Annotated in this window: 45 protein-coding genes (1 of these 45 only partly in view); 1 reads left to right on the top strand and 44 read right to left on the bottom strand. The window is 36.5% G+C overall.

Annotated features, from left to right (window positions below; genetic code table 11):
- From LJ207_RS06505 to LJ207_RS06340, 34 genes are all read right to left on the bottom strand, one after another.
- On the bottom strand, nucleotides 1–339 hold the 5' portion of the coding sequence (locus LJ207_RS06505) for a TRAP transporter small permease (RefSeq protein WP_229345338.1). Its footprint begins 198 nt before the window's first position; 339 of the gene's 537 nt are visible here — the first part of the coding sequence; its start codon is at nucleotides 337–339; the stop codon falls past the left edge of the window.
- Between the two features lie 101 nt (nucleotides 340–440).
- Complete coding sequence (locus LJ207_RS06500; RefSeq protein WP_229345331.1) at nucleotides 441–1,469, bottom strand: C4-dicarboxylate TRAP transporter substrate-binding protein; 1,029 nt, start codon at nucleotides 1,467–1,469, stop codon at nucleotides 441–443.
- A 60-nt stretch (nucleotides 1,470–1,529) separates the two neighbouring features.
- A complete protein-coding gene (locus LJ207_RS06495; RefSeq protein WP_229345329.1) occupies nucleotides 1,530–2,264 on the bottom strand; it encodes a glycerophosphodiester phosphodiesterase in 735 nt (244 codons plus the stop codon).
- A gap of 239 nt (nucleotides 2,265–2,503) precedes the next feature.
- Nucleotides 2,504–3,082 (bottom strand): glycerol-3-phosphate responsive antiterminator, encoded by a 579-nt coding sequence (locus LJ207_RS06490; protein ID WP_229345328.1) that lies wholly within the window; start codon nucleotides 3,080–3,082, stop codon nucleotides 2,504–2,506.
- A gap of 140 nt (nucleotides 3,083–3,222) precedes the next feature.
- Nucleotides 3,223–5,502 (bottom strand): ABC transporter ATP-binding protein, encoded by a 2,280-nt coding sequence (locus tag LJ207_RS06485; protein ID WP_229345326.1) that lies wholly within the window; start codon nucleotides 5,500–5,502, stop codon nucleotides 3,223–3,225.
- Complete coding sequence (locus tag LJ207_RS06480) at nucleotides 5,453–7,249, bottom strand: ABC transporter permease subunit (RefSeq protein ID WP_229345325.1); 1,797 nt, start codon at nucleotides 7,247–7,249, stop codon at nucleotides 5,453–5,455. Before LJ207_RS06480 ends, LJ207_RS06485 begins: the two co-directional genes overlap by 50 nt.
- On the bottom strand, nucleotides 7,249–8,238 hold the full coding sequence (locus LJ207_RS06475) for an ABC transporter permease (protein ID WP_229345323.1): 990 nt from the start codon (nucleotides 8,236–8,238) through the stop codon (nucleotides 7,249–7,251). Before LJ207_RS06475 ends, LJ207_RS06480 begins: the two co-directional genes overlap by 1 nt.
- A 114-nt stretch (nucleotides 8,239–8,352) precedes the next feature.
- Nucleotides 8,353–9,954, bottom strand: coding sequence for an ABC transporter substrate-binding protein (locus tag LJ207_RS06470; protein ID WP_229345317.1), 1,602 nt, complete (start codon nucleotides 9,952–9,954; stop codon nucleotides 8,353–8,355).
- A 180-nt stretch (nucleotides 9,955–10,134) separates the two neighbouring features.
- The gene (uvrA, locus tag LJ207_RS06465; protein WP_229345315.1) at nucleotides 10,135–12,945 is read right to left on the bottom strand and encodes an excinuclease ABC subunit UvrA; all 2,811 of its coding nucleotides are present in this window, start codon (nucleotides 12,943–12,945) and stop codon (nucleotides 10,135–10,137) included.
- Between the two features lie 30 nt (nucleotides 12,946–12,975).
- Nucleotides 12,976–14,994: an excinuclease ABC subunit UvrB gene (uvrB, locus tag LJ207_RS06460; protein WP_229345314.1), complete on the bottom strand. Its 2,019-nt coding sequence runs from the start codon at nucleotides 14,992–14,994 to the stop codon at nucleotides 12,976–12,978.
- Between the two features lie 235 nt (nucleotides 14,995–15,229).
- The gene (locus LJ207_RS06455) at nucleotides 15,230–16,009 is read right to left on the bottom strand and encodes a PRC-barrel domain-containing protein (protein WP_229345312.1); all 780 of its coding nucleotides are present in this window, start codon (nucleotides 16,007–16,009) and stop codon (nucleotides 15,230–15,232) included.
- 136 nt (nucleotides 16,010–16,145) lie between these two features.
- Nucleotides 16,146–17,018: an L-serine ammonia-lyase, iron-sulfur-dependent, subunit alpha gene (sdaAA, locus tag LJ207_RS06450; RefSeq protein WP_229345310.1), complete on the bottom strand. Its 873-nt coding sequence runs from the start codon at nucleotides 17,016–17,018 to the stop codon at nucleotides 16,146–16,148.
- Nucleotides 17,019–17,031: 13 nt separating this feature from the next.
- Nucleotides 17,032–17,694, bottom strand: a complete 663-nt coding sequence (gene sdaAB, locus LJ207_RS06445; protein WP_229345308.1) for an L-serine ammonia-lyase, iron-sulfur-dependent subunit beta — start codon at nucleotides 17,692–17,694, stop codon at nucleotides 17,032–17,034.
- Nucleotides 17,695–17,713: 19 nt separating this feature from the next.
- On the bottom strand, nucleotides 17,714–18,925 hold the full coding sequence (locus LJ207_RS06440; RefSeq protein ID WP_229345306.1) for a S41 family peptidase: 1,212 nt from the start codon (nucleotides 18,923–18,925) through the stop codon (nucleotides 17,714–17,716).
- Between the two features lie 45 nt (nucleotides 18,926–18,970).
- Nucleotides 18,971–19,819 carry a YitT family protein gene (locus tag LJ207_RS06435; RefSeq protein WP_229345304.1) on the bottom strand — a complete coding sequence of 283 codons (849 nt, stop codon included), beginning with the start codon at nucleotides 19,817–19,819 and terminating at the stop codon, nucleotides 18,971–18,973.
- 61 nt (nucleotides 19,820–19,880) lie between these two features.
- The gene (locus LJ207_RS06430) at nucleotides 19,881–20,615 is read right to left on the bottom strand and encodes a WecB/TagA/CpsF family glycosyltransferase (protein ID WP_229345302.1); all 735 of its coding nucleotides are present in this window, start codon (nucleotides 20,613–20,615) and stop codon (nucleotides 19,881–19,883) included.
- Nucleotides 20,612–21,673, bottom strand: a complete 1,062-nt coding sequence (csaB, locus tag LJ207_RS06425; RefSeq protein WP_229345300.1) for a polysaccharide pyruvyl transferase CsaB — start codon at nucleotides 21,671–21,673, stop codon at nucleotides 20,612–20,614. Before csaB ends, LJ207_RS06430 begins: the two co-directional genes overlap by 4 nt.
- Nucleotides 21,674–21,688: 15 nt before the next feature.
- Complete coding sequence (locus tag LJ207_RS06420) at nucleotides 21,689–23,647, bottom strand: DUF5693 family protein (RefSeq protein ID WP_229345299.1); 1,959 nt, start codon at nucleotides 23,645–23,647, stop codon at nucleotides 21,689–21,691.
- Nucleotides 23,648–23,658: 11 nt separating this feature from the next.
- A protein-coding gene (gene prfB / locus LJ207_RS06415) for a peptide chain release factor 2 (protein ID WP_369414168.1) occupies nucleotides 23,659–24,766 on the bottom strand; the annotation gives its coding sequence in 2 pieces (ribosomal slippage) (nucleotides 23,659–24,696 and nucleotides 24,698–24,766; 1,107 coding nt in all).
- Nucleotides 24,763–27,339 (bottom strand): preprotein translocase subunit SecA, encoded by a 2,577-nt coding sequence (gene secA / locus LJ207_RS06410; protein WP_229345295.1) that lies wholly within the window; start codon nucleotides 27,337–27,339, stop codon nucleotides 24,763–24,765. The genes prfB and secA overlap by 4 nt, the downstream gene beginning before the upstream one ends.
- A 185-nt stretch (nucleotides 27,340–27,524) precedes the next feature.
- Nucleotides 27,525–28,859 (bottom strand): GGDEF domain-containing protein, encoded by a 1,335-nt coding sequence (locus LJ207_RS06405; RefSeq protein WP_229345293.1) that lies wholly within the window; start codon nucleotides 28,857–28,859, stop codon nucleotides 27,525–27,527.
- 75 nt (nucleotides 28,860–28,934) lie between these two features.
- Complete coding sequence (locus LJ207_RS06400; RefSeq protein WP_229345363.1) at nucleotides 28,935–29,831, bottom strand: MBL fold metallo-hydrolase; 897 nt, start codon at nucleotides 29,829–29,831, stop codon at nucleotides 28,935–28,937.
- Nucleotides 29,815–31,236, bottom strand: coding sequence for a Na+/H+ antiporter NhaC (gene nhaC / locus LJ207_RS06395; RefSeq protein ID WP_229345285.1), 1,422 nt, complete (start codon nucleotides 31,234–31,236; stop codon nucleotides 29,815–29,817). Before nhaC ends, LJ207_RS06400 begins: the two co-directional genes overlap by 17 nt.
- Before the next feature lie 165 nt (nucleotides 31,237–31,401).
- On the bottom strand, nucleotides 31,402–32,064 hold the full coding sequence (locus tag LJ207_RS06390; RefSeq protein WP_229345284.1) for a hypothetical protein: 663 nt from the start codon (nucleotides 32,062–32,064) through the stop codon (nucleotides 31,402–31,404).
- A gap of 67 nt (nucleotides 32,065–32,131) precedes the next feature.
- On the bottom strand, nucleotides 32,132–32,884 hold the full coding sequence (locus LJ207_RS06385; RefSeq protein ID WP_229345282.1) for a hypothetical protein: 753 nt from the start codon (nucleotides 32,882–32,884) through the stop codon (nucleotides 32,132–32,134).
- A 34-nt stretch (nucleotides 32,885–32,918) separates the two neighbouring features.
- Nucleotides 32,919–34,436 carry an apolipoprotein N-acyltransferase gene (gene lnt, locus LJ207_RS06380; RefSeq protein WP_229345280.1) on the bottom strand — a complete coding sequence of 506 codons (1,518 nt, stop codon included), beginning with the start codon at nucleotides 34,434–34,436 and terminating at the stop codon, nucleotides 32,919–32,921.
- Between the two features lie 258 nt (nucleotides 34,437–34,694).
- Entirely contained in the window at nucleotides 34,695–35,312 is a 618-nt protein-coding gene (locus LJ207_RS06375; protein ID WP_229345273.1) for a hypothetical protein, read from the bottom strand.
- A gap of 413 nt (nucleotides 35,313–35,725) precedes the next feature.
- Entirely contained in the window at nucleotides 35,726–36,316 is a 591-nt protein-coding gene (gene hpf, locus LJ207_RS06370; protein WP_229345271.1) for a ribosome hibernation-promoting factor, HPF/YfiA family, read from the bottom strand.
- Between the two features lie 99 nt (nucleotides 36,317–36,415).
- Nucleotides 36,416–37,156 carry a ComFC family protein gene (locus LJ207_RS06365; RefSeq protein ID WP_229345269.1) on the bottom strand — a complete coding sequence of 247 codons (741 nt, stop codon included), beginning with the start codon at nucleotides 37,154–37,156 and terminating at the stop codon, nucleotides 36,416–36,418.
- 1 nt (nucleotide 37,157) lies between these two features.
- Nucleotides 37,158–37,784 carry an RNA polymerase sporulation sigma factor SigH gene (gene sigH / locus LJ207_RS06360; RefSeq protein ID WP_229345267.1) on the bottom strand — a complete coding sequence of 209 codons (627 nt, stop codon included), beginning with the start codon at nucleotides 37,782–37,784 and terminating at the stop codon, nucleotides 37,158–37,160.
- Nucleotides 37,785–37,940: 156 nt separating this feature from the next.
- A complete protein-coding gene (gene rfaE2 / locus LJ207_RS06355; protein ID WP_229345265.1) occupies nucleotides 37,941–38,420 on the bottom strand; it encodes a D-glycero-beta-D-manno-heptose 1-phosphate adenylyltransferase in 480 nt (159 codons plus the stop codon).
- On the bottom strand, nucleotides 38,410–39,420 hold the full coding sequence (locus tag LJ207_RS06350; protein WP_229345263.1) for a bifunctional heptose 7-phosphate kinase/heptose 1-phosphate adenyltransferase: 1,011 nt from the start codon (nucleotides 39,418–39,420) through the stop codon (nucleotides 38,410–38,412). The genes rfaE2 and LJ207_RS06350 overlap by 11 nt, the downstream gene beginning before the upstream one ends.
- A gap of 15 nt (nucleotides 39,421–39,435) precedes the next feature.
- Complete coding sequence (locus LJ207_RS06345) at nucleotides 39,436–39,960, bottom strand: hypothetical protein (protein ID WP_229345261.1); 525 nt, start codon at nucleotides 39,958–39,960, stop codon at nucleotides 39,436–39,438.
- Between the two features lie 75 nt (nucleotides 39,961–40,035).
- Entirely contained in the window at nucleotides 40,036–42,135 is a 2,100-nt protein-coding gene (locus LJ207_RS06340; RefSeq protein WP_229345259.1) for a phosphodiester glycosidase family protein, read from the bottom strand.
- Between the two features lie 284 nt (nucleotides 42,136–42,419).
- On the opposite strand from LJ207_RS06340, the gene LJ207_RS06335 reads away from it, so the two are divergent.
- The gene (locus LJ207_RS06335; protein WP_229345257.1) at nucleotides 42,420–44,057 is read left to right on the top strand and encodes a radical SAM protein; all 1,638 of its coding nucleotides are present in this window, start codon (nucleotides 42,420–42,422) and stop codon (nucleotides 44,055–44,057) included.
- Between the two features lie 81 nt (nucleotides 44,058–44,138).
- Here LJ207_RS06335 and galU read toward each other — a convergent pair whose 3' ends face one another.
- The 10 genes from galU to LJ207_RS06280 form a co-directional block, all read right to left on the bottom strand.
- Entirely contained in the window at nucleotides 44,139–45,008 is an 870-nt protein-coding gene (galU, locus tag LJ207_RS06330) for a UTP--glucose-1-phosphate uridylyltransferase GalU (RefSeq protein WP_229345255.1), read from the bottom strand.
- 24 nt (nucleotides 45,009–45,032) lie between these two features.
- Complete coding sequence (locus tag LJ207_RS06325) at nucleotides 45,033–46,907, bottom strand: patatin-like phospholipase family protein (protein ID WP_229345254.1); 1,875 nt, start codon at nucleotides 46,905–46,907, stop codon at nucleotides 45,033–45,035.
- A 127-nt stretch (nucleotides 46,908–47,034) separates the two neighbouring features.
- Complete coding sequence (locus LJ207_RS06320) at nucleotides 47,035–48,780, bottom strand: phospho-sugar mutase (protein ID WP_439649679.1); 1,746 nt, start codon at nucleotides 48,778–48,780, stop codon at nucleotides 47,035–47,037.
- 127 nt (nucleotides 48,781–48,907) lie between these two features.
- Nucleotides 48,908–49,603, bottom strand: coding sequence for a hypothetical protein (locus tag LJ207_RS06315; protein ID WP_229345252.1), 696 nt, complete (start codon nucleotides 49,601–49,603; stop codon nucleotides 48,908–48,910).
- A 97-nt stretch (nucleotides 49,604–49,700) separates the two neighbouring features.
- A complete protein-coding gene (locus tag LJ207_RS06310; protein WP_229345250.1) occupies nucleotides 49,701–51,365 on the bottom strand; it encodes an LPS-assembly protein LptD in 1,665 nt (554 codons plus the stop codon).
- Between the two features lie 75 nt (nucleotides 51,366–51,440).
- The gene (locus LJ207_RS06305; RefSeq protein WP_229345249.1) at nucleotides 51,441–52,397 is read right to left on the bottom strand and encodes a hypothetical protein; all 957 of its coding nucleotides are present in this window, start codon (nucleotides 52,395–52,397) and stop codon (nucleotides 51,441–51,443) included.
- 402 nt (nucleotides 52,398–52,799) lie between these two features.
- Nucleotides 52,800–54,737 carry an S-layer homology domain-containing protein gene (locus LJ207_RS06300; protein WP_229345247.1) on the bottom strand — a complete coding sequence of 646 codons (1,938 nt, stop codon included), beginning with the start codon at nucleotides 54,735–54,737 and terminating at the stop codon, nucleotides 52,800–52,802.
- A gap of 92 nt (nucleotides 54,738–54,829) precedes the next feature.
- A complete protein-coding gene (locus tag LJ207_RS12450) occupies nucleotides 54,830–55,648 on the bottom strand; it encodes a leucine-rich repeat protein (RefSeq protein WP_369414167.1) in 819 nt (272 codons plus the stop codon).
- A 30-nt stretch (nucleotides 55,649–55,678) separates the two neighbouring features.
- Complete coding sequence (locus tag LJ207_RS06285) at nucleotides 55,679–56,491, bottom strand: leucine-rich repeat protein (RefSeq protein WP_229345246.1); 813 nt, start codon at nucleotides 56,489–56,491, stop codon at nucleotides 55,679–55,681.
- Between the two features lie 154 nt (nucleotides 56,492–56,645).
- Nucleotides 56,646–57,554, bottom strand: a complete 909-nt coding sequence (locus LJ207_RS06280) for a leucine-rich repeat protein (protein ID WP_229345244.1) — start codon at nucleotides 57,552–57,554, stop codon at nucleotides 56,646–56,648.
- Between the last annotated feature and the right edge of the window lie 117 nt (nucleotides 57,555–57,671).

Genomic DNA, 57,671 nt, shown 5'->3' with positions numbered 1-57,671 from the left:
TCTACCAACAGTTTCTCTAACAAAAATAATACTTAAATATGCGATATAGCCGTTTATTAATACCATAAAAAAGTTTATCAACATTTTACTCAGTTCTTTTAACTTTTCTGGAACAATTCTAGTTAATAAATCAATCCCTATATGCAATCTCTTTTTATAAGCAGCACTTGCCCCTATAAAAACACTCCAAACAAAAGAATAAGTTGCAACCTCTTCAGTCCAAAAAATGCCAGAATTAAAAATATAACGCATAATAACGTTTATAATAACGAGAATCACTGTAATCGATATAAAGAAACAACTTAAATATTCTTCAAAATTTTTAATAAGTTTTTTCATAATTTTTTCTCCTCAATTAATTGAATAATTAATATTGTCCTAACAGAATCCAAATTTAATTTTCATCTGTTAGGACAAGAAGTAAATAAGACTTTATATTCTTAGTGAGTTGCTAGATCTTCACGAATAATTTCTAACTCAGCTTGTAGCCTTTCATAAATATCATCACTAAAGCCAGGGAAAGTATCATAAATACCTTCAGTAGCTTCAACAAAAGCATCATAATCTACTTCATTAAACTCTACACCATAAGATTCTAATTCTTCTACTACATCAGCATGCTGTGAGTCAAGTAGTTCAACCATGTGAACTGCACCTGAATCAAATTCTTCTTGAATTATTGTCTGATATCTTTCTGGAATACTATCCCAAACATCTGTGTTGATATAGACTCCACAGGCTCCTAAGAAATGACGGGTAAGGGCAACATTTTGTCTTACTTCATGAATACTATTACCTATATTTGTGAACTCTGAACCTTCAATACCATCTACAACACCCTGCTGCATAGCTGAAATGGTTTCTCCCCATGGTAATGGAGTTGCATTAGCACCCATAGCATTTAAAGTATCAATGAAAAGTTGACTTCCTGGAACTCTAATTCTTAAACCTGATAAATCTTCAGGTGTTTCAATAACTTCGTCTGTAATAACATTTCTGAATCCAAATACATAATCAAGTGATAAAACTTTAATATTATGTTCTTCTGCTAATTCTTCTTTAAGTTCTGCAACAAGATCTGTATCTGTCATAGCTACATATTCGTCAAAACTACTGTAAAGCATTGGTCCAACCATAGCTGTAAAATCTGGTACATAATCTCCTATGTAAGTTGGATCTTCTACAGAAATAAAGTTAGCTCCTCTTGCAACCTGTTCTACACCATCTTTATAAGCAGCAATCTGGCCCTGAGGGAATGTTTGAATATTAATAGCACCATCAGTTTTTTCTCTAATGCTGTCTGCAACCAAATCCATCGACTTTGTCAGCTGTTCCTCTGGACTAAAAACATGGCTTAATCTTAATGTCAGCTGAAAATCATCATCTGCTGAAACCATAGTTCCACCTGCACCTATTAAAAGAACACCTGTAAATAAAACTACTGCCATAACTAAACTTAACTTTTTCATTTTTTTCCTCCTTGTTAAATCCTTTTTATTTTTTAAAAAATTACTTAAAATTATATAAATTTAGCTTAATAATTCTTTTAATCTATCTGGATAATCAGTAATAATGCCATCTACTTCTAATTCGATCATCTTTTTAAGTTCTTTTTTTGCATTGACCGTATAAGGATATATTTCATAGCCAGCGGCCTTGATCCCCTCTACCACTTCTTTATTCAAAGTCTTGGCAGCAGGATGGAGTGATCTGATTTCAAAGTCTAAGAAATCAGCATATCTCTCTGGCTTAATCAGAGTTGTCATATAGAGTATTCCCAGATCAACTTCCGGGCAAAGTTTTGCAAATCTTTTTAATGAATAGTGGTTAAAAGAAGAAACTATAACCCTCTCTACCATCTGATACTTTTTAAGCATCTGACAAACCTTTGCTTCCATTCCCGGATAATCAAAGAGATCATTTTTGAGCTCTAGATTTAATATAATATCATTTTTCTGCAGCATTTTTAATAATTCTTCTAAAGATAAAATTTTCTGCACTCCATATTTTCGCTCCTCATTATTATCCCTTATCTCTAGCCTTTTTAGTTCTGCCCAAGTGTAGTCTTTTAAAAAACCTGAGCCATTACTAACTTTATCCAGCTCTTCATCATGAAAAACCACCAATTTTCCATCTCTGCTCAGCTGTACATCTATTTCGAAAGCATCACAGCCCATTTCTACAGCTCTTTCAAAAGCCAACAGAGAATTTTCTGGATAATAACCACAGGCTCCCTTATGGGCAATATTTAATATTTCAGGCACACCTCTTTTCACCTCCCTTGATAAATTAGGGCATAAAAAATCCCTATCTGTTTAATTAGGCATAGTTCGGGTCATGGCTGCTTACACTTTCTAAACAGTCATTCTAATTAAACAAATAGGGCTTCTCTGATTCACCTATTGTATTTATTTTATTTTGAATATTTAAAATAAAACAAAAATTAAATACGACAAATACTATTATAGGGAGTATTTGCTTGATTGTCAAGAGAAATCCCAAATTATTTTATAATTTTTTTATACCGCCAAAGGCTTTTGTTGCTGGAAGATATAGCTACTGCCCCTGCTGAAAGGATATCATCAACATCTCTTTTTTCTTTGATCATACCTCCGGCAATAATGGGCTGTTTAATCTTGCGCCTTAATTTGCTGGCCAGACGGGGATAAACCAAACCCGGTAAGATCTCTATCATATCTGGTTCAGCATCTTCGATTATTCTTAAGGTCTTATCAAAGGCAGAAGAATCGATGATAAACAATCTTTGAATAGCGATTAAATTTTCTTCTTTTGCCATTTTGATCAAATATCCCTTTGTTGAGACTATTCCATCGATCCCTGTTTTCCTGGCTAAATATCTAATCCCATATTCATCTCTACTGATTCCCTTGAACAGATCAATATGGAGAAATATTAAAAGATCTTTTTGTATAGCAAGATCGATCATTTTTTCTACATAAAGAATATCTGCATCAAGTATTAAAATAGCATTTATATTTTTTGGCACCTTCTGAATATCACTTAAACTTTTTACAGCTGCAATGATAGGTGACTTTTTTAATAATGATTCTGTATAAAGCATTAAAATTATCCTCTCTAAGTTTGGAAATATACTGCAGACGCTTGTATATAATATCATAATAAGTGAAAATTTACAAGATTTTATCGATAAAAAATAAGGCTCTGCCAAATTTAAATCGACAGAGCCTTTTTAAGTAGAATTTATTTTTTTGGATAAAGCACACAGGCTACTTCTTGACCTGTTTTAGTTTTTCTTAATTCAGGTTCATTTTTAGCTGCAAATTCAAGCTTAAGCTTATTACCCTGCCAGCTGCTTTTAGTAATAGCCTCAGGTAGAGACTCATTCCACTCAGCTGCCTTTTCCCAGAGATATTCTTCAAAACTATCTCTGCTATCTTCTTCTAACTGCAGACTTAGTTCAACAGCATAGCCCTTGATCTCCATCTTTTTGATCTGCTCAAAGCGAGCAAATACTTCTGGATAATCCGGGTGATTTTTTGCCTCTATTATTACTTTTTCTAAATCTTTGCCTTCAAAACCACATTCGGCTGTAGCCTGAGCACAGCGAGCATGAAAGCGGCAGCCATTTGGCAGTTCAATCGGATCCGGTATCTCACCACGGGGATCAACCCTTTCTCTGTTTCGATCTGGGTCTGGAATAGGTACTGCTGCTAAAAGCATCTTGGTATAGGGATGACAGGCACTTGAAATCACAGTTTCGGTTTCACCTATCTCCATAATCCTACCTAGATAGAGGATGGCAGTTCGATCACAGATATAGCGAATGGTTGCCAGATCATGAGAAATATAAATGATTGAGGCTCCCAAATCATCTCTTAATTTCTTTAAAAGATTCAGTATTCCTGCCCTTACAGAAACATCGAGCATAGAAACAGGTTCATCAGCGATAATGAATTTAGGGTTTAAAACTATTGCTCTAGCTAAAGCAACCCGCTGCCGCTGCCCCCCAGAAAGCTGATGGGGAAAACGATCTAAATAATCATCTACAGGTCTTAATTCAGCTTTATGCAGAGCTTCTTTAACCCTTTCTAATCTCTGGAAAAAATCAGCCCCTATATTGTGAATTTTCAATGGCTCCATAATTGTCTGCATAACTGTAAAGCGGGGATTTAAGGTTTCATAAGGGTCCTGAAAGACTACCTGTAGGTCTTTTCTAAAACTTTTTAGCTTTCTTTTCTTTAAATCGGAGATATCTCTGCCTAAATAAAGTATTCTCCCCTGACTTGGTTTTTGTAATCGGGCTACCAGCTCACCCAGGGTTGATTTACCTGAACCACTTTCACCTGCAAAACCAAGTATTTCTTTTTCTTTAACCTTAAAATTAACTCCATCAACAGCTTTAAGAATCCTTTTTTTTCGGCCAAAAAAGTCTTTGCTTTTTAACTCAAATGATTTTTTTAATTCAGCAACTTCAAGTACATCTTTTTCTTTTTTCTGAGGCTTGATTTTAACACTTTCCAGCTCCTGATCCCAGGTTGCTGGCAGTGCAGCCTTTTCTCTAAATTCTTTTACTTTATTGGGATAATGACAGGCAACAAGATGTTGTTCAGCAACTTCTTTTATCTCTGGATCTTCTTCACAGAGTTCAGTTGCAAATGGACACCTTGCTTTAAATCTACAGCCATTTAAATCTCTAGCTAAATTGGGTGGAGAGCCGGGAATAGAAATCAAATCCTCTTTGGCAGCCTCAAGAGTTGGAAAGGCATTAATCAAACCTAAAGTATAGGGATGATAAGCATCCTTAAAAATTTCTCTGGTGCTTCCCTGTTCCATAATCCTGCCGGCATACATTACAGCAGTTCGCTGACAAAGTTCTGCTACTACAGAAATATCATGAGTCACCAAAATTATAGATGAGTTTATTTTATTCTGTAAATAGACGAACTGTTTTAAAATTCCATCTTGAACTACAACATCTAAAGCAGTTGTAGGTTCATCTGCAATGATCAACGGTGGATCTAAGGCCATTGCCATTGCGATCACAACTCTCTGTTTCATTCCCCCAGATAACTGATGGGGATAATCATTTAAACGACTTTTTTCCAGACCAACCAATGAAAAAAGATGGGCTGAACGATCAAGTGCTTCTTCTCTGCTAATTTTTATATGAGTTTGAAATGCTTCTACCATCTGTTCACCAATTTTATAAACAGGGTTGAGGGCATTCATTGCACTTTGGGTAACCATTGCAATTTCCCGCCAGCGCACCTTATTTAATTCTGCTTCACTTAATTTGGCTAAATCTCTACCCTGAAAATTGATCTCTCCCCCCACAATTCCACCATTGGAGGGAAGAATTCTATTAATCGATTTAGCAGTTGTTGTTTTACCACAACCACTTTCACCTACCAGGCCAAGATTTTCTCCTGATTTTAAATCAAAAGAAACACCATCAACCGCTTTAATTATTTTATTGTTCATCCGGTAATATGTTTTCAAATTCTTCAGCTTCAGGAGCATTATCTCTACCTCCTCTTAATCTTGGGTTTGTAAGAACTTCAAGTGATCTTGAAATCAAAAATACAGATATTACAGTAACTGAGATAAACAAGCCAGGGGGAATTACCCACCACCAGGCTGTACGCCAGGCTCCAGAAAGACGTGCTGAATGAAGTATTGTTCCCCAACTGTAAATCTGTGGTGGCCCAAGACCCAGGAAGCTAAGCGTTGCTTCTGCAGTAATAGCATATCCCATTGCAACTGCCAGCTGTAAAAAGGCCAATGGTAAAATATTCGGTGTTATATGAATAAGCATAATCCTGGCATCACTTGCCCCAGCTACTCTGGCTGCTTTAATAAATGGTCTTTCAACAAGTGATAAAACCTGAGAACGGATAATTCGGGCATTTGTTCGCCAGGTTAAAAGACCGATCGCCATTATAATAATCCAGAGGCTTGGCTCAAAAATTAGGACTAAGATAATCGCAAATGGTTCCAGGGGTAATCCATACATTATATCTACTATTCTCATCAAAAAGTTATCAACTCCACCCCGATAATAACCGGCAATCAAACCAACAGTTGCTCCAATAAAATTAACAACTAAAGCTGCTATAATTCCGACCATCAGAGCAGTTCTTGTTCCATACATAACCTGACTCCAAATATCACGGCCCAGATGAGTTGTCCCAAAAAAGTGATCTCGAGAAGGTGGGGCAAGCTCATTGATATAAGGCTCTACTCCATAGATATAACCCTGATCATCAGCAAAACTAATCCCCCGATAATCCCGGCGGGTTATTCTATCAAGACTCTGCCAGCTTTCTCCATCATATTTTATAATACTACCTCTTAATCCGACCGCATATGCTTCATTTTCGGAAGTATGAATAACTCCATTCAGTGAGCGAGAAGCTCCACTATCAGCTGTATACCAGTCCTGACCATCATAGATCATAACTGTAGCCCTCTCACCAACAGCAATAGCCTGATTTTCATTAAAATATGAAACTGCCAATAAATCTCTAAAGGTAGAATCCATAAAAGAACGGAATGATGGTTCACTTAACTCTCCATCTCTATAATGGATTATTGTCCCTCTATCACCAACAATTATGCCATCTTCACTGTTGATAAAGGAGATTTCTCTTAGATTTCTCGTTGTAGAACTATCGATCTCTGTCCAACTATCTCCATCCCAGCTTAAAAAGAGGCCATTATCACCAACTGCATAAGCCTGACTAGAATTGAGAATAATTAGATCATTAATATTTTCTTCAGTATTTGTAGGCATTATCTGCCAGCTATCAGCTGCTTGGCGCAGAATAATTCCAGCTTCTCCAGCAACAAATCTAAGCTCTTCATAAACAGCTGCTGCCAAAAAATTAATATTCAATTCTAACTTGAATTCCTGCCAATCATCACCTAATTCTTTTAAGTATATATAACCCTCATCAGCTGCAGCCAGTTGATAATTATCACCCAGGGCTACTTCATTGAGAGGTCTTTGACCAATAACCTGATAATTTTTCCATTCCCCATCTTCATCAAAGGGGATAACACTTCCTTCAATCCGCTCATTCATCTGATTGGGATCATGGCTGGCCAGCATTGGAGCAAAAATAGCAATTAAAATTATAATTGACAGTAATATAGCTCCAATTCTTCCCAAAGGGTCACGAAAAATTATTTTAAATGGTTCAAATAAATTAACTAGCATTGGTTTAAAATATTTTAAGCGTTCTTTAAATCCTTTTTTAGCAGCCATTATTTATTTCCCCCTTTTAATACAACCCGGGGATCTAAATAACTATAGAGAAGATCAGCTACTGTATTCATAATTAAAACCAGGCCTGCCATCATCATAAAGGCACTTTGTGCCATTGGAAAATCACTGGTCCTTACAGCCTGAATCATCTCCCTACCAAGTCCTGGCCAGGAAAAGACCACCTCTACTACTACCTGTCCCCCAACTGCAAGCCCAATTGTAATTGCAGCCTGGGTTACAACAGGTAAGAGTGCATTCCGGGCCACATGTTTATACATTATTCTCCGTTCACTTAAACCTTTTGCCTGACAAAGCTCAATAAAATCCTCACCCATAATCTCCAGCATAGTATTTCTCATTATCAACATCGGTAAACCAAGATAATAAAGGGCTATGGTCAGCATCGGTAAAAATAGATGCCGCAGATAATCAAGGGTCATGATCTTATCAAAATTTCCAGTGGCCGTATAAGGCAGGGTTCTCATCCCACTGGTTGGTAATATACCCAGCCAAATACCAAAGATCATAATAAAGATCATCCCTGTCCAAAAAACCGGGGCAGAACGCAAAAAGAGCCCACCGACTATTCCGGCAAATTCTGTATTGCTTCCCCTTTTCCAGGATAATAAAACTCCCAGCAGTGGTCCAATCAAATAGGAAATAAATATGGCAGGCAGCATCAGAGCTAAGGTATTAAAAAGTTTTTCCATTAATATAGGGAAAACTGCCGATTTATAGTGAAAAGATATTCCAAATTCACCTGTAAGAAAATTTCTTAAATAAATAAAATATTGTTCAACTAAAGGTCTATCCAGGCCAAAACGAGCCCTAACAAGTGCCTGTTCTTCTGCTGAAAGTCCATCCATTACCAAAGCAGCAGTTGGGTCAGGCAGAGCTAACCTAAATAGAAAAAATAAAATTGTTAGTATTATAAAAAATGTTATGATTAATTGAATAATTCTTTTGGCAATATATTGTCCTTTTCCCATAACTTCACCTCATTGAAAATTTCTTGATTCTGTTTTAATTTGAAAAAAATAAGGGGGATAAAATCCCCCCTTTTGGTCTTAAATTAAGTTCTAATTATATTTTTCTCTGCCATATTATTGAGGGAAATTTAGTCTACCTTCATCATCCCACCAATAACCTGCTGCTTCTAATCTTTCTCTGGCCAGATCTAAATCATAATCATAGAGAGGTACATCTGGATTATGCCAGAAAGCATTTACAGGAGCAATTATTGAGGTTCCTCTTTCACCTAAGCCATCAAGTAGAACATTAATAAATGTATCATATGGTACTGCGTGAGCTAAGGCTCTTCTGAATTCTATATCATCCATTGGGGGAACCCTTAAGTTATATGTCATATGGTAATATCCAAAGTCAGGTACACTAACAACTTCAAGGTGATCTTCCTGCTCAGCTAAATTAATTTGAGCTGGTTCCAATCTCCAGGCAGTCATATCGATTTCTTCTGTTACTAGGGCAGTATAAACACCTTCAGAATCAGCATAGATATTAAAATCTACTGCATCAATATCTATTTCATCTGCCATAAAGTAGTCTTCATTTTTAACCAGACGCTTGTATTCACCACGATCATATTGATCAAATACAAGTGGTCCACTACCTACAGTTGGTACATCTTCTGGTGAAAGCTGGTCAGCAGCTTCTATATCTTCCCAGAGGTGTTTTGGTAATATAGGTATCTGACTTAAGGTTACTGTAATGAAGAATGAAGTTGGTTCTTCAAGAACAAAGTGTAAGGTATTGTCATCAACAATTATGACCTCTTCTAAAGGCTGATAAAATGGCCTAAAGTAAGCGAAATCTTGTTCTTGATAATAATCATAACTGAATTTAACATCTTCTACAGTTACGGCTTCACCATCATGGAAGTTCATTCCATCTCTTAAAACTATCTCAATTGTATTATCATCAATTGCCTCAACTGATTCTGCAGCCCATGGTAAAGGCTCGATATCAGGTGAGAGGCGAATTAATTTATCATAATACATCCTCATGAATTTCCAACCCCAAACTGTTGTAGAATCAAGAGGATTAATATTATCAGGTTCCTGAGTTGTTCCGATAGTTAAGCTTCTATCAGCTCCTAAAGGTTCAACATCAAAAGGAATCCATTCATTATAGATTGCTTCACCAGCCATTGGTACAAATCCAGTGAAATTATCTTTGTTATAGGCTACAACCTCATCTCTAAAAAAGAGTATATTAAGTGGCTGTTCATCCATAGCAATTGACTGCATTTCCAGAACATATTCTCTTCTCAAATCCTGATCAAATTCCTGTGACTGCAGCTGAAAAAGCTCATCATATCTTTCATTTACATAGCCGCCCGGGTTATTACCACCAAGGTCAGATTGTCCAGATTCTAAAGTCCCTAAAAAGTGCTGAGGATCAAGCCTATCAACCCTGCCTGACCAACCAGCAATGGCAATTTCAAAATCCTGTTCATTATAGAAATTTTGAATTAATGTGCTAAATTCAGTTGGTGAAACAGTGACTTCAATACCTAATTCAGCTAGATTATCCTGAATTAAAAAAGCTGCTTCATAACGAATCGGATCATAACCTTCAGTAGTTGTCATGATATTTAATTCAGGAACCCTTTGGGCTGAGACTCCCACACTCAGTACTAGTACCAGAATTGCAACAAATAAATAGGGTAACAATTTTCTGCGCATCTTCTAACTCCTCCTTGTTTAAATTTTGAAAATATTTATAATACTACATTTTATTATATTATAATTTTTGACTGGGGTCAATTATGTATCCACTTATTCTAGGATTAATAGCTATTTATTAATACTAAGAAATGAAAAACCTCCAACAAAATGCTGGAGGTTAATTGAATCTAAATTGATTTAAAGTATATCCTTTAAAAATTTACCTGTATATGAACCTTCAGTATTGGCTACAGCTTCAGGGCTACCCTTGGCGATTAACTGCCCACCTTTTTCTCCACCTTCTGGACCTAAATCAATAATATAATCAGCTGATTTTATCACATCTAAATTATGCTCGATTACAATCACTGTATTACCATCTTCTCTGAGGCGGTGAAGTACACTTAAAAGCTTTTTTACATCGTCAAAATGAAGACCTGTTGTCGGCTCATCTAATAAATAAATAGTTTGGCCTGTACTTCTTTTGCCGAGTTCTTTAGCGATTTTAACCCGCTGAGCTTCTCCTCCAGAAAGGGTTGTAGCGGGCTGACCTAATCTAATATAGCCTAAACCTACATCATAAAGGGTCTGCAGCCTTCTTCTAATAGTTTCGATGTTTTCAAAAAACTCCAGGGCTTCTTCAACATTCATATCTAATACATCAGCTATATTTTTACCCTTATATTTTATCTCTAAGGTCTCCCGATTATATCTTTTACCATCACAGACCTCACAGGGAACATAAACATCAGGTAAAAAGTGCATTTCTATCTGTTCTTCCCCCTGACCTTTACAGGCTTCACAGCGTCCTCCTTTAACATTAAAGCTGAAACGGCCGATTTCATAACCACGCTGTTTGGCTTCTGGAGTACTGGCAAATACATCTCTGATATAATTAAAAACCTTGGTATAGGTGACTGGATTAGAGCGGGGTGTTCTCCCGATCGGAGACTGATCGATATTGATCACCTTATCTATCTGCTCTAAACCCTTTAAACCATCATGATCTCCAGGATGAAGGGTTGAATCATAGATTTCTTTCATCAACCTTCTTTTTAAAACATTATTGACCAAGGTACTTTTACCTGAACCTGAAACTCCTGTCACACAGGTGAAAGTTCCCAGGGGAATATCAACATCTATATTTTTAAGGTTGTGCTGTCTGGCTCCTTCTATTGTCAGCCAATTACCGTTGGGCTGATATCTATCTGCAGGTACTTCTATTTTTTTGCTGCCATTTAAATACTGACCTGTTAATGATCTTTTTTCATTTATAATATCATCAACACTACCCTGGGCAACAATTTCTCCCCCGTGTTTTCCGGCCCCAGGCCCGATATCAATAATATGATCAGCTGAGCGAATTGTTTCTTCATCATGTTCAACCACGATTACAGTATTACCCTGATCCCTAATATGCTCTAAGGTTCTAATCAGACGATTATTATCCCGCTGGTGTAAACCAATACTTGGCTCATCAAGTATATATAATACTCCGACAAGACCTGAACCGATCTGGGTTGCCAGCCTGATTCGCTGAGCTTCTCCACCAGAAAGGGTTCCAGCAGAACGATCAAGGGTTAAATAATCGAGCCCCACATCAATTAAAAAACTGAGCCTGGCCTTAATTTCTTTGAGAATTTCTTTACCTATATAAGCCCGTCTCTGATCAAATTCTACCTCTTCTAAAAAGCTGTAGGCGTCTTTAATTGAAAAAGCAGTAAATTCAGCAATGGAAAGTCCACCGATGGTTACTGCCAGCACCTCAGGTTTTAAACGCTGACCTCCACAAACCTGACAGGGGATTTCATTCATATATCTTTCCATCCGTTTATGAGTTCCTGGTGAATCAGAATCACTCATTCTTTTTTGTAAATAGCCGATTACTCCCTTAAATTTGGTTGTATGATCCCTTGTTCTCCCATAACGATTGGTATAAGGGAAGGTTATTTTCTCCTTACTTCCATAAAGCAGTAATTTTATCAAATCTTCATCCAGTTTTTTAAGTGGGGTCTGCCGGCTAAAATCATGTTTTTCCGCTAAAGCTGCCAAGAGGGCTGGATAATAACGGCTGGAAGAATTTTTCCAGGGAATTATTCCTCCCTCAGCAATTGATTTGTCTTTATCTAAGATCAATTCGGGATCAAACTCTTTTTTCACGCCCAGACCTCCACAATTATCACAGGCCCCATAAGGACTGTTAAAAGAAAACATCCGGGGAGATTTCTCTTCTAAACTGATCCCACAATCAACACAGGCAAATTTTTCACTATAGGTTGTTGTTTGACCATCAACTTCGTTAATCATGACCAGTCCATCAGCATATTCTAAGGCTGTTTCTACTGAGTCAGCCAGTCTTTCTCTGATCCCCTGCTTAACGATCAAACGGTCAACTATGACCTCAATATCATGTTTAATATTTTTATCAAGTTTTTCAGCCTCTTCAAGCAGCATTATTTCTCCATCGATCCTGGCTCTGACAAAACCATCTCTAACTGCCTGCAGAAAGGTTCTCTCATGTTCACCTTTACGTCCCCTGACTATAGGGGCCATCACCATGATCTTTGTTCTTTCGGGAAGTTCTAAAACCTGATCTACAATTTCATCAACGGTTTGGGAGTTGATCTCCTGTCCACATTCAGGACAGTGAGGAATACCAACTCTAGCATAAAGCAAGCGCAGATAGTCATAAATCTCGGTAACAGTTCCCACAGTTGAGCGGGGATTACGGCTGGTTGTTTTTTGGTCGATCGAAATCGCAGGTGAAAGTCCCTCTATATATTCTACCCTTGGTTTTTCCATCTGCCCTAAAAACTGCCTTGCATAGGCAGAGAGAGACTCTACATAACGCCTCTGTCCTTCTGCATAAATGGTATCAAAAGCAAGGGAAGACTTACCAGAACCACTTAAACCTGTGATCACTATTAATTTATCACGCGGAATATCTAAATCTATTTTTTTAAGGTTGTGCTCTTCAGCACCCTTAACTATTATTCGATCTTTTGCCATTTTTACACCTCTTGTATTATAGCTTTGACATTAAAGTTCTGCTTCTAATTCTTCTATTTCATCTCTAATCTGAGCTGCAATTTCAAATTCTAGATTTGCTGCAGCCTCTTCCATTTCTGCTTCTAAATCCATAATTAATTGATGGATTTCTTTGCTGCTCATCTCAGCATAATTTTCTTTTCTTTCTGCTTCACTTTCTCCAGCTTTACTTTTATCATAATAACGGCTTTTATCTTCAGAAACAACCATCTCAACCGGTCTCAGCACATCTCGTACAGGTTTGATAATCGTTTCCGGTGTTATATCATTTTCTTCATTATATTTAAGCTGTATTTCTCTTCTTCTTTCTGTTTCATCTATAGCATTTCGCATTGAATCAGTTATTTTATCAGCATACATTATTACCTTACCACCAACATTACGGGCAGCTCTACCGATGGTCTGTACTAAAGCCCTTTCTGAACGCAGAAATCCTTCTTTGTCTGCATCTAAAATAGCAACTCTAGAAACCTCTGGTAGATCTAAACCTTCTCTTAAAAGATTGATCCCGACCAGAACATCAAACTCACCCAGTCTGAGATCGCGAATAATCTCTGACCTTTCAATAGTATCGATATCTGAATGAAGATAGCGAACTCTGATCCCTGCTTCTGCCAGATATTCTGTCAGATCCTCTGACATTTTTTTGGTTAAAGTTGTAACCAGAACCCTTTCTCCAGCTTTAACAACCTGTCTAATCTCTTCCAGCAAATCATCTATCTGAGCTTTAGTAGGCCTAAGAACTATTTCTGGATCTACCAGACCTGTTGGTCTAATTATCTGTTCCACAATTTGCTTGCTGTGTTTTTTCTCATAGGGTCCAGGGGTTGCAGATACATAAACTGCCTGTGGAACTACCTCCTGAAACTCTTCAAAATTGAGTGGTCTGTTATCAAGAGCAGAAGGAAGTCGGAAACCATATTCAACCAGTTTTTCTTTACGGGAACGGTCACCAGCATACATTCCTCCAATTTGAGGTACGGTCATATGTGATTCATCGATTATTACCATAAAATCATCGGGAAAATAATCTAAGAGGGCCATCGGTCTTGAACCCTTTTCCCTCCCTGCCAAATGTCTAGCATAATTTTCTATACCTGAACAAAAGCCCATCTGTTCTAACATCTCTAAATCATAGCGGGTTCGCTGTTCAAGCCTTTGGGCCTCAACCAGCCTGTTTTCAGTTCTTAATTCTTCTAAACGCTCTTCTAACTCAGCTGAAATTGTTTTAATTGCTCTTTTAACCTTATCCTCAGGTGTTACAAAGTGAGAAGCAGGATAAATTGTCATTTCATCTATTTCTGCCTGAACCTCTCCGGTCACAGTATTAATTCTAGTAATTCTTTCAATCTCATCACCAAATAGTTCTACTCTGATCGCTACATCCCTGTAAGCAGGGAAAATGTCGATTACATCTCCTTTAACCCGAAAGTGCCCTCGAGAAGTATCCATATCATTACGACTGTACTGCATAAAGGTTAAACTTCTGGTGATCTCTTTGCGCTCCATTATCTTTCCCTGCTTTATATGAAGAGATAAATCAAGATAATCATCAGGTGAACCAAGTCCGTAAATACAGGAAACACTTGCCACAATCAAAACATCTCTTCTCTCAAAAAGTGAGGTTGTAGCTGAAAGTCTCAGCTTCTCTATTTCTTCATTTACAGAGGCATCTTTTTCTATATAGGTATCTGTCTGAGGAACATAAGCCTCAGGTTGATAATAGTCATAATAACTTACAAAATACTCAACTGCATTATCGGGAAAAAACTCTTTAAATTCACTTGTCAATTGAGCTGCCAGGGTTTTATTATGGGCAATAACTAAGGTCGGCTTATTAACCTCTTCCACCAGCCTGGCCATGGTAAATGTTTTGCCGGTTCCTGTTGCCCCAAGCAGGGTCTGATGTTTATAGCCTTTATTTATGCCTTTGGCCAAATTTTCTATGGCTTCAGGTTGATCTCCTTTTGCTGCAAAAGGGGCTTTAAGTTTAAATTCTCCGTCTTTCACAAAATATCTCCCCCAATAGTTAAATTAATTTCTTAAATAATTTTAATCCTGAATATTTATTATACTGCAGTAATCAAATATTTTCCGTAAGCTAATAACAAATAAGCAAAAAAGTGAATGTATGTTTAGTGCTGCTGTATTATTATATCAATAATTATTATTAATTTAAAGAGAATTGGACAAAAAAAAGAATCCCGTTAAGGATTCTTTGTTTATCAAGCTAAGCTTTTTAAATTTAAGGCCAGTACTTAGGTTCATCATAATGATCATAGAGGTCTTCTTCATAATCTCTATCAACCAACTCTTTGGCCTCATCTTCTTCATATTTAGGAGCATTTTTAATCTCTTTTTTGCTTTTATCAACAAAGATCTGCTTTTTGTCCCAGCTGATATGACGAACCCATTCAGGGGCGATGATCACCTTTTTGGAAGGTAATATTTTACGGGTATCTATTAATAAATAGCGGATTAACCAGTCTTCTTCATCTACAAAAAGGTCTTTTACCTTGCCAAAACTCTTATCTACAGCCTGAATTTCATAACCACTGATTTCATTTAAGCTTCTCAGATTAGAATCAAGTTCCTCCTCTTTTGCCTGTTTTTCTTCATCAGTTAGAGTTTCAAAATCAAATAACTTTTCTCTCATTTTTGTCCCAGCTGGAATAGTAGGTACTCCTCCAGAACTTGTACTCGCCCAATAAAGCGGCCAATCATAGTAATCAACAACGTTTTCTTCCATTATTTTAGAAATAGGCTGATTTTTTTCTAGACTGGGTCCATTTTCTAATGCTTCTGCTCTCATAGTTGTTTTAATTTCTTTTTTATTGTGGTCAATAGCTTCTATTTCATCGGTAGAGATTAAAGTCTGTTCTTTTTTAAGCCAGCAATCAGTATCTAAAACTAAATAGCGGAGAATAAAATGATCCTGATCAAAGTAAAAATCACTAACTTCACCTAGTTCTTCCTCTTTACCCTGAACTTTAAAAGCTTTAAGCTCATTTAATTTCCTCAGCATAATTAACACCTCCTTAGTCTTCTCCAGAGAATATAAGGGGTGAATCTGATTAGCTTTTATTTTGTGTTTATATTATAGGAAATTATACCCAATAATGCAAGTAAAAATTTACAAAAAAAAGAGGCCAAAGCGCCTCTTAGTTATTAAATAATTCATCTTTAATTTTTAAGGCTGTCTCACAGACAGCTAGACCACCCTTTGAAGTTTCTTTTAATGTATTAGGCATCTGCTCTCCTATATCTGTCATGGCATTGATTACCTCATCTGCAGGAATAACGCTTTCTATTCCCGCCCTAGCCATCGCAGAAGCTGTTAAAGCATGAGCTGCTGCAAAAGCATTCCTTTTAACACAGGGTACTTCTACCAGGCCTGCCACCGGATCACAAACAAGTCCTAACATGTTTTTTAAGGCCAGGGCAAAGGCATTAACAACCATTTTAGGATTACCTCCTTTTAGCTCTACAGCTGCTCCAGCAGCCATTGCCGCTGCTGCCCCACATTCAGCCTGGCAGCCACCAGCTGCTCCAGAAAGAGTAGCTTTTTTAGAGATAACATAGCCAAGTCCAGAAGCAGTAAATAGAGCCTCAATTACTTTATGATCTTTAAGCTCTAATTCTTCAGCTAAGGCAACAACTACTGCAGGAACAATCCCACTTGCACCAGCTGTGGGACCGGCAATAATCTTGCCCATTCCGGCATTTACTTCAGCTACTGCTAAAGCATAGCTGATCACCTTATTATGAATAGTAAAATCCTGCTTATCTTTTTGATAATAATTTTTCATTTTTAAGGCTTCTTGACCAACTAAGCCCCCACCTGTTTTGATCTTATTATTAATACCTCTGCTTATTGACTGCCTCATTACCTCTAAATTATCCAGCATCAGCTCTTCTATCTCATTTCGGCTGAGTTCACTTTCTTCCATCTCTACCCTTAATACTATTTCGGCAAGAGAAGTGTTCTCTTGCTCAGCTAAATTTAATAGTTCCTCTATTGTTCTGTACTCCACCTCTTATCTCCCCCTATAATGCAGGCAGATATCTAAGCTGATAGATATCTTTGCACTTTTCTAATTGATCAAGCACAGCTTGAGGAGGTTTTTGATCTAATTCCAGTATCGAGGAACCTATGTCACCTCTCCGATTTCTATAAACCTGCATAAAAGCAATATTAATCTGATGTTCTCCTAAAACTGTGGTGATCAAAGCTATTTCTCCCGGTCTGTCTTTATGTCTGATCCAGAGGGTAGGCAGCCTACCTGTTAATTTAACAGGACTAGCATTGATCTCCCTGACCTCTATGCTGCCTCCACCGATAGAAGCAGCCAGAACGGAAATAGATTGAGCAGTACTTTGATTAGATAATTCAATTAAAGCAGTATTTGGGTGAACATCTCTTAATTTAATCTCTTCGATTAAATAATCCATTCCTTTTTTTTCAGCCCAGCTAAAAGAATCTCTGAGCCGTTCGTCATCAGGCTTAAATCCCAATAATCCACCAATAATGGCTTTATCTGTTCCATGACCAACTGCCGTATCAGCAAAAGAACCGTGCAGCTTAACAACAGCCTTATCTATTTTTTCGGCAAAAAGAAGGGCAGCCATCCTACCTATTCTGGCAGCACCTGCTGTATGAGAACTAGAAGGGCCGATCATCGCCGGCCCCATTATTTCAAATATACCCATTTATTTCAGCTCCTAATTATTATCTTTCAGCTAAAATTCTCTCCATTTCTTCAATAGCTGCTTCCAGCTGATTATCGACTTCTTCAGCTGCTGCATCAGCATCAAATTCTACCTTGATATCAGGTTCTATACCCAGCTCGTGAATATAGTTATCCTTAGGAGTATAGTATCTAGCAGTTGTTAAACTTACTGCTGAGCCATCCTGGAGAGGTATTACAGACTGCACAACACCTTTACCAAAACTGTTTGTTCCCATAATTACTGCTCTTTCATAATCCTGAAAAGCACCTGCTACTATCTCTGAGCCACTGGCTGAACCTACATTTATCAATACTATCAAAGGTATTTCAGTATCAGAGTTCATCTGCTGATTTACTTCTAGTACTCTTTCGGTTTCATCTCTCTGTCTTACAGAAACTATATCACCTTGATCTAAAAATACAGAGGCAACATCAATTGATTCAGAAAGGATTCCACCCGGATTATTACGCAGATCAAGGATTATTCCCTGAGCACCAGCCTCTTTTAATTCAGCCAATTCATTTTCTACATCACTTCCTACATTTTCTATAAACTGGGCCAGACTAATATAGCCTATTTGCTCTGTTTTCATTTCCGATTCTACATAAGGTACTTCTATATCTTCCCTTGTTATCTCAACTTCAAAGGGATCTTCCTGTCCCCTTTTGATTTTTAATACAACATCAGTACCTTCTTCACCCCTCATTAAATCAGCGGCCTTCATCTGTGACATCTCTGCAGTATCCTGCCCATCTATTTCCTTAATCACATCACCTGACTGTAAGCCTGCTCTTTCTCCTGGAGTATTATTGATCGGTGATACTATTGTCAGCTCATTATCACGGGTTGTAATTACAATACCAATTCCACCATATTTGCCTTCATATTCCTGCTGCATTTCTGCAAATTCTTTGGGAGTCATAAAATATGAGTAGCGGTCAACCTTATTTAACATTCCCTCGATTGCACCCTGGATTAGAGTATCAAGTTCTACATCTTCAACATAATAGTTCTGCAGTAAATACATTATATCCTGAAAGGCATTTGCCTTTGTGTAATCCGATTCTTCTAGTGATTCTTCAGTTATCGGTTCATCTAATTCTACTTCTTCAGCTGCAAGGTTCCCCCCCAGCACAGATACCATCAAGAACAGGGCCAGCAGTAAAACAATTAATTTATTCTGATAAATTTCTCTTATTTTGCTTATCAACTTATCCACCTTCTTTCTTAATTTTAATCAACAATTATCTAAAAACTATATCTTCTCAGCAATTTCTGCAAATCCTTCTCCAATAACCTCATTAGCATTACTAATCACAACAAAGGCATCTTTATCTATTTCTGCCACTATCTTTTTTAAGCTTGAGACCTCTGTCCGGGAAATAATGGACATCAGTACTTTTTTCTCACTACCTGTAAAACCACCTTCACCTTTGAATTTAGTTGTGCCTCTATTTAAATCATTAACAATTTTTTTATTGATCTCTTCTGCCTGATCAGAAATAATCAGCACCGCTTTTTTAATGTGCAGACCTTCCTGAACAACATCGATGGTCTGGGAGGTAATAAAAATGGTTACTGCAGCATAAAGGGCAACCTCGATATTAAAAAATATTCCAGCCAGAGCCACAACTATTCCATCAGCAATCAATAGACCTTCTCCAACCGTAATCCCGGTAAAATAATTAATCAGTGTAGCTATCATATCTGTACCACCTGTTGTACCCCGGGAACGAAAAACTATTCCCAGTCCAATTCCACCTAAGACTCCTCCATAAATAGAGGCGAGTAAAAGATCATCTGTTAAAGCAACCACATTAGGCTGTAAAAGATCAGTAAAAAAAGAAAAAGTTAAAATTCCATAAATTGTTTTAAGCCCAAAACCGGTACCCATGATCTTCATACTGGCTAAAAATAAGGGGATATTAAAAACAAGCATGGTAATACCGATCGGAAAGTTAGTTAAATAAAATATAACGGTTGCCAGTCCACTTATTCCCCCAGCGGCAATTCTATTCGGTACTAAAAAGACTGTTAAGGCCAGAGCAATTATAAAACTTCCCACTGTCATGCCCATATATTCTATAATCTTTCTTTTGACCATCTTCTCTTCCCCCTGTTTTTAATCAAACTTAACTCAAGCCTTTGAGATTTCAAAAATACTCTTAGCTTTTTAAAAATCTTTTTTTTAAAACTAAATAAATGAATTTAGGTAAGGCCAGCATCCTTGCAAAACGAGAAGGTTCCTGTAAAAGCCTGTAAAACCATTCAAGACTGGCTTTCTGCATCCAGAGTGGAGCCCGTTTGGCCTCACCGGCCAGCACATCAAAACTTCCCCCAACTGTGATAGCAACTTTAAGCTTAAGTTGGCTGAGATTTTGGGCTAGAAATCTTTCCTGGAGTGGAACTCCCATTCCCACTAAAAGCAGATCTACCTCCCGCTCATTTATCTCAGCTATTATTTCTTCCTGCATCTTTTTATCTATGTAACCATGATGATACCCGACAATATTTAAAGCCGGATAGCTCTGCTTTAAATTTTCTACAGCTTTGTCAACTATACCCGGTTTGCTGCCTAAAAAATAAAAATTATAAGCTTCGTTTTCCAGTTCACTAAAAAGACGGTTGATCAGATCAAAACCTGCTACCCTTTCCGGCAGCTTATCACCCATTATCTTTGAAGCCAGTACAACTCCGGCTCCATCTGCAGTGGCAAGAGCTGCCGAATTAAGTATCTCAGCTAGTTCAGCATCCTCTGCAGCCATGGCGATCATCTCAGAATTAGGGGTTACTACAAGTGAAGGGCCATCCTCTTTTAAAAAACTACGAATTCTTGCTGCTGCCCCATCCATATCCAGCTTATCTATCTTTACATTTAAAATATTTAAAACTTCTCTCAAAGTGAAACCTCCTTAAAAAGGAGTTCCCTAAAATCTTCAGCTGCCTTTTTTTTCTCCAGTGCAAAATCCCATAATTTTTTGCGGACAGTATAGCGTTCTGAAAGTAAAGCTTCAAGCTCCTGCTCAATTTCTTCTCCCTGCAGTCCTTCTAATTTGAGCAGCGGTAAATAGCTGATCGGATCTATCAAACCTTCAATCTTGGGATCATAGCTTAAAGCAAGGGAAGGAATCTGATTTATGAGAGCAAAGATCAAACTGTGCAGCCTAACCCCCAGAAAAAGATCCAGCAGCGCAAACTTTTTTAAAGCAGCTTTAGGTTCAGCTGGAAGTTCTATAATTTCCGAATCAGTTTCTAAAAGCTCTTTTAACTCTGCTGTCATTTTTTTATCTGAGCCTTTGTGCATGGCAAAAAGCTGATAACTCACCTTATATTCTCGAGCAAAATTATTAAGTCCTTTTGCCAGTTCAGCCAAATAATCTGTTGACCAGGGTCTAACAGAAACACCGATTTTTAATTCACCCTTGATCTTTTGTCTAACCACATTTTCCCGTTCATAAAGGGCAAAAACCGGATCAACGGTCTCTATTATCTCTTTTTTAACCCCGACCTCTTTTAAAAGCTCTTTAGATTTCTGATCTCTAACCCCGATAAAATCAAATCTATTTAAAGAAAAGGCAGTAAGTAATCGGCTCCAACCTTTATTTAAAGGTCCTACTCCTTGAGCATAAAAGGCTGTTTTACACTTCTGCATTTTTGCCAGCCAGAAAAGACCCAAATAATATGGTACAGAAGCAGAACCTGTTACATCCTGCAGCAAACTGCCACCTCCACTAATAAAAAGATCCGCTTCTTTAAGCAGAGCCAAAATTTTAGGAATCGATGTTCTACTAACAGTTTCTACACCATAACGTTCAGCACTCTGCTCTGGTGAAGCGGAAAGCACCGTTATTTTGAGTTCTTTATTCTTTTTTTTAAGCAGGGAGATTATCCCGGCTAGTATTGCTTCATCACCAAGGTTATCAAATCCATAATAACCTGAAATCACAATCTTTTTCATTATCATAGCTCCAGTTTAGATATTATCTAAATAATATTTTTTATATAAATACTGAATCAGCTGATAAAAAATGACGAATCCAGCTCCGAGAATCAGCCCCAACCAATACGAATGGAAGGTCCTTAAAAGTGAAACCATAATCGGAGTGTGTAAATGAGAAAAAGTATTAACAGTTGTAATAACTCCCACTGAAGCTAATAAGAGGAGGGGATAAAAATAAAGTTCTTTTCTCTTTTTACTGCTGAGCCAGAGGGCCAGAATCAAGAGTGGATGACCGATTAAAAACTCCTTAAAACGCGGTCTAACATAAAGTATTCTTTCGATCAGGCTCCTAAATGTCAGCTCCCAGGCTGGCACCGGTAAAAGAGGAAAGTTTCCGGTCCTCCCTATATAGACAACTGCTATCATAGCTAAAATAGCTGCCAAAACAAGGTGTTTTACCTTAATAGTTGTTTCTAAAAAAAGTGGTATATCTCTTTTTAAATCATTTTCTCCCAGTTTTAATAAATAATAGAGTGAAATCAAAATCAGCGGCATTAAAAATGTTATTTTAACACCTCTAAAATGTTCGACCTGAAAGATAAAATCACTGCTGTTTAAAGCTGCACTGATGAAAATCCCACCACTAAGAGCAGTTATTATAGCTGCTGTAAATCTTTTTACTATTTCTATTAAAGCAGAGCTTTTTGGCAGTTCTTCTCCACCTGGCTGATCATTAAGCAAAAAGGCCATAATAGCCAGAGTAGGAAAGATAATTGCAGCTCCTAAGGCTGTTATCTGCCTCAGCAGAACAAGCTCGCCGAGCTGAATTAAGCCAAAAGCTGCTGCTGCCGAAATAAGAAAAAATATATTTAAAAGTTTTTGATATTTAAATTTACTAAAATAATTGAGCATTAAAATCCCAGCTGCTGTTACACCGGTTAAAGCTATAAGCAGCTTAATGAGTGAGCCGCTAAAATAGGGGCTTGCTTCTGCACCAGAAATCGTGTAATTTGCTGCTTCTAATTCGGCCCTCAAAGAACTGAGGAGATTTAAATTTCTCTGCAAAAGATTGGTACCTTCTAAGTAGGGTCGGTGTAGTACCACCCTCACATTTCTCTCCCTGATCGCCCTTAAATAACGGCCAACTATCAGCTGAGCTGTAGCTTTTTCTACTTCATCCTGCTGCATACTGTGAGTTCGCAAAAGATTATAGTTGTTCAGTTCTGCCAGCTCTCTAGAACCTGCCTGATTAACTATAAAGGGTTCAACAAAGCCAAAAGCTATCTCTTCTTCCTGCATGACCTCAGCTACTGCAGCAATATCACCCGGAAAACCACTCACCTCTTCTCCGGAAAAGAGAAGTAATTTAGGTCTGACAAGGGGTAGTTTTTTCTCCAGAGCTGCTGCTGCATTAAGCTTATTCCCACTTCTATAAACGATCTCAAGCCCTGCCTCTCTGGCAGCTCTTAAATGTTGATGATTATAGCCGAGGTTAAGCTCAACTAAGCTTTCACTCCACTGAGGAAAATAGAGGAATGTGTAATCCCCAGCCCTAAAAGTTTCTGCAGCAAAATCTTCACTCAGATGGGAACTGAGATTGTCTACCTGAGCCCGCAAACTATCAGCCAGGATTACAAACAGAGCTCCTTCAGTTAAACTATTGGTGTCTATTCCTGCTGCAGCTATTTCAGACTGAAGTTGGCTATCAAGCATGGCAATATCAATTGCCTCCAGCCTTCTAAAACTTCCGGTTTCAAGCAAATCTTCTATGCTCTGCTGATAAACAGCCAGTGCACTTACCCCATTTGCTTTGAGTTCAGATAATTGAAGTTCTGGTACTAGGGACTTTAATTCCTGATAGCCCTCACCATCCAAAACTATTTCTACTTGCTTACGCTGATCAATATCTTCTATTCTGCCGCTTAATGAAAATCCGGCAGCAATAACTGTAATTAACATTATGGCAATTAATAGCTTTTTCAAGAAATTCACCTTTTTCACTTTTATTGTCTAGTCTTATATTTTAAATATTCCTCGATAAATTCATCTAAATAACCATCTAAGACCTTATCAACATTTCCTTCTTCAAAATTAGTCCGATGATCTTTGATCATATTATAGGGGTGGAGCACATAAGAACGGATCTGACTTCCCCAGGCAATTTCTTTGTGTTCACCTCTTAGATCCTCAATTTTTTCTGCCTGAGCCTCTTCTTTTAATTCGAGCAATTTGGAGCTTAAAATCTTCATAGCTACCTCTTTGTTCTTATGCTGGGAACGCTGGCTCTGACACTGGACAACCACTCCGGTTGGCTGATGGGTGATCCGCACAGCCGAATCAGTTTTATTAACATGCTGACCACCAGCACCACTGGCCCGATAGGTCTCTATCCTTAGGTCATTTTCATCTATATCGACCTCAAGTTCATCATCAAGCTCTGGCAGTACATCAACCGAGGCAAAAGAAGTATGCCTTCTACCTGATGAATCAAAGGGAGAAATCCTCACCAAACGGTGAACCCCTCTTTCACCTTTAAGATAACCAAAGGCATAATCACCAGAGATCAGTAAAGTAACACTTTTAATACCTGCTTCTTCCCCAGCAGAAAACTCAAGTGTTTCCACCTGATAACCATTATTTTCAGCCCAGCGGTTGTACATTCTAAGCAGCATTGCTGCCCAGTCCTGTGATTCAGTACCTCCAGCTCCTGGATGAATAGCAAGAATTGCATTATGATCATCATAGGGTTCATTTAAGCGCAGCTTTAGCTCAAGTTTATCCAGCTTTTTTTCTAATTGAGAAAAGCTCTGTTCAAGCTCCTGATTAAGGTTTTCACCCTCCTCAGCTGCTAATTCTTGATATATCTCTATTTCATCAAATTTTTCTTCTAATTCGGAAATCACCTTAAGCCTTTTTTTCAGCTTATCTAAACGCTGAGATTTCTGTCTGGCATTTTCTTTATCATCCCAAAAACCACTCTGGGACATTTCTTTTTCTATTGCTTCTTTTTCCGCTTGCAGTTTATCCTGGTCAAAGTAAATCACTCAAATCATTAAAGCGTGATCTGAGATCTGCTAATCTGTCCTCAAAACTATCTGCCACAGTTATCATCTCCCACAACATTTCTTATATTTTTTACCACTGCCACAGGGACAGGGATCATTGCGACCTGGTTCTTCCTCTTTAACAACCGTCTGCTGGCCAACACTACCATCTCCACTTCTGCTAGAATTATTTGAACTTGAAGAAGATTGACTGGCACTGAGGGCTGCCTCAGGTGAAGAATAATTAAGCTGTCTCTGTTTGAATTGTTCTTTATCTATTTCTCTTTTTTCTCTAACTTCAACCTTAAAGGCTGTTTCTATAATATCTTCTCTGATCGAAGCGGTTAACTCGTTGAACATATCAAATGATTCGAATTTATATTCTGTCAGGGGATCTTTTTGACCATAGGCTCTCAGTCCTATTCCCTGTCTTAGTTCATCCATATTATCAAGGTGACTCATCCACTTTCTATCAATAACACGCAGAGCCAGGAATTTAATAATCCTTTCAAAGCGCTCAGAATTAACTTTTTCTCTTTTTTCCTGATAGGAAGCTAAAGAGCTGAGAATAATCTTTTCTGCGATTTCATCTCTTGATTTACCATCTAGATTAGCTGCTTCAACACCTTTGGCTAAACCTTTTCCGTGCAGATATTCTAACATTCCCTCTAAATCCCATTCATCAGGGTGGAGGTCATCTGACATGAACATTTCCAGTACATCATAAACCAGCTGTTTAAGCATTCCACTAATTTTATCTTCTAGCTCATCTGTTTCTAAAAGCTTACGTCTTTGAGCATAAATAACTTCCCGCTGTTTGTTTAAGATATCATCATATTCCAAAATAGCCTTTCTGATATCAAAGTTGCGTGATTCTACTTTCTGCTGAGCTCTTTCTATAGAATTGGTGATGAATTTGTGTTCTACAGGTTGATCTTCTTCAACTCCAATTTTATCAAGCAGTCCGTTTATTTTATCTGAACCGAAAAGACGTAAGAGGTCATCTTCTAAGGATACATAAAACTGAGATGAACCGGGATCTCCCTGTCTTCCAGAACGACCACGGAGCTGGTTATCGATTCTCCGGCTTTCATGTCTTTCTGTACCAAGTACATGGAGTCCACCTAGCTCTTTAACACCTTCACCAAGGACAATATCTGTACCACGACCGGCCATATTGGTAGCAATGGTAACACTTTTTTTCTGGCCTGCATCTTTGATAATATCTGCTTCCCGTTCATGATTTTTAGCATTTAAAACTTCATGAGGGATCTGCTCTCTTTTTAAAGCTCTACTTAAAGCTTCTGAGTTTTCTATATCAGCTGTACCCACAAGTACTGGCTGACCTTTTTCATAGAGCCTTTTGATTTCTTCAATTACCGCCTTGTATTTAGCTTCTTTTGAAGTAAAGACCAGATCAGGCATATTATCCCTGATCAGCGGTTTGTTGGTAGGTATTACAACTACCGGCATATCATATATTTTGATAAACTCTTCTTCTTCTGTTTCAGCTGTACCTGTCATACCGGCCAGCTTATCATACATTCTAAAGTAGTTCTGCAGGGTAATTTTAGCAAAGGTTTGACTTCCTTTTTGTACTTCTACCCCTTCTTTAGCCTCGATAGCCTGGTGAAGACCTTCACTGTAGCGGCGGCCTTCCATTACCCTCCCGGTAAACTCATCAACTATCTTAACCATACCATCTTTAACTATATAGTCACGATCTTTTTTCATCAAAGTATGGGCTTTTAAAGCCTGATTTAACTGATGATTAAGTTTGAAATTTTCTTCTGCATAAAGGTTGTCAACATTTAATTTTGCTTCTGCTTTTTTGACACCTTCTTCAGTTAAAGTTACCAGCTTATTTTTCTCATCCAACTCATAGTGTTCATCCTCTTTTAAATAGGGGACTACCCGGTTGAATTTACGATAATCTGAACTTTTTTCCTGAACCGGACCGGAGATAATAAGAGGGGTCCTGGCCTCATCGATTAAAATACTGTCTACCTCATCTAAAATTGCATAGTGGTGTTCCCGCTGCACTAAATCTTCTTCCTTATAGGACATGTTGTCTCTCAGATAATCAAAGCCAAATTCATTATTTGTACCATAGGTGATATCACACTGATAGGCTTCTCTTCTTTCAGCTGGTGACATTCCACTTAAAATAACTCCAACCGACATCCCAAGAAAACGATAAATCTGACCCATCCATTCACTATCTCTTTCGGCCAGATAGTCATTAACTGTTACAACATGAACTCCCTTTTCTTCAAGTGCATTTAAATAGACTGACAGGGTTGCAGCAAGGGTTTTACCTTCACCTGTTTTCATTTCTGCAATTTTACCCTGGTGAAGAACGATACCACCGATCAACTGTACATCATAATGGCGGAATTGTTCCTTGGTTGAGCGTTGAGCTGCTTCTCTTACAACTGCAAATGCTTCTGGCAGAAGTTCATCTAAAGTTTCACCTTCTGCAAGTCTATCTTTAAATTCATCTGTTTTCGCCTTCAATTCTGAATCTGAAAGTGCCTGCATTTCTGCTTCTAGTTCATTAATCTGATCAACAATTGGCTGTAATTTTTCTAATTCTACCTCATTCTTATCTTTAAATAAGTTCTTGAGGAACTTAATCATTGAATTTCCTCCTAATAAAGTTTTTCACAGTTTAATATTCCTGCAATCAAAGTAATTATACCATCTTAAGGGCCAAAACTCAATCAATCTGGCCCAGGCTTTGATTAGAATTGAATTAAAAGATAAATAGGTACCAGACAGCAATTCTAAAAATTAGCGCCTGATACCTATCAGTATTTTAAAGATTAGCTTTCAAATTTAACTACAGTATCTCTTCCTTTAGCTTTAGCCTGATAAAGTGCATCATCTGCTCTTTTAAGCAGAGAATCAAGGTCATCCTCTGGCCTTAATTCTACAACTCCAAAACTACAGCTGATATTCTTCACTTGCTCGGTCTCTATTTTTTTAACTTCACTTCTTAAACGCTCAGCCAGCTGATAAGATTCATCTAAAGTTGTCTCAGGGTTGACAATCATAAATTCATCACCACCATAACGAGCTAAAGAATCAACCTTTCTGATCTGATCCTTTATTTTTTCAGTCACCTTGATTAATATTTGATCACCAAGCTGATGACCGTGATTATCATTGATTGCTTTAAAACAATCAAGATCATACATAATTAGAGAAAGATTATGATCATATCTCCTAGTTCTTGTTATTTCTTTTTCTAAAATATCTATCATTTTGGAACGATTGTAGATAGCAAGCATCTCATCAGTTTCAGAAATTTTGGTTATTTTTGCTACCTTAGCTTCTAAATCATTTATTACCTCAGCAGAGGTATCTTTAAAGACTTTATAAATAGCCAAAATAATTATCAAGAGCAGTACAGAAAAAGCTCCAATAATCCTAGTTGATAAATAATTAACACTTGCATAAAGCTCAGATTTAGACATTTCTGCCTTAAGATAATAGTCAGTATCTAAGATTCTCCTCTGATCTCTAATAATATCATTACTAGAAAAACCGGGATTTTCTCTTTCACCTTCTTTAACTATTGAGCTTTTTAAATCCTGGCGGTTAAGTTCTTCCATCAATTCTTCTAGATTAAATAATACTATATCATTACCTATTTTCTGCTCAGCATCACTTAAAATTGGTGAATTAACCAAGAGCAGACATTGATCTTCAATAAAAGTCAGCTCTGTAGCAGGATTATCATAACTAAAATATTGTCTGTAATCTCTAAGCTCTTTTCCTCCCCAGGCTGTAACCACTTCTGCTTCAGTAATTCTAAAAGCAGCTATTACATTATCAAGTACTTCTGCTCCATCTGCATATTTATCTGCAGTATAATCCTGCAGCTCCTCAAATGAAACTTCTCCAGCCTGATAAGCTGCTAATTCATTTTTGATCATTGTCCTGCTGGATAAACTTTCTGCTCCTTCTTTAAAACGGCTAAATTCATTTTCAACATTGAGCTCAATAATAGAAACAGAATTTTTAAAGTTTTGATCTAAAGTTGATTCCAGCTCACTACTGAGAGGCTGGAAAACAAAAAAGTAGAAAAATATAAGCAGGATAATAATTGCAAAAATAATCAGGTATTTAAGTTTATTAAAAACATTTTTCTTCATAAAACCCACTTCTCTCTCCAGGCTATTATCTCTATTATATAGAACTATCCTTGAATTGTAAAAAGAAGCTCTATATTAAAGGCTAAATTCTTGAGCTTTTTTAAGCAATTTAAAACCATGATTTTCAACATATTCAGCCTTTTTAGCATCTAAATCAAGTATTCTATTTGTATGATTAAAATGAGTGAAATGAAATTTTGCTTTTTCTGCTTTACTTAAATCAGAAAAGAGAGCTATTGTCTCTATAATTGGTGGATGAGGTACCTCATTTAAATCTCTACCCCTTAACTCACCCAGCTCTTTTTTATCAAAAAAAGTTCCATCTAAAAAAACATAATCTACTTTAGCAAGTATTTCTCTAAATCTTTTTTCAAAACCCTGCCATTTATCAAGGTCAGGTAAATAGAAAAAAGCTTTTCCTGTGGTCATAACTAAAAATCCAGCTGTGTCTGCATTTTCATTACGATGATTAATTGCTAAAGCTTTAAAATTGATATTTTTTGTTAAACTATATTCTTTATTAAAGTCGAAAATCTCAGCTTTAAGATTATTATTTTTAAACAAATCTGACCAGGGAGCATTATTTTTTAAAAAAACAAGCATTTTCTGACTTAAATATACTGGCATTTGAAAGCTATTTAAGGCTTCTTTGCCCAAATAAAGCAGGCCTGTATAATGACCTAAGTGAGCATGGGTTATTAAAATACCAGATAAATGATCAGTCTTAAACTTATTCTTTTGGGCCAGCTCATTTAAGTTATCTAATTGCTCAGAAAAAGCAGGACTGGCATCAAAGATAAAAGATTTAGCTTCTTCTTTATCTAGCAGCCCCAAAGAACTCTGCAGTCTTTTTAAAGAACTATCAGCCCTTGCTGCCTGACAGTGAGAACACTGACAATTAAGCTGAGGATGCCCTCCATCTTGAGCTGTTCCTAAAACTTTTAGTAATACTTGATCAACCAACCATCTCACTCCCTTTTGCATCTGTTTCAGCTTCACTTGCTTCAATACTAAAACCGGTAATACTATAGATAACATTAATTAAAATGACCAGAATTGGGAAAAACAAATATGGGATAAAGGCAGCTGCCTCAACATCCAGCATATTAGCGGCAAAAACAGCCGGCACACTCCAGGGGACTAGAGTTATTCCAACAGTACCTGCAGCTTCTACTGCTCTACTTAAATTTTTAGTATGCAGATTAAATTCTTTATATGATTCTTTAAATAAACTACCAGGTATAATTATTGCTAATATTTGGGCTCCAGTACTAAATCCAATTAAAATACTTGAAAAAATAGCACTTAAACCAAGCATCTGCTGATTTTTGATTAAAGAAATGAATTTATCTAAAATTGCATCCAGGATTCCCGCTTCTCGCATTATTCCACCCAATGCAGTTGCAGTTATCAACAATATTATTGTGCTCCCCATAGAAGTGATACCACCTCTACTTAATAAATTATCTATCATCGGCTGACCGGAATCAATACTATAACCAAAACTAAAAGCCTCAAATATCTCCGTTATAGTTGAACCCTGAAAAATAAAAGCAAATACTCCACCAATAAATGAAACCGTAACCAAAGCTGGTAAGGCTGGAACCTTTTTTATAGCCAGGACAATTGTTAAAATAGGTACCAAAATTAATATAGGGCTGATATTAAAAATACCATCTAAACCCTGGATTAAACTAGCGATTTCTTCTGTTCCAGCAGAAGCACTAACCAGTTGATTAATCCCCACAAAGTAGTAGAGGACAAGAGAAATTAAAAAAGCTGGTATAGTATCCCAGAGCATATGTTGTATATGTTCAAAAAGTTCACATTCTACTATAGCAGGTGCTATATTTGTGGTATCTGACAAAGGAGAAATTTTATCCCCAAAAAAAGCTCCCGATATTATAGCAGCTGCAGTTGCCGGAGAGGCAAAACCCATCCCATTACCAACTGCCATTAAGGCAATACCTACTGTAGCAATTGAGGTAAATGAAGTACCTGTACTGGTAGAAACTACAGCAGTTATCAATGCTGCTAAAGGCAAAAATATTGCAGGGTTAATAATCTGCAAACCATAATATATTAAAGCCGGAATTATCCCACTTAAAATCCAGGTTCCAATAATAGAACCAACTATAATCAAAATAAAGACTGGCTGTAGTGCCTCACTAACCCCTTTTTTGAGGCCATTTTCAAGCTCATTCCAACTTTTGCCATAGTATAAGCCCATTAATGCAGCAGCAACCACACCACTTAGTAAAGGAATTAACATCCCAACTTGCCAAATAAAAACTGATAAAGCCCCAGCTAAAAGCAAGACAAAAACAGGAATTAAAGCCATTTGAAAAGAAATATCTTTGCTCTTTTTAGTGCTCATTTTTTATTATCTCTCCTTCTATATTTATTGTGTATTTACTACTACTTTTATATTTACTACTATCTATTAATCTTTTCACAAAAAAATACGTCCTAAAAAACAGGACGTTTAAAGAAATTATATCCCAGGTGAAGAAGCTTTGTCAAGAAAATCAGGTCTCTAATCCTAATCAAGGAAATATGCCTTATCTTCCTCTAGATTCCGCATAATATCAACATATTTCTTCTCTATCTTAAAATATTCTCCCCGCTGCCTTTCGCTAAAAATACTGCTCTGCTTAAAACTGACATATTGATCTTCAGCCAGCTTATAGATACGCATCAAATTCCACTGCCAGTCAAAAGCACTACCTTCTTCCTGTTCAAAAATAAGTTCAGATTCTAAGATCTCACTTATCTCATAATTAGTATGATTAAAAGGCTTAACCTTTTCATCACTGTTATAGCTGATAAAGCTTTTAATCTTTTCTTTATTCTCAGTCAATATTTTTTCGAATTCTTGATAAGCTGCTGGCTTTTCTTTAGCATGAAAAATTGCCTGATCAAAATTATATTTATAAAAATCAAGCATAATTCTCATTTTCAAGTAAATAAATTCTTTGAAATCTGAATATCTACCTTTTATTTTCTGAACTGCATAATGTTCTGCCTGAGCCTGATTATCAGCTGCAGCTAGAAAAAAGAGGTCACCTCTAACAACTTCGCTTTGATAATCATTTGAATTTAATTCTTTTTCTCTTGCTTTGTCTCCCAAAAGAGACTTTAAGAATATCTGATCTCCCTTTATTTTTGTGACCTGATATAGATTATTATTTGCTAAAACATCCATTTTTACCACTCCCTGCAGTAGAGAACAGCAGAATGATATCTATTTTGCATTTAAATAGAATACAATTTTAGATTATTTTTGCATTTTCTGAATAACCGGCTTCTTTGAGTTGATTTAAGCGCTCAATTATCATAACTAAACTTTGGGCAGCTGAGGCTTTACCCAGACTCTGATAATATTCTTTGTTTTCACTTAAAATTTGACTTTTTTCATGCTGTCTAATAGCACTACAGAGGTCTTTAAGTCCTGTATGCAGTTCGATTAATTCTGAAACCAGTTCAGGGGCCAGATATTCGGAATATTTCATATTCAGTATTTCCCAAAAGTCTTCTGCCTTCTCATCAAAATAAGCATAGTTTTCATCATTAAAAAAATCATTTTCTTCAATCTTGAGTAATAATTCTTCTGTGTTTAATTCATCAACTGCAGCTAAAAAATCTGCTCTTTCTCTACTTATAGTTTCGATATTTTGAGAAAATGAAGCTTCAGACTTTAAATCTGGCTCAAACTTAAAAATCCTGGTTGCAATTCCATCTCTCAACCTGTTAACATTGCGGCTGATCAAATAGTCAATATCTCTGTGAACCAACTTCCAAAGTTTGTTTTTGGACCTCACAAGCAGGGTATCAATAATAAAGAGGGTAAAGGCAACACCAATTAGTTCTGAAAAAAGGTTAAGCGAAAGATCAGGACTATAGACCCTTAAACGCCAGATAACAAAAAAACTAAAGAGCACAGTTAATAAGACTATAATTGGAATATCAGATTTACTCAAAATTTTCTTTTCTAACTTTTCTCTTAAACTTTTCTCTTCAGCCATTTATTTCAGCTCCTTTTTAATAACTTAAGCTTTACTACAAGCTGCCAAAATCTCTATTTTTCTTAAATATTATCTTCCTTTTTTGAAAAGGGTCTATGCCAAAAAAGCGTTTTAGCAAAAGCAAAATAATAAATAGCCCAGTTAATAGGTAAAGCAGGATCTCAAATAATATGTAATAGCTGCTGTAAAATGAATTCTGTTCACTTAAAGTAATATTTAAGTTATGATAATTACTATTTAGCTCTGTTTTTTGATAAAGACCAGAAGCTTCGACCTTACCACTATAGGCAAGATTACCGGCTTTAACCAAAGGTCTTCTGCTTTCAACAGCCCTCAGCACTGCTGAACTCCACATCATATTTTTTAAAACTGTACTGTTATCAAACCAGGCTTCATTTGATTGATTAACTAAAAAATCAACTCTATCCATATCTGAATAAAGCAGATCTGTATAGAGAACTTCTGAACAGATTAATGTCTGCCAGCTAAGTTCTGCCTCAGAAAAAATCCTGATCTCGTCTCCAGCTCCTAAAGATGAAAATTGATAGGGAGTTATGCTATTTAAAATATTCTGCATTGGAAATTTTTCTCCAAAATAAACCAGCCTATTTTTATTATATCTATCAACTATTTCTCCTTCAGCTGAAATCAAAAAAGAACTGTTAAGCCTTTTTTCATAATCAGAATGACCAGCTAATGAACCCAGCTGAACTGGCGTCTCAAATTCCTCTTCAACAGCATTTAATAACTCCCTGCCCCTGTTATCCTGAGCAAAATCAAAATTCAAGCTGCTTTCTGGAGTAATTACCAGTCTGCTTTGAGCTGAATAATCAGCTGCTTCAAGCAGAAAATCAGTCTCTGCTGTTGAATTCTCGGCCTGCCATTTTTCTGACTGAGTCAGGTTAGTAATTACTGTTGTCAGCTGAATCTCTTCTGAAAAATTATCGAACTGACGCAGCCTAAACTGTCCATAGCCAAAAATTAATAAGACAACTAAAAACAAGAAAGCTAATTCTTTTAATCCACCTTTAAAGATCAGCTTATATAAGAAGGCACTTAAAAAAACCAGCACAAAAGTTAGCAGCCAGATTCCACCTAGATCTGCCAATTGAATAAAAGTAGAAAACTCTGCCTGAGTAGTAACCAGATAGCCGATCGGGAAAAAATTGAGCAGCCTATATCTCAAAAATGCAAAAACAAGCCAGCCTAAAGCAAAATAAAAGGGATTAATCTCACCGCTGAAAATATAAAAATAAGCTTTAAAAAATAAGCCAAAAATCAATCCCAAAACTGCAAATAAGATAAGCAGTAATAAGCTAATAATTATAATATTTAAGCCTGTATATAGCCTAAGCGGATTAATCAGAAAATTAGCTGCAGCTGTCAGGTAAACAAAACCAAATAGCCAACCTTTAAAAAACAGCTTACTTCGCTCATTATCAAAAGCAAATAATAATGGGATAAAGCCAAGCCATGTCAATAAATATAGGTTGGGAAAATACTTTGCTGTATTTAATAAAAGTGCCGATATTATAATAAATAAATAATTCATTGAATTACCCCTTAGTTTAAATATTATTAATCGATTTTAAGTTATAAATATAATCTCAATCTAGCTAATATAATTGTATTATTTTGAATATACTAATTATTTTTATTATAACACAGCTGAATTAATTCTAGCAATTATTAGCGCCTATTATTTCAATTTTTTCTTAAAGCAGTTTTTAGCGATATTTGCTATTAGAAAAACCGCCCCTTTTCAAGGACGGTTTAGTCTTTAAACTATAGTTTATTTAGATTTAAAGATCTATTTATCTAAACTTAAAAATTTAACTTCATTACCTTCGTCTATTTCATTGAATTCATTATCAGCTTTAATTTGATTTTCTAAATCGTCATTCTCTAAAAAAAGAGGTAAAACTACACCTGTATCCATATCGCTAAATTCATTTCCCTGCAGTGTCAATATGTCTTCGTTTGGTATTGATAATCCTATGCCAATATTGGTAATATTATTTAATCTATTATCAGATATATTTATATTGATCTCATTAGTATTTGGATTATCTAATGAAGATAACATTTGAGCTGGTTGTATTCCAATACCAATTTCAGAACTAGTAATATCATTGCCAGTTATATTAATATCAACATTATCCAGCTTATATCTATAGCCAAGTCCTAAGTTCCACTCATCAACATCATCTTCACTCATTCTATACCTTAAATCAGTATACCAAATTGAGTTCTCTTTATTCCTGAAAGGATAAAGGATTCCAGCCTGACCTATAAAATCATCTCCTGTGATCCCTCTTAGATTAAATCTTGGAGCACGCTGAAATTCTTCTGCAGAAACCGTAGTTATAACTGCAAAGATAAAAAATAATATAATTAATGAAAATATGATTGATTTTTTGAAGCTCATTTTGATTCCTCCTTGTTTAATTTTATTTATCTAATGTTTAATTGTAATTTTCTTATCAGCTCCCTTATTTATATTTATTTATTAGTGAAAAGAAAAAGAGCAGCTAACAACTTATGCTTGAATAAATTGAGGTGCTCTTTTTAAATTAAATAACTTAAATAAATTATAAAATATAAACCAGAGTATTTTAATCAAGTTTACTGTTATAAATTAAATTCTAGAATATCTATACAATTCCTGCAAAAAAATTAATTTTTGTGGAAATTGTTTTCTTTTTTACAATTCATAGTAAAAAGTTTGATAATCAATAGGCTGTTTGTTTTTCTCTGCCCATAGAAAAAACCGCCCCTTTTAAAGGACGGTTTTTTAAGGTCATGCTATTCAGTTAATAGTTATAATTTAGTTTGATTCTTTTAACCAATTGTTGGCTCAATCAGGCCGTAATTGCCATCATTACGCTTATAGACAACATTGGTTTCTTCAGTATCACCATTATAAAAAACAAAGAAGTCGTGGCCTATAAGATCCATCTGCATACAGGCTTCCTCGACATTCATTGGTTTCATAGGAAAAGATTTGGTTTTAACAACCTGAGGCTCAAATTCTTCAGCATCTATTCTTTCTTCTTCATTTTCCATGCCTTTTCTAAGAATTTCTTCCTTCCTTTCCTCCTTATATTCTTCTTTATATTCCTGCTTGCGCTCAATTAATTTATCATTAATCTTTGTTTTATATTTTTTAAGCTGTCTTTCTAACTTATCCATAACTCCATCAATAGAAGCATACATATCACCTGTGGACTCTTCTGCTCGTAAAATAAGTCCATGAACATAACCAGTTACTTCCACGATGTGCCTTTCTTTTTCCACCTCCATAGTGATGTTAAACTCTAGTGGTTCTCTAGCTCCATTGAAATACTTCTGCAGTTTTCTTACCTTTTCCTCTGCGTGTTCTTTTAATGAAGGTGTTACGTCGATGTTTTTACCATAGGTCATAATTTTCATAAAATCACTTCCTCTCACATCTAGTATTGTATACTCTTCATCTGTTATTAACTATATTCTACAAATTGTAATCAATTCCTGCTAAAAAATATAAAATGTCTACTCCACATGTACAGGTACTGAAGAAGTGGTTAGAAAATAGACATTTTTTGCTTTTAATTCATCTAATATAAAGTGAGAGATTTCTGAAGCAGTTGTTCCGGTTGTAATAATATCATCAACAACTAAAATATTTTTATCAGCAAAAAGTTCAGGATCACGGTTAATCTTAAGCTGAAAAGCACCTTCTAATTCTGTTTTACGATCTTCTTTAGCTAAAGTATAAAGTGGTAAACTGTTTTTGATTCTGTTCAAATCATCTTTGTACTCTATTTTAACAATCTTTGCCAGTTCCTCAGCCAATCTTTCTGTCTGATTATAGCCCCGGTAGCTCTTCCTATCAGCATGCATTGGTACAGGAATAATATAATCAATATCTCGATCAGAGAAATACTCCAGATAATAGAGGCGGAGCATATGAGCAAAGGGTTCGGCAAGATCAGGTCTGTGGCCATATTTAAACTCCAGGAGAATCTCTCTGGGATAACCTGCATAGGTAAATACACTCCTGGCAAAATTATAGGGCGGCCTCTTTTCCTGACATTCAGGGCAGGGATGATCACCGATCAAAGAAGCAGGAATAACCTCCCGACCACAAACTGGACAAAAATGATTGATAAAACTAAAGCGGGATAAACAGCGGTCACACATCCCCTCTATTTCGGAATGGTCATACCTGCGTTCACAGGCAAGACAAACTTTTTTCTCTGGATAAAAAAGATCTTTTAAAAACTCTAACAAATTAACCCACTACTCCTTTAAGATTATAATGTTCTTTTAGATCCTCGATTTTCTTCCTTGCTCTCTGCAGAGCATTATCCACTGTTTTAACATTGATCTCAAGTTGATCTGAAATCTCCTGATAAGACCTGCTGTCCAAATAAAGCATAAATACATTCCACTCTAGATCTGTAAGATCTCGGGAAAGTTCTTTAACAATTGTGGTTAAGGTTTCCTGACAAATAAATTTTCTTTCTAAATTTTCTCCCTCATCAGGTAGGATCTCGTTAAATGTTCTGCCTGTTTCATTGCCATAATCAAGACTCTTATCAAGTGAAGCGGAGGTATTTAAAGGCATATGTTTTTGTCTATTTGCTTTTTTAATGGCAGATACCAGCTGCCTGTGTACACATAGCTGGGAAAAACCGCGGAAAGAAGCACCTTTGCCTTCCCTATAGTCACGGATTGCCTTATATAAGCCTACTCTTCCCTCCTGTATAACATCGTCTCTGTCAAGACCCTTGATAAAAAAGAACCTGGCTTTTGCATAAACTATATCCATGTTCTGGTCTATTAAATACTCAATGGCAAAGTCATTGCCAGCCTGGGCCATCTCAATAATCTCCTCTTCTTCCTTCTCTTTAAACAAGAAAATCCCCCCCATCTGGTCAACAGCAAATCTAAGCTTGTTTTTTAATTTTAAAAATTAAATAATCCCTGAAAACTGATCCCCAATTCCAAGACTGCTGCAGCAAGTAAAGCTAAGATAAGGAAAATCAAAAGCTGCAGTTTAAAAAATTTCATCTTAATCCCTGCTCTTCCTGATCTTTTTGATCAAATTAGTTGTTGAACGTCCCTTCACTTCTGTAATCAGTACAATTTTACCACCATAAGCATAAACCGTTTCTGCCTCAGGTAAATCCTCAATTCTATAATCTCCACCTTTAACATAAACTTGTGGTTTTAACTCCTCTAAAAGTTTTTTGCAGTCTGACTCAGAAAAAAGTATTAAATAATCTATCATCTCAAGTGCAGCTAAAATTTCCATTCTCTCTGCTTCAGGAACAAAAGGCCTGTTTTTTGCTTTGATCTTTTTTACCGAACTATCACTGTTAACTGCCAGAACAAGCTTATCCCCTAAAGCTGCCGCCTTTTTTAAATAGCGGACATGGCCGACATGAAGGATATCAAAACATCCATTTGTAAAAACTATCAATTCTCCTGCTGCCTTTTTTGCCTCAATCTCTGCTTTTAATTGCTTTAATTCCATAATTTTAGCTGCCATTTTTTATCACTTCTTTGATCAATTCTGCCTCACTCACAACTGCCACTCCACTTTTACGAACAACTATCCCGGCTGCATAATTTGCTAGCCTGATCGCTATTTCCACCGGAGCCGAAGCTGCCAGGGCCAGAATCAATGTGCCCACAACAGTATCACCAGCCCCTGTCACATCGAAGACTTCAGAAAAGTTTGCGGCTGGAATATGCTCGATTTTAGCTTCAGGAGCAAAAAGGGTCATCCCATCTCCACCCTGGGTTATCAAAAGATATTTCAGCTCAAATCTTTCTCTCATCTCAACTCCAGCCTCTTCTACCTCAGCCTGAGTTTTAAGCTCCTTGCCATAAACCTGAGAAGCCTCTTCTAGATTAGGGGTAGCTATTACTGCCCCCTGGAAAGCATCAAGTTGATAGCGGGAGTCAACAGCAGTTATCTTATCATGCTCTGCTGCTGCCTCAATAAATCTGCTGCAGCTTTTTTTGGAAAAAATCCCATTCCCATAATCAGAAAAAAGTACTGCATCTGCCTCTTTAATATTTTCCCTGAAATATTTAAGCAGATAAGACTGCAGTTTTTCTGAAATCGAGGAGCTTTCAAGTTTATCAACCCTAACAACCTGCTGTCTAACAATCTGTTCTCCACCAGCTAAGATCCTGGTTTTTTCAGCAGTGGGTCGAGAAGCATCAACAAATATTCCCTCGGTTATGATATTTTTTCCTTCAAGTTCTGCTATTAAAGCCCTACCTGAAGGATCATCACCTCTGATTCCTAAAAGATCTACCTCTGCCCCTAAACTGGCAATATTGGCAGCTGCATTTGCCCCACCACCTGCCAGCACCTTTTCTTTTTTATGGCGCAGTATTAAAACCGGAGCTTCCCGGGAAAGTCGGTCAGGATCAGCAATCACAAAACGATCTGCAATTACATCACCTAAAACCATTATCTTTTTCTGCTTAAAACGCTTAATATATTTAATCAGATCTTCTGAAGCATATTTCTGCATGGAATCCTCCTGAACTTATAATTTAAATTTTAAGCCTAAATTGAGCACAGTTGAATCTAAATCCCAGTAAAAATTACCGATACTAACATCTAAATTAACTGTATCACTGATCGGATAATCAACTCCACCTCTGTAATGGGCATGGTTATCTAGATCACTATCAATAAAATAGTAGGTATGCCAGTAAAAATTCACATCAGGATTTAGAGTTCTTGCAGAAGCTCCAATAGCCTTACCAAAGCTCTGACCATCCACATCATTTGTGACCATCAGATGAAGATCTAATTTAAATTCTTCTTCTCTAAATAAATTAATCCCCATATCTGCACCTAAATAAAAGTCATCACCATCAAAGGCAAAATTAGTTTTGACTGTATGACCTCTATCCAGAATAAATTCAGGTTCGATCTGAATTGCATCTACATCAAAGGAATCACCTGATAATATGTAGTTGACTGAATCCAGTTCAGCTGCCCCTACAGCTGTAGAAAGACTTAAAAATAGGACTAAAGTTAAAGCTAAAACTATTATTTTTCTCATACTTGATTCTCCTTTATCTCTTTGTAGTTTTATTATACCTAAATATATACTCTTAAAGCAATAAAATCTTCAAAATTAATTGCTGCTTTCAACAATAATTCCATTGCTGATCAAACGCTTTTCACTGGGACGACTCATGGTAAAACCACGGACAACCATTCTGGCTGAACCACCACCATCAAGGTTCATCGCATCTTTAACTCCCAATTCCTGCATAAATACTGCCAGCTCTTCTAAAGTCATCCCAATACTTGTTTCCTGCTGCCTGCCGTCAACGGTCAGCATGATCAAACGCTGGTTTTCTGTAATCCCGAGAGCTGTTCTAGGAGCCCTGTAATTTAAAATATCAGCTTGAAATCTTTCTTCTTCTCCAGTGATGGCAATCTCTCCATCTCTGAGCAGTTGGGGTCCTCCCCCAAGTCCATATAGAATATTATTTTCTGCAAAATCAGGTTGGAAATTATTTTCCAGGCTGATCGCTTTATCTTTTAGTTCGGGAATCAAGCCCAGTACAGCTTCTTTATCCCGATGAACCCTGATAATATAGCCGTCTGGTGCAATTGGAGTTCTGCTTCGCGAATTATTTTCTACCCCCAGTATTTGTCCTGAGCGTACCACGATATCATAATAATCTTCTTCTAGTTCGGGCATTCGATCACCAAAATAGCGGTTGAAAAGCACCGCTTCAGCTCTTTCGGCTTTTCTGTTAACTCCATCTAAACTGATCTCAGCCTCTAATTCCTCGATAATTGCTTTTCCCTGCCAGTCCACCTGTTCAATCACAGCAGAACCCGAATCATCAAGCAAAAGTGCGGTCCTATTATAGAGGGGTTCACTGACCAGCTGACCATCAATATATACCAGACCAAGTGGTTTACCTGTCTGATCAAAATAGCCGCCATTGATCCCAGCTAAAGCTGAATACCTTCTCACCAGATCACTTAAATCTTCCCGCCCCTGAACTATATCTCTAGCTAAAACAGGTTTAAGCTTCATTCTGTCCAGATTTAGATTTAATTCCATAATTGTTAAAAAACGTGGACCTTCCCAGCTCATCTCCCTGATCTCTTCAAAACTTAAGCCATAACTGATATTAGTTTTAAATCTGCTTTCTCTGTCTATCAAATCATTTAAATCAGCTATTTCTGCTCTGCTGTAATAGTAGTTAATGATCTCCTGGTGGCTGTAAGCTGCATCTGCTAAGGGCACTATCCCAGCTCTGGGCCTTCTAATCTCCCGCAAGCTCAAATCTGCATCATAGAAAAAATTATCATTTCTGATTAAAACCTGGTCTTTAGTTGCTGCAGCAGCTGCCTTAAAAACCTCATCTGCTTCTCTTAAAACAATATTATTAATATTTTGCAGCTGAGGCCCCTGGGTTTCAATTTGATATAAGAGGGAGGTTCTATATAAAATTGCCTGAGCCTTTAATGCTTCTGCTGGATCATCTGCAGAGAGAAAATTCTGCAGCAGAGAAGCTGTCAAAGCTTCTAAATCTGTCTGGCGGCGGATAGAAACCTGATCACCTAAGAGGCTAAAAGAATATTTACCCTCCAGCTTATTTGCCTTAGCATCAAAAGAACCCTCTATTTCGAAGATTGAAGCTGTAAATAGTCTTTCTCCTAAGGCTGTATAAAAGCCTAGTTCTCCACTGCTGAGCTGTTCTGCCTCTTGATCAATCAGCCTGGGCCAGCCTTCATATCCTTCTGCCCTTAAATCTTCCCGAAACTGATCTACCTGATCTCGCTCAGCAAAATTACCGATCAAAACCTTATATAACTCCGCTTCCTTTTCAATGGTAATCTCCTCAGCAAAGAGATTAGCAAGTTCAGCCTCCATAGCTAGAGCATTTTCTTGCTCAGCTGTAGCAAAAACTTGAATGGCCCAGCCGTCGGTTCTACTCTGGGCCGCCTGGCTGATAAAATATGTTCTGCCTTTTGCCAAATCATAATCTTCTTCCCCTGAAGCCCTGATAACTGTATCTCCTTCTGCCCTGATTTCAATTCTATCAGCAGGCTGAAAAACAGGTATAGAAAGCCAGTGATTACTATTGATATAGCGCTGTAAACCAGCTTCAAAAAATTTAGCCTCTGCCTGCAGGCTAAAAAGTAATAAAAAAGCAAAGAGCAAAAAGATAAATTTAGTCGATTTATTTAGGCTTTTTAAATTTTTCATAATTTTCAACCCCAAAATGTATTTTGAAAGAGCTTTTAGCTTCAAACCAGCTTATTAATAATATTATTTCCCTACTTATATATATTTAATCTTAAAGGGCTAAATCCTGCCCAAATTTAAAAATATTCACAAAAAATGTCTAAAATAAGGTCGATATCAGCTTCTGAACAATTCAGCTCTTTAATCAGAGCCTCTAATATAATATAATGAGGAATAAGAACTAAAACTAAAAAGAAAAAAATAAAAATAATTTTAATAAATAATTTTGGAGAAAGGAAGCAAAAATGAAAAATTCTACATTGAATATTAGCATCATAGATGGCTATTTAGATGAACCTTCCTGTCTTGGTGTACCACCATATATTTCACCTCACCTGCGTTATCTCTGGGGTGCCCTTTTAGAAGCGGGAATCACTCCTGAAAGGCTAAATTATATAAGCATAGATTCCCTGCGTCAGGATAAAGAAAATTATTTAAAGCAATTAGAAGCAGAAGATATAGTAATTATGATTGCCGGAACAACAGTTCCCGGCCATTATTTGGGTGGTCAACCTGCTTCTGCGGCAGAGATCAAAGAAATAAGTCAAAAACTATTTTATCCAACTAAGGTTTTAGGTGGTCCCATAACCCTGATCCCTAAAATGAGAGCTAAATTTAAAGCTGATTTTGATATTATAAGTTCAGAAGTTGCTGCCTTTGATATTTACCAGCGCCTGCTCAAAAAAGAAATCCCTTTAAATATGATAGCCGAAAAAATCAATAGCTGGGCGATAAAAGGAGCAGAACTGGTTAAAGAACACCCCAATTATCCCCATCTAATCGCTGAATTAGAAAGTTTTAGGGGCTGTCCTAGACCTAAACACTGTGCCTTTTGTAGTGAAAGATTAAAAAAGGTCAGCTACAGCCGTTCTCCAGAGGCGATCAGCAGTGAAGTTCAAGCTCTGGCTGCAGCAGGTATCCACCACTACCGCTTGGGTGCTCAGACAGATATTCTCCTTTATGGAGCTGAACTTAAAAATGGTAGTTTTAACTTGAACCCGGCTCAGATTAAAGAGCTCTATCAGGGGATCAGAAAAGCCGACCCTCAACTTAAGGTTCTGCATATGGATAATATGAACCCAGCCCAAATAGCCAAAAATCCAAAAGCTGCCGCCGAGATCATCGAGACCATAACTAAATACAACACAGCTGGAGATACAGCTGCCTTTGGTCTAGAATCAGCAGATCCTGTGGTCTTAAATAAAAATAATATCGACAGTACAGTTGAAGAAAACTACTTTGCCATCAAAATGCTCAATGAAATCGGTGGCCGAAGAGAAGAAGGAATTCCTAAATTACTACCGGGAATCAACTTTGTGCACGGACTTATCGGTGAAAGCGAAAAAACTTTTAGCCACAACTATAACTTTTTAAAAAGACTGCTTGAAGCTGGTCTGCTCTTAAGAAGGATCAATATCAGACAGGTGGTTCGTTTGGGCAGCTACCCTGAAGTCAAATACAGTCAGGGTCAATTTAAAAAATATAAGCAGCAGATCAATCAAGAAATAAACCATAAAATGCTGCAGCAGGTTTTCCCCAAAGCTGTGATCCTTAAAGACCTCTATTCAGAAAAACAAAAAGGTTCTTTAAATTACTGCAGACAGCTGGGAACCTATCCGATCTTAACTGCTGTGATCGGAAAAAAAGATAATTTTTTTGCAGAAGTAAAGGTTATTGACCATGGTTATAGGTCTATTACCGCCCTTAAGTGGCCGCAGAAATTTAGTGATTTAAAGAAAAAAGAACTGGAAGCTCTTCCCGGTATCGGTGCCAAAAGAGCAGCTAAGATAATAGTTGAAAAACCTCAATCCAAAAAAGAACTCAAAAAAGTACTGGGAGAAGGTTTTAACTTCGAGCAATTAGAAGAATTTTTCCGCTTTTAAGACTAAATTTTTTGCCAGATAAAATTAATCTAAAGAGCTCAGTCGCTTTTTTAACTGCAGCTGAGCATTTTTTTCTTTAATTTAAAACTCTGCCATCAATTCCAAGAGATATTCTTTAAATTCTTCACCCAAATCCTCTCTGGCCAGGGCGAACTCTACTGTTGTCTGTAAAAAGCCAAACTTATTTCCAACATCATAACGCTTACCCTCAAAATCATAAGCATAAACACTTCTTTGTTCTAATAAGCTTTTTAATGCATCTGTAAGCTGGATTTCGCCTCCCTTACCTGGAGGTGTTTTTTCTATAATTTCAAAAATATCAGGTGTAATAATATAGCGGCCTAGAATTGCCAGCCTGGAAGGTGCTTCATCTACAGCAGGTTTTTCTATCATATCTTCTACCTCATACACATCTTCGTCCCTGCTGCTGTATTTAACTATCCCATATTTGCTGACATCTTTTTCTGCAACGGTCTGACAGCCTAAAACAGCTGTTTCTTTGGCTTCATAAACCTCCATCATCTGTTTGATAACCGCTTTTTCTGATCTGATAACATCATCACCTAAAAGAACAGCAAAGGGATCATCACCAACAAAGGTTTTAGCACATAAAATTGCATGACCCAAACCTTTCTGTTCTTTCTGTCTTACAGAATGGATGGTAATCATATCAGAGATATTCTGCACAGTTTCTAACATTTCTGTTTTTCCCTTTTCTCTTAGGGCTTTTTCTAAGGCGGTTGATTTATCAAAGTGATCTTCAATACTCTGTTTGTCCTTAGAGGTTATAATCAGTATATCTTCTATTCCTGCCTCTACTGCTTCTTCAACTATATATTGAATGGTAGGCTTATCTACAATTGGAATCATTTCCTTTGGCTGTGCCTTTGTAGCTGGCAGTAAACGGGTTCCCCAACCTGCTGCCGGAATAACTGCTTTTTTTACCTTCATCCTATCACTCCTCATAATTTTTTATCAAAAACTATAACTTAAATGGATTCCATAACGCTGATCATTTTCTTCAAAGTCATGGGCTGCAAAAAGATCTAGTTCAATTGGCTTTAAACCAAGCAAATAGAGTTTTGCATTAATAGCCGGACCGATAGCAATACTGCCATCTCCCCAGCTTTCTTCGTGAAAATAATCGACAAAAAAGTAACCACCAATATCGGTCATCTGAAAGAAATTTGAAATCTGATAAGGGATCAAAAGCTCATAATTATAATTTAAATTTAAAGCTGCCTGGAATTTAGCCTGATAATCATCTAAATCCTGCCCCTTATAGATCAGGGGTGATTTGGCAATCTCAGTATTATTATAAACAGATTTTAAACCAAGACCCCAGGCAGGACTGAAATCATAGTTAAGTAAATTGGAACTCAAAACTCCAACTTCACTTTTATCTCTGAGATAAAAAACTTCATTTTCTGACCTCCACTGCAGATCATCTCCCATATAGCGGAAGTTACTCCCCACAAGATAATATTCTTCAGACTGTCTTCTCCCAAAACCAGCAGAAAGATTAAAGCGTTGGCCATAAAATTTCATTTTACTTTCATAGTCATCAGCCTGTTCTTCATTTCTGCCGTAAAGCAAATAATAATCAAGGCTGTCTGTCAGCTTCTTGAATCTAAATGAGGCCTCATAATTTTCAGACCAGCTTGATAAGCCAGGACCTAAAAGAGATAAATTTAATCTATTGTAGTAAGCTTCCGCTCCCAGCTGAAATTCATTTAAAGGGCTGCGGAAAAGCTCCTGTTTAAAAAATGAATAATCTCTACCATAATGAATCAAAGGACTTATGCCTCTAGCTTCTGTAACCAGCCTGTCAAATTCTAAATCCCTTAAGGTCTCATCCACATTATAGTATTCTCTTTTTTCAGTTTTGACCTGAGGAATATTCTTTCCGGCAAGCTCTAATTTAAGTTCATCTATTCTCTCTAAGGTCTGCTGATAACCGAGCTCAACCAGGCGAGCGGCATAGTTAAAATCCATAAATGTATAATTACCTACATCAATTGTAATCTCAAAATCTGCATATTGATCTAAGATTTCTCTGGTGTGTTTATCCTGAAGAATTTGAATAAAACGCCCACTAGAACCTATTATTCCCCCATAATCTTCATCTTCTTCCTCACTGGGCATATGGGTAGCAATTACATAATCTGCTCCCAATAAAGTAGCCGACTTAGCAGGTGATGATTCTAAAACCCCGGCATCCATAAAATAGCGGTCATTAAGCTCATGAATAGGAAAATAGCCTGGAATAGAATAAGCAGCCTGAAGCACCTCAGAGATTTTACCTTTGGTCAGCAAATATTTTCTGCCTTCTTTAAGATCAAAACTAAGCTGAGCTGTAGGGATCAAAAATTCTTCTAAATTTTTATTGGGGGCAATTCTTTCGGCAAAAGTATTCATTTTTTCGCTTTCAAGTAGAGCCCTACCACCACCAAATTGAAAGAGACTAGCAAAGGGTGTATCAGTCATAATCTCTTCCAGCTGTTCTATAGAAAGACCACTGCTGTAAAGATTACCAATAATCGCTCCCATACTTGTTCCAACAATCAGATCGATCGGTATATCATGTTCAACCAGAGCTTTTATCACTCCCAGATTGGATATAGCTCTGGCTCCTCCCCCAGAAAGGGCCAGCCCAACAACCGGTCTGTCTTCAATTTGCAGGCGGTTCTGAAAGCCCTCTAAATCCTGAACAAGATAAATTTCACCACCAAATTCTATTGCTTGAGCATCTTCACTTAAAATCAGCTGCTCATCAATTTCAACTGCAGCAGCCCGAAAAGAAATAGTGAAAATTATAACAAGTAGGAGGGCTACAAGAACTTTTTTCAATCAAATCACTTCCTCTAAAATATCATTGGGTAAAACTATTTAAAATTTTTGACAATTTAAATTTAAGGTAAAATAAGGGAGCAAAAGCCCCCTTATTCAATTATATTTTTATTTAATTATTGGCTTATTAAACACTTTTCATAACTGAATCCATCTCAGACATTACAAGTTCTTTAAACTCGGCCAAACTTGCTTCAGCAGCTGCCTGATCTGCTTCCTTAACTGCAAAATAGAATTTAAGTTTTGGCTCTGTACCTGAAGGTCTGATGGTTAATTTAGCTTCACCTTCTAAGAGGTACTGCAGCACATTTGACTGCGGTAGTTTTAACTTTTCTTCTCGATCTTCTTCAAGATAGACTACCTTTGATTCTTGGTAGTCTTTAGCAACCTTAACCTTACGACCTGCTATTTTTTCCGGGCTCTTTGCTCTTAAAGAAGCAAGGGTTTTTTCAATAACTTCCTGTCCCTCTTTACCTTCTAACCTGATAGATTCCAGGTCTTCCAGATAATATCCGTACTGCTCCCGCAGTTCTGCCAGTCTCTGCAGTAATGTTTTACCTTCTTCTTTATATTTTAAAGCCATTATTGCTGCTAAAGCAGCTGCAACAACAGCATCCTTATCTCTAGCATGTTTACCAACTAAATAGCCAAGGCTTTCTTCAAAGCCCATTATAAATTCTTTATCTCCTGTTTCTTCAAATTCGGTAATCTTTTCTCCGATAAATTTAAAGCCTGTTAATACATCAAGTACTTCTACATCATAGTCTGCTGCAATTTCTTTAACCATATCTGTGGAAACAATTGATTTGATAATTACACCATTATCGGGCAGCTCTCCACTTTCACTGCTGCTTTTCAATAAGTAATCGGCAAATAATATCCCGAGCTCATTTCCATTTAAAGTCTGATAATTACCACTGCTGTCTTTAACAGCAGGTGCCAGACGGTCACAATCAGGATCAGTTGCTAGTACTAAATCAGCCTCTTTTTCTTCGGCCAGTTCAAAAGCTAACTCAAAGGCTGAGCGTTCTTCTGGATTGGGACTTTCTACTGTTGGAAAATCGGAATTACCATCTGCCTGTGCTTCTACTACAGCGACTTTAGTAAAGCCCAGTTTATCTAAAACCTGGGGCACTGCAGTAATGCCCGTTCCATGAAGAGGTGTATAAACTATGGACAGATCTTCACCTTTTTCCTCAACTAGCTCTGTATCGATCAGAACATCGATTACAGTATCCTGATATTTCTCATCGATTTCACTGCCAATGTATTCTAATAGATCCTGATCAAGTGCTTCATCTTCATCAATGGTTTTAACTATAGAAAAATCATCAATTTCTTCTATTTCGGCAATAATATCTCTAGCCTGAGCTGGTACAACCTGTCCCCCATCATCCCAGTAAAGCTTATATCCATTGTATTCTGGTGGGTTATGACTTGCTGTAATTACTATTCCCCCAATAGCATCAAGTTCTCTCACCGCAAAAGAAAGCTCAGGTGTTGTTCTCATACCATCAAATAAATATGTTTTTATCCCATTAGCAGCAAGTACTAGTGCTGCTTCAAGTGAAAATTCTGGAGAATTATGTCTGGAATCATGGGCAATTACTACCCCTTTTTCCTGACCATCTTCACTGTAGTTTATTATATAATTAGCTAAACCCTGAGTAGCTTTTCTAACGATATATTTGTTAATTCTATTTGTTCCTGCCCCCATTATACCTCTCATACCACCGGTTCCAAATTCAAGATTTTTATAAAATCGATCTTCAATCTCTGCTTCATCCTCTTTGATGGCTTCAAGTTCTTCTTTTGTTTTTTCATCAAAATAGTCACTCATCAGCCAATCTCGATATCTGGACATATAATTCAAAATTGATCAACTCCTTTGTTGATAAACTTTCAATGATTTTTTCATTCTTATAAAAAGTATTATATCACAAATAATTTTCATAATAAAGTCTGAGTAAAATTATTCCATTTTAATATTTTAAAGTAGATTAAATTCTATATCTGAAATTCAAGGTGAGCCTGCGTCCATATTTATCAGTACTCGCCGAGCCCTTATCATTCAACTGGCGGTCAACTTGAAATCGACTCTGAATTCTCAAATTATCACTGATATCCCAGCTCCAATTAAAACCCAGCCTGTCTAAATAATAATCCCTGTTTAAGAGAGGATCATATTTATTCTGCTGTCTCTGCAAAACAAGCTCCCAGTCATGTTCTTGGCTTAAATCATACTGCAGAGTATACTGAATTCTATAGGTCTGATATGACTTATAATCATATTCAGGCACCAGATAATCCTTATCTCTGAGCAGCAAAACTATTCTGTTGCGGAGCTTTTCACTCAAATAAAAGGTATAATTACCTTCAAGCTCTCTAGTCAAATTATCATAGCTATCACTGTGCTCATAAATTCTCTGCTGACGCTGAATTTTAAGGTAATAATATTCTCCTACTGCCAGCTGCTGCCGATAACGAAGCCAAATTTTATCATAACTATAGTAATCTACCGGGTCTTCTCCATCATCTCCAGGATCAGTATATAGCCTGTCTCCACCTTCTATACTACCCGAAATCACAGGTTGATAGCTTCTAGCCTCAACCCTTCCCCCAAAAAAGCAAGTAAAAAAAGAGAAAAAAAGACAGCAGAGTAAAATTATCAGGCCAAGATTAGCATAATTTTTCACAGAAATCACCCTTTTTTTTATAATTCACGGTTCAATGGATAATTCCTGCATTTTATAGAAATTATTTACAATTAAATATTATATTGTAATTTGATACTTATAATTCTAAACCAAAGATCAGAGCTTCATCTATAAACTCATAACCGATGAAAAAATCAAAACAATCCTCTCTTTTACGAATTCTTAAGTTTATTTCATCCCATTCTTCATTATCTAGATTATAGCTTCCATCTGTATCGATGGCCCAGGCTGATTCGGGCAGCTCACCTGCTAATTCAAGGCTTAAAGCAGGTTTAATTAATCTTTCTTCATCTTCTCTATCATCAGGTAGTGGTGATGTCCCTGAAGTTATTTTATCCTCATAAAATAGGGAGCTGTTTAAAGACAAACGATCAGTTGGATTAGCGCGATGACTTAAACCTGTTCTCAGATTAAAGTAGTGATAATTTTGATCAAAACCACTCTTATAATGATCAAGGCGGTAATTATGACGGAAATGATAGCGAAGACTATCTGTCAGATCAAAATTATAATTAAAATTTAAACCGGCCCTGTATTTGTTTAATTCTATTCCAGCATTTTCCACCCGACCAAAGGCTAAATAAGGGTTAAAATTTAAAACTCTCGGCAAATTAAGGTGGAGATAGGGATAATAATTATAACTTTCTCCATCTACATAACGCAAATTCCAGGGTACAGGTCCTCGATTATAGCTTAAACGGTAGTTTTCTTTGATCAGCTCTTCACTGTCATATTCTCTGCGCAAATATGTATTGATCCCACTTTTATGTAAATAGCTTGAAGTAATATAGTAGCGGTCTCTGTTATCTTCAGCCAGCAGATTTCTTAAATAACCACCTTCTACAGAAAAACCGGGAATACTGTATTCGAGTGAAAGGCTATACTCTTCTTCCTCTTCTTCAATTTTATCTTCATCACTATCATATTCATAAAGATAGTAGTAGCGGTTGATCAAAGTTAAATTATCGCTTAAACGATGAAGATTAGTAAACTCCCTTGTTTCATCTTCATCTCCAGCCCGATAGTAAGATAATTTACCACTATTGCGATCACTAATCTGGTAGGGATAAGAAAGTTCTACAGTTACTCCCTTACCCTGTTCATAGCCAAACTGAGGAAAAGGAATGGTATCACTTAAGGTCTCTCCATCTTCTCCTTCAGGGTCATAGGTAACCGAATAGTAAGGGAGATAAAAAACCGGTATTCCTGCAACATAGGGTACTATATGATAAATTGAAAGGGTATTATCTGGATTAATCCTGATCTCCCTAGCCTGAAAATGATAATGGGGATCTTCTCGCTTACAGGGTGTAAACTCTGCATCTGTCAGTTTACCTTCAAAGGGAGAAGCAGCTATGATATCAAGCCTGGCTCCTGAAAAATAGATTTCTTCTAAACTTCCTTCTGCCCGATAAAGGCTGCCACTTTCTTCTTCATAATTATATTCTAAACTTTCTCCATAAAGTTCTTCTTTATCAGAAGAAATTATGATATTTGATTCTCCTTTAAGCAGCCTGGCTTCGGTATCTAAAATCAATTTATCCGCCCTTATACTATACTCCTCAGCTCTAAAAGAAGCATTCCCTTCAAAAAGGACAAGGGATTCAGCTTCCAAAAATATTATTTCATCTGCCTGCAGGGTATAGCGGGCTGCAGCTGCTCCACTGCAAAGCAGAAGAATAAAAATCGTTAAAAAAAGATATTTAACTGTCTGCTCAGTTATTTGTTTAAATGTAAACAAAGTTATTTCTCCTAACTATTAAAAAACCCGCCCTTCAAGGCAGGTTTTTAAACTAATATGATTTTTTGAGTTTTATTAAAATTTAAATTCAAATGATGCACTAATATTTCTTTCATCTTCTTCATCTTCACTTTCAATTATCTCATAACCAAGTGATAAACCATAGCTTTCATTGATATTAAAACCAAGACCAAGATCCCAGGCTGTCTGAGAGTTAAGGGCTGATTCTAATTCTTCTGGGTCAAGCAGCTTATATGATGCACTAAAAGTAGCCAGGTTATTGAATTCCAACTCTACTCCTGTAATTCTTTGTGTTAACTGATCACTTAAGTTCATCTGATAGCTGGCTCTGATTGTACCCAATGGATTATCATACTGCAGACCAAATACAGTAGAATCTCCATAATAATCTAGATTACCTGTGTAATCTCTAAAATCAGTGTTTTCTATATAGTCAGCTGATACTGTCAGCTGATCACTGGTTCTATAGGCCAGTCCTATATTACGGCTAACTTCACTTTCTTCTCTAAATACTGTTTCTGTACTCCTGGAATTAGCTGAATTTTGACTAAAATCCATATTCTCCAGATCAGTAGTATTTTGTCTTTCCCACCACTCACGATTGGCAAGACTATAGCCTGCTCTGATTAAGGAACGAGAATTGATAAAATATTCAAGCTGTAGATCTGTTTCTGTCTCTAGTTTATCATCAACCATCTGCTGAGAATAATCTGCATTTATAAAGAGATCTGATAAAAGCCTCATTCCAGGAACTTCTTCGACTCCATTTCCTGTCAAATTAAAGGCTTGACTATTTATTTCTATATTATCTATTCCAGTCTGACTATCAAACTGAGAGGCTATTCCTATCAGTTCTTCTCGACCTTCTTCAGAAAAGCCTCTTTCCTGAGACAGGTCAAGATTTTCCATATTTTCTTCTAAGCTTTGATCCAGCTGCTCAGCATCTTCTGCTGCTGCAGTGAATGTAAAGGCCAGAAGAAAAACCAATATCAAAATTAATGCCTTTTTCATCTTTTCCCGCCTCCTCTACTTTAATTTAGTTACACAATTTTATTATAACAGAAAAAACTTGAATTATCCAGAGAATAAATGATATAATTTAAGAGAAATAATTTAAATTTTTGCCCTTTATTTAATATGACTAATAAAAATTTTTTTTTATAGAGAAAAGAAGTTATCTCTAGCAAATTTCCTGCAGGGCATTATTAGGGCCTTTATCTTGGGAGTTATTTTAGCCTTAGGCTGGACTCCCTGGATTGGCCCTATTTTGAGCGCTCTTCTAAGCAAAAAAACTGATTGAAAAAGCAATTTATTTTAACTGCTTTATTTTTTGCTTAATTATACTTTAAAAATTAAAAACATTATTAAAGCCCGGGGTATCCCCGGGCTTATTGTTGTTGATTAAACTTTTATTTAAAAGCTGATAATTAAGCCAGTTTTAATCATCGATGATTTTGTATCAATATCGATATCAGCATAAGTTTGTCCATCAATAAATTCAAAACCTTCAGAGTCGGAGTATTCTGCATCCCCCATTATATAACGTCCGGTAATATTCCAACTAAGATTATCTCTTAAAGCCTTTTCCATAAATGCCTCTAAATATTTATAGTCCAGTTCAAGATCAATTTCTCTGTTCGTTCCATTATCATCAACTTCTCCATCCCAGGAAATATTTTTGTTGACAAATTTAGCACCTAGGGTGGTTCTTTCACTCCAATCATAAGCAGTTTTTAAAGTTACAGTTCTCTCATCCAAACTGTCAAAAAAGAATTCGTTTTTAACAACTTCTACTTTAGCTGAATTATTGAATCCATCCATTTCATTTTCAAATACTATTTCATATTTATCTTTGTCTTCAGGAGTTGATTCATCACCAAACCAATCATCCCAGAAATTATCAGGTTTAACCAGGGTATAATTACCCATCACAGAAGTATTTTCGTTTAAATTATATTTAGCCCCTATTTTATAAAGATCATAAGCTAAGGCAGCTTCTAAATCATGTTGATAGGCAAAAAATTCATCACCAACACTTTCATATACTGCACTTAATTTTAACTGATCAGAAAGCAAAAAGTCTGCATTTAAATTTAGTAAGTAATCATCTCGACTATCACCATCATATTTATATTCATTATAAACATATTCTCCTCCAAAGAGCAGATTATCGTTAAAGTAATAATCATCGATGGCTAAAGAAACATTAGTCAGCCTTTCAGCTGGCACCACGAAATCAACAAATATAGTATCAAAATAGAAATCTATTAATTCTATATTCCAGGTATCAGCATCTCTACGGACCTGATTAATTTTAGTAGTTAATACTCCATAATCAGTTTCACTTCTACCTTCAATCGCAAAGACATCAAGGTCAGAGTCATCACCATAACCAGCTACCAGGAATTTAAGGTCCATATCAAGCTGGTTGGTGCTTAGTTCTACACCCTGAAGATCTTCTTCATCAACAAAATAGCGTGCTATATTGTAATCTTCAAAATCACCCAGTCTCAACTGTAGTTCTTGATAATCAACAGTCAGAAGAGCTCTATCCATTTTAAAATCAACTTGGTCTTCCTCTTGATAATCAAATGCGCTTTTTTCTTGAGTAAATACATTTGTTAGAGTATCCATTTCCAGTTTAAATGCTGCATCACCAAGCTCAGCATCGATGACAAAATCAAGCTCCTGCCAGAATCTCTTTTCAGATGGCAATTCATCCAGGTCATTAATATCATCGATATCTAAAACATCCTCATCAGCCCAAATAGCCATTGCTAAGAGTAATTCCTGTTGATCATCATCATAAGCTGCAGCCTCAAAATAGGTAGCTATATCCAGAGAAAACTCTAGATTATCCTCAGGCACAGCAAGAGCATCAATATCACTCTGCAGTTCAGCCAAATCTGCAGCAATAAGATCTAGTTCAGCTCCCATAGCTTTAAGCTCATCTTCAAACTCAACTGTCAAAGCTTCTACCAGATCTGCAACTTCAGAAGCCTGATTATATGTAAGTCCTTCTCCTAAGTTCTTTTCCAATAAAGATTGAACTATAGCAGCTGTATCTTCTGCCTGTCCCATTGTCAAACCTTCAGCAAGCTCTTCTTGTTCAGCAGCTATGTTCTCTAAAGCTCTATTGACCATGATGGCCATTTCATAACGGTTCATCGTCCTCTGCCCTTTATATTCTCCATCAGGATATCCTTCTACTATTCCTGTCTCAATCAGCTCTTCAATAGCTGAATATGCCCAGTGATCAGCAGGCACATCAGTTAAACTAAGACCAAAAGCCGGCAGAGTTAAAGCTAAAATTAAAACAATAGCTACTGCTAAAGTTATTTTTTTAAGCACATAATTTCCCCCTCTTTAATTAAAATATTACAATATTTAGCTTTATTATATCAGTAGTGGCACTCTATATCCAGAAAAAAAGGGTATTTTTTTTATTCTTTGCTCCAATTGTCTCCATCCCAAATATAAGTTCCAGGACCACCCTCGGAATAGGCCTCCTTAAAAGCATCTGTTTTTTCCTTTGCCTCTGTCCACCCTGATCCAAAAGCTCTTTCACCTATATTCACCTGATCACTAGTCATAGTGATTTTTGTTATAGGATTATTGTAAAAAGACTTTCCCTTAATTTCTTCCACATTATTGGGTATCAAAATTTCTTTAAAGTTGTTTCCTTGAAATGCATGGGCACGAATCTCTTTCAATGAATTGGGTAAAATAACTGATTCAAGTCCTTTTTGCCAAAAAGCTTTGTTATCCCTTCCGCCGCTAATGGTTTCTATTCCTTCTGGAATCTGTATATTCTTTCCGATATCTTTTATATTTGTTATTGAAGATAGTGTAGTAGAAGTAAACTCTGAGAGCTCATAATCATCAGTCGTGAGCAAATAGTGTAAAGAAGAACCATCTATCATAAGATACCATCTTTCATCATCAAAAGACCATACAAAGTCAGCATCTTCAGTCTGAGCTTTAAATTGTCCATCTAAGTAGTCACGTTCCTGTAAAAAGCTTATTAGTTCTTCATCTGATTTATTTACATCAATAAAAGGATCATCTGAATCCATTGCTATTCTAGCAATCGAAGTTACACTGTTCAATGTCCTTAGCTTTGTTTGATCAGCAGATATGTGGGCACGCTCAATAACACCTGAAAACCTCGGCACAGCAATAGCTGAAAGTATACCAAGTATAGCTATTAAAACAATTAATTCTATTAGAGTAAAGCCTGTTTGGCTTTTGCTTCTGCCCACAAACAGCACCCCTTTTTATACGTTTTAATTTTACTGCTTAATCCAATTTCCATCTTCATAGATATAAGTTCCTGCACTTTTATCATTATTTTCGTATACGTCTCTAAAGGAATTATCTCGGTGGAAGACATCCTCACCAATATTAACATTGTCTCCAATCACAATGCGGTCCAAATCCATATTATTTCGAAAAGCATAGTTATCAATATTCTCTAAACTTTTCGGAAATTCTATTTGAGTAAAGCCACCCTCTACTGCTTCAAGCCTGAATGCACTAGTCCCAATATTTGTAACTCCACTGTTGCTAGGAAAAGTTATGGAGGTTATATATTTATCCTCGAATGCTGCATTACCAATATGTTTAATTACCTGCCCATCTAATGAATTGGGTACAAATATATCTTTAGCAGAACCAGTATAAGAACCTATTAACCAGCCATCTCTATTAGCCTGCATCTCTAAACCGTCATTTAAAGAAATTGCATAATACAAACTTTCAAAGATCAAATACCATCTTTCATCATCAAAAGACCATACAAAGTCAGCATCTTCAGTCTGAGCTTTAAATTGTCCATCTAAGTAGTCACGTTCCTGTAAAAAGCTTATTAGTTCTTCATCTGATTTATTTACATCAATAAAAGGATCATCTGAATCCATTGCTATTCTAGCAATCGAAGTTACACTGTTCAATGTCCTTAGCTTTGTTTGATCAGCAGATATGTGGGCACGCTCAATAACACCTGAAAACCTCGGCACAGCAATAGCTGAAAGTATACCAAGTATAGCTATTAAAACAATTAATTCTATTAGAGTAAAGCCTTTTGAGTTATCAACTTTTGGCATCATAATCACACCCTCTGTGATTTGATTAAATATAATAAGCATCTGATAGCTTTGACATCAAAACTTGTCTTTTGAACCCAACATATTGGCTTAGATATTAAAAACTTTTTACAAATTATAAAGTTTTTTTAGAGTAAATTTAATTAATATTTTCTTATTCTTTAATCCAATTTTCTCCATCCCAAATATAAGTTCCAGCACCATTATTTTCGTATTCTTCTCTAAATTGATCTGTATTATCTCCAAAAGCATAATCTCCAATATCTACTTCTGTTGAAGCTATAGTAATTTTGGCTAAATCATTGCCGTTAAATGCATCTCCAGCAATTTTATTTAAGCTTGCTGGTAAATTGATTTCAATTAAATTATTATCTCTAAAAGCTGACCAATGTATTTCTTCTAAATTTTGAGGAAGTTCCATTTTTTCTAAATTATTAGATCGAAATGCTTGATTATGTATTTTTTTAATTTCACTTCCTGCTTCAAAACTTACAGATGACAGGTTTTTTTCTTTAAAAAACCTCTGGTAAATACCGCTTATTTCTTGATCATCTATTTCGTTGGGAATAAAAATTTCAGTAGCATTGCCAGCGTATCTGGTATGATTTCCAGGCCTAAAACCTAAAACACCAGTATATTCTCCATCAGTATGAATATAATTATCAACTAAATCATCTAAAGTTAAAAATGCGCCTCCTCCAGATAAAGAAAATAAAGACCATCTTTCTTCTTCAAAAAGCCAGGCAAACTCAATATTTTCACTTTGAGGTTCAAAATTATCTGGAATATAATCATTATCTGCTAATATCTGCAGCAGAGATTGATTTGTATTAGCTTGATCGATAAATGGATCTGAATGTTTAGATGATCTATAAACCGAAGTTACACTGTTTAGATTTCTTACTGCAGCTTGATCAACAGCTAGTCTTGCTCTTTCTGTTACTCCCGACATTCTTGGTACAGCAATAGAAGCCAAAATACCTAAAACTGCTATAACTACTAAAAGCTCGATCATTGTGAAAGCAGAATTGTCTTTTTTAATAAAACAAATTGTTCTTAGCATAAAATTCACCTATCTTTTACATTTTTAAGTTAATATAACTATATTCACCATATTTGTATTAATTCCTTTATTTATTTTTTTTTAAGCTAGATATTTTCACAACTAAAAAAATCTATT

Source organism: Halanaerobium polyolivorans (assembly GCF_020711195.1).
Taxonomy (GTDB): domain Bacteria; phylum Bacillota; class Halanaerobiia; order Halanaerobiales; family Halanaerobiaceae; genus Halanaerobium; species Halanaerobium polyolivorans.
The sequence above is the reverse complement of the archived record's forward strand: the minus strand, read 5'-3'. Positions and strand labels throughout refer to the sequence as shown.

Bases quoted from the DNA above. Each gene is read 5' to 3' on its own strand.
- LJ207_RS06500 (WP_229345331.1), bottom strand. From the start codon at position 1,469: ATGAAAAAGTTAAGTTTAGTTATGGCAGTAGTTTTATTTACAGGTGTT.
- LJ207_RS06490 (WP_229345328.1), bottom strand. From the start codon at position 3,082: ATGCTTTATACAGAATCATTATTAAAAAAGTCACCTATCATTGCAGCT.
- LJ207_RS06485 (WP_229345326.1), bottom strand. From the start codon at position 5,502: ATGCTCCTGAAGCTGAAGAATTTGAAAACATATTACCGGATGAACAAT.
- LJ207_RS06480 (WP_229345325.1), bottom strand. From the start codon at position 7,249: ATGGCTGCTAAAAAAGGATTTAAAGAACGCTTAAAATATTTTAAACCA.
- LJ207_RS06475 (WP_229345323.1), bottom strand. From the start codon at position 8,238: ATGGGAAAAGGACAATATATTGCCAAAAGAATTATTCAATTAATCATA.
- LJ207_RS06470 (WP_229345317.1), bottom strand. From the start codon at position 9,954: ATGCGCAGAAAATTGTTACCCTATTTATTTGTTGCAATTCTGGTACTA.
- uvrA (WP_229345315.1), bottom strand. From the start codon at position 12,945: ATGGCAAAAGATCGAATAATAGTTAAGGGTGCTGAAGAGCACAACCTT.
- LJ207_RS06455 (WP_229345312.1), bottom strand. From the start codon at position 16,009: ATGCTGAGGAAATTAAATGAGCTTAAAGCTTTTAAAGTTCAGGGTAAA.
- sdaAB (WP_229345308.1), bottom strand. From the start codon at position 17,694: ATGGGTATATTTGAAATAATGGGGCCGGCGATGATCGGCCCTTCTAGT.
- LJ207_RS06435 (WP_229345304.1), bottom strand. From the start codon at position 19,819: ATGGTCAAAAGAAAGATTATAGAATATATGGGCATGACAGTGGGAAGT.
- csaB (WP_229345300.1), bottom strand. From the start codon at position 21,673: ATGAAAAAGATTGTGATTTCAGGTTATTATGGATTTGATAACCTTGGT.
- secA (WP_229345295.1), bottom strand. From the start codon at position 27,339: ATGATTAAGTTCCTCAAGAACTTATTTAAAGATAAGAATGAGGTAGAA.
- LJ207_RS06405 (WP_229345293.1), bottom strand. From the start codon at position 28,859: ATGAAGAAAAATGTTTTTAATAAACTTAAATACCTGATTATTTTTGCA.
- nhaC (WP_229345285.1), bottom strand. From the start codon at position 31,236: ATGAGCACTAAAAAGAGCAAAGATATTTCTTTTCAAATGGCTTTAATT.
- LJ207_RS06390 (WP_229345284.1), bottom strand. From the start codon at position 32,064: ATGGATGTTTTAGCAAATAATAATCTATATCAGGTCACAAAAATAAAG.
- LJ207_RS06385 (WP_229345282.1), bottom strand. From the start codon at position 32,884: ATGGCTGAAGAGAAAAGTTTAAGAGAAAAGTTAGAAAAGAAAATTTTG.
- lnt (WP_229345280.1), bottom strand. From the start codon at position 34,436: ATGAATTATTTATTTATTATAATATCGGCACTTTTATTAAATACAGCA.
- LJ207_RS06375 (WP_229345273.1), bottom strand. From the start codon at position 35,312: ATGAGCTTCAAAAAATCAATCATATTTTCATTAATTATATTATTTTTT.
- hpf (WP_229345271.1), bottom strand. From the start codon at position 36,316: ATGAAAATTATGACCTATGGTAAAAACATCGACGTAACACCTTCATTA.
- rfaE2 (WP_229345265.1), bottom strand. From the start codon at position 38,420: ATGGCAGCTAAAATTATGGAATTAAAGCAATTAAAAGCAGAGATTGAG.
- LJ207_RS06350 (WP_229345263.1), bottom strand. From the start codon at position 39,420: ATGCAGAAATATGCTTCAGAAGATCTGATTAAATATATTAAGCGTTTT.
- LJ207_RS06345 (WP_229345261.1), bottom strand. From the start codon at position 39,960: ATGAGAAAAATAATAGTTTTAGCTTTAACTTTAGTCCTATTTTTAAGT.
- LJ207_RS06340 (WP_229345259.1), bottom strand. From the start codon at position 42,135: ATGAAAAATTTAAAAAGCCTAAATAAATCGACTAAATTTATCTTTTTG.
- LJ207_RS06335 (WP_229345257.1), top strand. From the start codon at position 42,420: ATGAAAAATTCTACATTGAATATTAGCATCATAGATGGCTATTTAGAT.
- galU (WP_229345255.1), bottom strand. From the start codon at position 45,008: ATGAAGGTAAAAAAAGCAGTTATTCCGGCAGCAGGTTGGGGAACCCGT.
- LJ207_RS06305 (WP_229345249.1), bottom strand. From the start codon at position 52,397: ATGAAAAAGGCATTAATTTTGATATTGGTTTTTCTTCTGGCCTTTACA.
- LJ207_RS06285 (WP_229345246.1), bottom strand. From the start codon at position 56,491: ATGCCAAAAGTTGATAACTCAAAAGGCTTTACTCTAATAGAATTAATT.
- LJ207_RS06280 (WP_229345244.1), bottom strand. From the start codon at position 57,554: ATGCTAAGAACAATTTGTTTTATTAAAAAAGACAATTCTGCTTTCACA.